The organism is Aeribacillus sp. SP014 (genome assembly GCF_054055575.1).
On sequence record NZ_JBSRXI010000001.1, the window covers coordinates 2,257,812 to 2,315,482 of the forward strand.

Annotated in this window: 40 protein-coding genes and 6 pseudogenes (1 of these 46 only partly in view); 6 read left to right on the forward strand and 40 right to left on the reverse strand. The window is 37.7% G+C overall.

The genetic code is table 11. The annotated features are described in order from the left end of the window. Positions 1 to 8: 8 nt before the first annotated feature. The 3 genes from ACVIJU_RS10985 to ACVIJU_RS10995 all read right to left on the reverse strand — a co-directional run bounded on the left by ACVIJU_RS10985 (position 9) and on the right by ACVIJU_RS10995 (position 4,557). Positions 9 to 254: a ParA family protein gene (locus ACVIJU_RS10985; RefSeq protein WP_456687593.1), complete on the reverse strand. Its 246-nt coding sequence runs from the start codon at positions 252 to 254 to the stop codon at positions 9 to 11. A 306-nt stretch (positions 255 to 560) separates the two neighbouring features. After that, positions 561 to 3,224 (reverse strand): DEAD/DEAH box helicase family protein, encoded by a 2,664-nt coding sequence (locus ACVIJU_RS10990; protein WP_456687594.1) that lies wholly within the window; start codon positions 3,222 to 3,224, stop codon positions 561 to 563. A gap of 28 nt (positions 3,225 to 3,252) precedes the next feature. Continuing rightward, the gene (locus ACVIJU_RS10995) at positions 3,253 to 4,557 is read right to left on the reverse strand and encodes a site-specific DNA-methyltransferase (protein ID WP_456687595.1); all 1,305 of its coding nucleotides are present in this window, start codon (positions 4,555 to 4,557) and stop codon (positions 3,253 to 3,255) included. A gap of 25 nt (positions 4,558 to 4,582) precedes the next feature. On the opposite strand from ACVIJU_RS10995, the gene tnpA reads away from it, so the two are divergent. The 3 genes from tnpA (at position 4,583) to tnpC (ending at position 6,892) form a co-directional block, all read left to right on the forward strand. Further along, positions 4,583 to 4,903: an IS66 family insertion sequence element accessory protein TnpA gene (tnpA, locus tag ACVIJU_RS11000; RefSeq protein WP_327864002.1), complete on the forward strand. Its 321-nt coding sequence runs from the start codon at positions 4,583 to 4,585 to the stop codon at positions 4,901 to 4,903. Beyond that, the gene (tnpB, locus tag ACVIJU_RS11005) at positions 4,897 to 5,253 is read left to right on the forward strand and encodes an IS66 family insertion sequence element accessory protein TnpB (RefSeq protein ID WP_157727923.1); all 357 of its coding nucleotides are present in this window, start codon (positions 4,897 to 4,899) and stop codon (positions 5,251 to 5,253) included. Before tnpA ends, tnpB begins: the two co-directional genes overlap by 7 nt. 61 nt (positions 5,254 to 5,314) lie before the next feature. Further along, a complete protein-coding gene (gene tnpC, locus ACVIJU_RS11010; protein WP_327864003.1) occupies positions 5,315 to 6,892 on the forward strand; it encodes an IS66 family transposase in 1,578 nt (525 codons plus the stop codon). 19 nt (positions 6,893 to 6,911) lie between these two features. Here the strand turns inward: tnpC and ACVIJU_RS11015 are convergent, their stop codons facing one another. Beyond that, positions 6,912 to 7,394 (reverse strand): DNA methyltransferase, encoded by a 483-nt coding sequence (locus ACVIJU_RS11015; protein WP_456687596.1) that lies wholly within the window; start codon positions 7,392 to 7,394, stop codon positions 6,912 to 6,914. A gap of 17 nt (positions 7,395 to 7,411) precedes the next feature. Then, on the reverse strand, positions 7,412 to 10,285 hold the full coding sequence (locus tag ACVIJU_RS11020) for an SNF2-related protein (protein WP_456687597.1): 2,874 nt from the start codon (positions 10,283 to 10,285) through the stop codon (positions 7,412 to 7,414). A 329-nt stretch (positions 10,286 to 10,614) separates the two neighbouring features. Here ACVIJU_RS11020 and ACVIJU_RS11025 point away from each other — a divergent pair, with 329 nt between their 5' ends. Beyond that, positions 10,615 to 12,288 carry a DUF262 domain-containing protein gene (locus tag ACVIJU_RS11025; RefSeq protein ID WP_456687598.1) on the forward strand — a complete coding sequence of 558 codons (1,674 nt, stop codon included), beginning with the start codon at positions 10,615 to 10,617 and terminating at the stop codon, positions 12,286 to 12,288. A gap of 830 nt (positions 12,289 to 13,118) precedes the next feature. Here ACVIJU_RS11025 and ACVIJU_RS11030 read toward each other — a convergent pair. The 8 genes and pseudogenes from ACVIJU_RS11030 to ACVIJU_RS11065 all read right to left on the reverse strand — a co-directional run bounded on the left by ACVIJU_RS11030 (position 13,119) and on the right by ACVIJU_RS11065 (position 21,310). Further along, positions 13,119 to 13,869 (reverse strand): annotated as a pseudogene (locus tag ACVIJU_RS11030) (HIRAN domain-containing protein). Next, positions 13,870 to 14,166 carry a HipA domain-containing protein gene (locus tag ACVIJU_RS11035; protein WP_340856990.1) on the reverse strand — a complete coding sequence of 99 codons (297 nt, stop codon included), beginning with the start codon at positions 14,164 to 14,166 and terminating at the stop codon, positions 13,870 to 13,872. 49 nt (positions 14,167 to 14,215) lie between these two features. Beyond that, on the reverse strand, positions 14,216 to 14,710 hold the full coding sequence (locus ACVIJU_RS11040; RefSeq protein WP_232515552.1) for a HipA domain-containing protein: 495 nt from the start codon (positions 14,708 to 14,710) through the stop codon (positions 14,216 to 14,218). 274 nt (positions 14,711 to 14,984) lie between these two features. Then, positions 14,985 to 17,480: a DUF2357 domain-containing protein gene (locus ACVIJU_RS11045; protein ID WP_456687599.1), complete on the reverse strand. Its 2,496-nt coding sequence runs from the start codon at positions 17,478 to 17,480 to the stop codon at positions 14,985 to 14,987. Next, positions 17,449 to 19,140 (reverse strand): MrcB family domain-containing protein, encoded by a 1,692-nt coding sequence (locus tag ACVIJU_RS11050; protein ID WP_456687600.1) that lies wholly within the window; start codon positions 19,138 to 19,140, stop codon positions 17,449 to 17,451. The genes ACVIJU_RS11045 and ACVIJU_RS11050 overlap by 32 nt, the downstream gene beginning before the upstream one ends. Before the next feature lie 285 nt (positions 19,141 to 19,425). After that, positions 19,426 to 19,737, reverse strand: a pseudogene (locus tag ACVIJU_RS11055) (transposase); the annotation flags it as partial. A gap of 63 nt (positions 19,738 to 19,800) precedes the next feature. Next, positions 19,801 to 20,537, reverse strand: a pseudogene (istB, locus tag ACVIJU_RS11060) (IS21-like element helper ATPase IstB). Next, positions 20,537 to 21,310 carry a hypothetical protein gene (locus ACVIJU_RS11065; RefSeq protein WP_456687601.1) on the reverse strand — a complete coding sequence of 258 codons (774 nt, stop codon included), beginning with the start codon at positions 21,308 to 21,310 and terminating at the stop codon, positions 20,537 to 20,539. The pseudogene istB (ACVIJU_RS11060) and the gene ACVIJU_RS11065 overlap by 1 nt, the downstream one beginning before the upstream one ends. A 227-nt stretch (positions 21,311 to 21,537) precedes the next feature. Here ACVIJU_RS11065 and ACVIJU_RS11070 point away from each other — a divergent pair. Further along, positions 21,538 to 22,694, forward strand: a protein-coding gene (locus ACVIJU_RS11070) for an IS3 family transposase (protein ID WP_153028110.1) whose coding sequence is annotated in 2 segments (ribosomal slippage) — positions 21,538 to 21,799 and positions 21,799 to 22,694 — 1,158 coding nt in all. Because the reading frame shifts where the segments join, the coding sequence is not laid out codon by codon here. 155 nt (positions 22,695 to 22,849) lie between these two features. Here the strand turns inward: ACVIJU_RS11070 and ACVIJU_RS11075 are convergent. The 17 genes and pseudogenes from ACVIJU_RS11075 to istB (ACVIJU_RS11155) form a co-directional block, all read right to left on the reverse strand. Then, positions 22,850 to 23,433, reverse strand: a pseudogene (locus ACVIJU_RS11075) (IS256 family transposase); the annotation flags it as partial. Positions 23,434 to 23,735: 302 nt separating this feature from the next. Next, complete coding sequence (locus ACVIJU_RS11080) at positions 23,736 to 25,184, reverse strand: protein kinase domain-containing protein (RefSeq protein WP_456687602.1); 1,449 nt, start codon at positions 25,182 to 25,184, stop codon at positions 23,736 to 23,738. A 5-nt stretch (positions 25,185 to 25,189) separates the two neighbouring features. After that, the gene (locus tag ACVIJU_RS11085; RefSeq protein WP_456687603.1) at positions 25,190 to 25,795 is read right to left on the reverse strand and encodes a hypothetical protein; all 606 of its coding nucleotides are present in this window, start codon (positions 25,793 to 25,795) and stop codon (positions 25,190 to 25,192) included. After that, positions 25,788 to 27,476, reverse strand: a complete 1,689-nt coding sequence (locus ACVIJU_RS11090) for a helicase HerA domain-containing protein (RefSeq protein ID WP_456687604.1) — start codon at positions 27,474 to 27,476, stop codon at positions 25,788 to 25,790. Before ACVIJU_RS11090 ends, ACVIJU_RS11085 begins: the two co-directional genes overlap by 8 nt. Further along, the gene (locus ACVIJU_RS11095; protein ID WP_456687605.1) at positions 27,476 to 28,201 is read right to left on the reverse strand and encodes a hypothetical protein; all 726 of its coding nucleotides are present in this window, start codon (positions 28,199 to 28,201) and stop codon (positions 27,476 to 27,478) included. The genes ACVIJU_RS11090 and ACVIJU_RS11095 overlap by 1 nt, the downstream gene beginning before the upstream one ends. Continuing rightward, positions 28,188 to 28,634, reverse strand: coding sequence for a hypothetical protein (locus ACVIJU_RS11100; protein WP_456687606.1), 447 nt, complete (start codon positions 28,632 to 28,634; stop codon positions 28,188 to 28,190). The genes ACVIJU_RS11095 and ACVIJU_RS11100 overlap by 14 nt, the downstream gene beginning before the upstream one ends. Then, positions 28,621 to 29,430, reverse strand: a complete 810-nt coding sequence (locus ACVIJU_RS11105; protein WP_456687607.1) for a hypothetical protein — start codon at positions 29,428 to 29,430, stop codon at positions 28,621 to 28,623. The genes ACVIJU_RS11100 and ACVIJU_RS11105 overlap by 14 nt, the downstream gene beginning before the upstream one ends. Before the next feature lie 2 nt (positions 29,431 to 29,432). Continuing rightward, positions 29,433 to 33,485, reverse strand: coding sequence for a hypothetical protein (locus tag ACVIJU_RS11110; protein WP_456687608.1), 4,053 nt, complete (start codon positions 33,483 to 33,485; stop codon positions 29,433 to 29,435). 13 nt (positions 33,486 to 33,498) lie between these two features. Further along, on the reverse strand, positions 33,499 to 34,578 hold the full coding sequence (locus ACVIJU_RS11115; RefSeq protein WP_456687609.1) for a hypothetical protein: 1,080 nt from the start codon (positions 34,576 to 34,578) through the stop codon (positions 33,499 to 33,501). Continuing rightward, positions 34,575 to 35,660 (reverse strand): hypothetical protein, encoded by a 1,086-nt coding sequence (locus ACVIJU_RS11120; protein WP_456687610.1) that lies wholly within the window; start codon positions 35,658 to 35,660, stop codon positions 34,575 to 34,577. Before ACVIJU_RS11120 ends, ACVIJU_RS11115 begins: the two co-directional genes overlap by 4 nt. Before the next feature lie 32 nt (positions 35,661 to 35,692). Then, positions 35,693 to 37,150, reverse strand: a complete 1,458-nt coding sequence (locus tag ACVIJU_RS11125) for a restriction endonuclease subunit S (RefSeq protein WP_456687611.1) — start codon at positions 37,148 to 37,150, stop codon at positions 35,693 to 35,695. A gap of 48 nt (positions 37,151 to 37,198) precedes the next feature. Beyond that, positions 37,199 to 39,076 (reverse strand): HsdM family class I SAM-dependent methyltransferase, encoded by a 1,878-nt coding sequence (locus ACVIJU_RS11130; protein WP_456687612.1) that lies wholly within the window; start codon positions 39,074 to 39,076, stop codon positions 37,199 to 37,201. A 13-nt stretch (positions 39,077 to 39,089) separates the two neighbouring features. After that, a complete protein-coding gene (locus ACVIJU_RS11135) occupies positions 39,090 to 39,449 on the reverse strand; it encodes a hypothetical protein (protein WP_456687613.1) in 360 nt (119 codons plus the stop codon). Between the two features lie 212 nt (positions 39,450 to 39,661). After that, positions 39,662 to 40,039 carry a hypothetical protein gene (locus tag ACVIJU_RS11140; protein WP_456687614.1) on the reverse strand — a complete coding sequence of 126 codons (378 nt, stop codon included), beginning with the start codon at positions 40,037 to 40,039 and terminating at the stop codon, positions 39,662 to 39,664. A gap of 16 nt (positions 40,040 to 40,055) precedes the next feature. Beyond that, positions 40,056 to 41,330, reverse strand: coding sequence for a hypothetical protein (locus tag ACVIJU_RS11145; protein WP_456687615.1), 1,275 nt, complete (start codon positions 41,328 to 41,330; stop codon positions 40,056 to 40,058). 493 nt (positions 41,331 to 41,823) lie between these two features. Continuing rightward, on the reverse strand, positions 41,824 to 42,177 hold the full coding sequence (locus ACVIJU_RS11150; protein WP_456687616.1) for a competence protein ComK: 354 nt from the start codon (positions 42,175 to 42,177) through the stop codon (positions 41,824 to 41,826). A gap of 56 nt (positions 42,178 to 42,233) precedes the next feature. Continuing rightward, positions 42,234 to 43,048: pseudogene (istB, locus tag ACVIJU_RS11155) on the reverse strand (IS21-like element helper ATPase IstB). 168 nt (positions 43,049 to 43,216) lie between these two features. Here istB (ACVIJU_RS11155) and ACVIJU_RS11160 point away from each other — a divergent pair. Then, positions 43,217 to 44,027, forward strand: a pseudogene (locus ACVIJU_RS11160) (IS256 family transposase); the annotation flags it as partial. Between the two features lie 1,024 nt (positions 44,028 to 45,051). Here the strand turns inward: ACVIJU_RS11160 and ACVIJU_RS11165 are convergent. From ACVIJU_RS11165 to ACVIJU_RS11210, 10 genes are all read right to left on the reverse strand, one after another. Further along, complete coding sequence (locus tag ACVIJU_RS11165; protein WP_456687617.1) at positions 45,052 to 46,428, reverse strand: sigma-54-dependent transcriptional regulator; 1,377 nt, start codon at positions 46,426 to 46,428, stop codon at positions 45,052 to 45,054. Then, entirely contained in the window at positions 46,406 to 48,538 is a 2,133-nt protein-coding gene (locus ACVIJU_RS11170) for an ATP-binding protein (protein ID WP_456687618.1), read from the reverse strand. The genes ACVIJU_RS11165 and ACVIJU_RS11170 overlap by 23 nt, the downstream gene beginning before the upstream one ends. Positions 48,539 to 49,429: 891 nt before the next feature. Continuing rightward, positions 49,430 to 51,160 carry a nitrilase-related carbon-nitrogen hydrolase gene (locus tag ACVIJU_RS11175; protein WP_456687619.1) on the reverse strand — a complete coding sequence of 577 codons (1,731 nt, stop codon included), beginning with the start codon at positions 51,158 to 51,160 and terminating at the stop codon, positions 49,430 to 49,432. A gap of 106 nt (positions 51,161 to 51,266) precedes the next feature. Then, positions 51,267 to 52,145 (reverse strand): DUF6282 family protein, encoded by an 879-nt coding sequence (locus ACVIJU_RS11180; RefSeq protein WP_456687620.1) that lies wholly within the window; start codon positions 52,143 to 52,145, stop codon positions 51,267 to 51,269. Positions 52,146 to 52,215: 70 nt separating this feature from the next. Then, entirely contained in the window at positions 52,216 to 53,136 is a 921-nt protein-coding gene (locus tag ACVIJU_RS11185; RefSeq protein WP_456687621.1) for an alpha/beta hydrolase, read from the reverse strand. A 169-nt stretch (positions 53,137 to 53,305) separates the two neighbouring features. Next, positions 53,306 to 54,283, reverse strand: a complete 978-nt coding sequence (locus ACVIJU_RS11190; RefSeq protein WP_456687622.1) for an alpha/beta fold hydrolase — start codon at positions 54,281 to 54,283, stop codon at positions 53,306 to 53,308. Between the two features lie 256 nt (positions 54,284 to 54,539). Continuing rightward, positions 54,540 to 55,673 (reverse strand): mandelate racemase/muconate lactonizing enzyme family protein, encoded by a 1,134-nt coding sequence (locus tag ACVIJU_RS11195; protein WP_456687623.1) that lies wholly within the window; start codon positions 55,671 to 55,673, stop codon positions 54,540 to 54,542. Positions 55,674 to 55,914: 241 nt separating this feature from the next. Then, positions 55,915 to 56,865 carry a glycine betaine ABC transporter substrate-binding protein gene (locus ACVIJU_RS11200; RefSeq protein ID WP_242513820.1) on the reverse strand — a complete coding sequence of 317 codons (951 nt, stop codon included), beginning with the start codon at positions 56,863 to 56,865 and terminating at the stop codon, positions 55,915 to 55,917. A gap of 19 nt (positions 56,866 to 56,884) precedes the next feature. Continuing rightward, positions 56,885 to 57,622 (reverse strand): ABC transporter permease, encoded by a 738-nt coding sequence (locus ACVIJU_RS11205; protein ID WP_339230605.1) that lies wholly within the window; start codon positions 57,620 to 57,622, stop codon positions 56,885 to 56,887. A gap of 5 nt (positions 57,623 to 57,627) precedes the next feature. Further along, positions 57,628 to 57,671, reverse strand: the 3' end of a protein-coding gene (locus tag ACVIJU_RS11210) for an ABC transporter ATP-binding protein (RefSeq protein ID WP_429652866.1). Its footprint extends 964 nt past the window's final position; 44 of the gene's 1,008 nt are visible here — the last part of the coding sequence; its start codon lies beyond the right edge, outside the window; its stop codon occupies positions 57,628 to 57,630.

A 57,671-nucleotide genomic window follows, 5' to 3' on the forward strand; every position in this document is an offset into this window, starting at 1 on the left:
TTTTCCATCTACAAGTTGTGGTCATAAAGTTTTTGAATTGAAGGTATGCCTCTCCTGATATTACCGTTTTGATCCAGAACATCTACTCCAAATTTTTTAAAGAATGACTGAGTACAATTAGATTGTGGATCGATATCTATTACAAGAATTTTTTTGCCTCGTTTTTGTAGATAGTACGCTATCTCTTTACATAGGGTTGTTTTACATACACCACCCTTTATATTTAGAAAAGAAATCACTTTGCCCTCCGACATTTAAGATTCCTCTCTATAGAAGTGTTGATATCTTATGCTCTCAGCCTTTCTTTGATAACTATTTGTCAAGTAGATTTGTTAACTACATAAACTAAAAGTTTTAACTTATAACCGAATGAAACGGCATGTCCCTTATTTTTTGGACAAAGTAGGCCTACCTCTATATATACACCCCAAACAATATCAAAAGTCATCAAAAAAACTTGTCGAATTCTGTCGTAAAAAACAAAAAAAGACAGAAGCTATGGCAACTTCTGTCGGAAATGAATAATTAAACCATTTATCTTCTCTGGAATCCTTGCAAGCTTAATTCTGTCTATAAACCGCTCCTAACCCTTTAATCGTCTTGTTCGAATCTACATCATCATGTGGAATTAATAAATATACCCATTCTTTTCCGCCGTTTTCGCGGGCATGATTGGAAGCGTGTTGGCACCAGGTGATGGCAGCTTGGGCTTTCAGTGCTACTTCCTGGTCTTCTTCGATTCTGTTTGTTGCCTTGATTTCGCATAAATACATTTTTTCATCTGTTTCAACAATGAAATCTGGGATGTATTCTTGTGTTTGATTATAGTAAATTTTGATATGATTTTGCGTTGGTTTCAGCCATTTTAAAACGGACGGATCGCTTTCACAAATTACGGCAAATTTTCGTTCAGCGTCAGATTCAAATTTTTGTGTTCGGTACAGGCATTTCTTAAAGCCACCAAAACACATACTGCGAATCGCCGCTTTATTTGCTACTGGTTGGCGAAAATCGCGCACTTCTTCATTGACATCTACAGTGACACTGGTATCTTTTAACGTATCAAACCCTATTCGAACAGTCACTTCATAATTCGTTTGCTCTTCATAATAATGTTCTTTCATCTGCGCATAAATCAACTGTGCTAAACGTTTTTGATTGTAAATAACGACATTTTTTACATCGTCTTCTGTTTTTAAATAACTGCGAAGATAAGAAATCAACTGTCCTGACAGCTTATACAACAACTCAGCATGATCTTCATAAGAAACAGCCTGATAATCCATTAGGTGAAAGACAAGATAATCTTCTAAACGCTCTTCTGTTGTATTTACATCTTTTTTAATTTGTAACACTTCTCTTTGATGAGTACGCAAATGCTCAATCAAAATATTTTCAGCAACTGGTTGCAGTTTCGGAATTAAGCTGCAATCTAAATCAAAATCGTGATAGCCCCATGAGATTTCTCCGGTCGGCTGCAAGATAATTCTCGGGATTTCGATGGACAGATCAGGAAGTAAATCAACTGCTTTTGCAACCATTTCCTCAATCACTTTTTCGGGTTCTTCCTCAAATAAAGACAACTGGGATACCGTATAAGTTTCCTTAACATCACTAATAATTTGTTGTTGGACAGCAGGATCTTTTAGTTGTTTAGAACTATATAACGTTTGTTGCTTGGCAATGGCTCTTACAACGGTTTCCGCAATATTTTTCTTGATTTCTAGTTTCTTTTCCTCTTCAGGAGTGGCGGATTCCTTCCTTCCAACTAACTCATCGATTAATGATACTTCTACGTTCGACTCGATTGTGATTAATTTCTTTTCTGTCTGTGCCACATCACGGCCAATGACAACCCCGCGACGAATAATGGAATTCGGATTATTCGCCTCATCAATAATTTCTTGGAATTTGTCATGAGCAATAATCGTTAAACGATCGACTGCTGGAACTCCCGTCCGTTTTCCATATGGAAGACGAAGACCGCGACCAATGGACTGTTCCACTAACGTCTTTGAGTTTGCTGCACGGAGTGGAATAATCGTATACAAATTCGTTACGTCCCAGCCCTCTTTTAACATGTTCACATGAATGACAATCTCCACTTTTGAATTCGGATCCTCAAGAGCAAGCAATTCTTTAATCGTTTCATCTTTTTCTTCGCCACGCTGATTGGAATGAACGGTAATGACTTTTCCTTTATAACGTCCCTCAAAAAAGTCATCGCTTTCAATGATATTCATAAGTTCTTCGGCGTGATCCGTATCTTGGGCAACGACAAGAATAAATGGTTTCACTAATTTTACATTATTTTCCCGCGCGTATAACTCTAATTCCAATTTTGTTTCTTCATGGACGCGAATACCATCTTCCAGTTTTAAGCGTTCTAATTCACGTTCACGTTCATTAAACTTCGCAGGATTAAAGTTTTCTCTTGTAGCGACAGCCGGCTCTTTCACATAGCCGTCTTCCATTGCTTTATATAAAGGATAGCTATAAATCACATTCTTAAATGGAATCGTTTTATTCCCGCTTTCCACCTGTGGTGTAGCCGTTAATTCTAAGCCGAGAATCGGGTTTAATTCATTAATTGCTTTAACCCCAGCAGACGCGCGGTAACGATGCGATTCATCCATTAATAGAACAAGATCAGGAAGGGATTTCAAATAATCGAAGTAACTCTCCCCTAAATACTCACTTAACCGCTTAATTTTTGGCGATTTTCCGCCTCTCACTTCACTATTAATCTTAGAAATATTAAATATATTAATATTCACAATCTCTGGATCATCTAAAAAAAGTGCCTGTTGAAAATAGTTATCCCCGGTAATAATGTTTGGCTGTTTATTAGCAAACTCGGAAAGCCCCTTAAATACATATTTCGGTGTATTTGGCGTAAAATCCTGAATTAATTTTTCATAAATTGTTAAGTTAGGGGCTAAAACAAAAAAATTACGAATTCCTTTTGCAATATGTAAGTAAGCAATAAATGCTCCCATTAAACGTGTTTTTCCGACACCGGTTGCCAACGCAAAACAGAGCGAAGGAAACTCTCGTTCAAAATCAGTCACTGACGGGAATAACCCATTAACAGCCTCTAGCTTTTCTTTCAAAGATTCGGGATCATTATGTTTATTTAAGCCGAAGTGTTCAATCACTTCAGCAAGAATTTCAAGTGATTCTTTTTGTGGTTTTCGAAGACTAAGCCGGGGATGAAATAGCACTCACAATACGATTCATAACCTCTTCCCCCTAAAATAGCTCTAATTGTTCCGGTTCTTTTTCTTTCATTGGTAATTCATTAATTTTTAAACTGTAATCGTCGCGACCAAATTCACATTTGTTTAAAATTGCCTGTGGGATTTTTTTAATCGTTACTTGCGGGAAGTCATCGATATTGACGTTAAATGCTTTGCAGCAAATTAACAATGTTTCATTTTCTTTCATTTGTTCAACGATTCCCTCAACCATTTGCTGGGTAACAAGCTGTGTTGTTGTATAAATAAAATCGTTCTCCGTCGATTGACCTTGCTTCCAAAACACTTCCGGGTCTGGATTGTACGTAAATCCTTCATGTTTGCACATCGCTTCCGCCAGCATTTCCGCATTGTATTCCGGATTGATAATCCAATTACCAAATTTATCTTTCTTCAACAGGCTTGGCGCCAGTTTGTAATAGCGGAAGCCGCCCCCGCCTTTCCAGTTCACCGCTTTACTTATCCCGCCTTGATCGGTCCCATCAATGACTTGTTTCATGCGCGGAATAATATGCGTATGGCAATGCTCACCAAGTTCTATCATAATCCAGCGGCGCCCCATTTTATGCGCCACCGCCCCGGTCGTTCCAGAACCGGCAAACGAATCAAGAACCCAGTCGCCTTCATTTGTTGCTATTTGTAGTATTCTTTGTATTAACCGTTCAGGTTTCGGAGTAGTAAAAACATCATGCTCGTTAAATTTTTTAACTTCTCTTTTTGCTTCTTGATTGTCCCCTACTTCATCTCTTAACCATAAAGTCTTAGGAACTACCCCCTCCTGAACTTCACTTAAAAATCTTTTTAAACGTGGAACATTATTCCCTTTTTCTCCAAACCAAATTCTATTATCTTTGACTAGCTCTTCAAATTTTTCTTTTGAAACCGCCCAACTCCTACTCTCAGGCGGATAAATAACTCTTCCAGTAGGAGTTGTTATTGGATAAATATCTCTTGGATTTGGTGTTTTTACTGATAAGTCACTCGATGTCCATGGTCCTCTTGGATCATTATCAGGATTTTTATATCTACTATCAGTTTCTGCTGTTCTAGGTAATAAATTTCTTTTCCATAGTTCTTTATTTTTGGCATAAACAAGTATATAGTCATGGCTATCTGAAATAAATTTCGCATCATTACTAGGCGAAAATTTTTTTTGCCATACAATACTAGAGATAAAATTTCTTCTCCCAAATATTTCGTCACAAAGAACCTTTAAATAATGAGCTTCATCGTCATCTATGTAAGCGTCAAATCTTGCACACCTTCTTGATGTGCTAATTTCATGAGATAATCTCCTCAAGATGAAATTGAAGGGGGTTTTTTTTATGCCTAAGAATACTGAATTACAAAAGGTTTGGGAACAACGAATCGCTGACTATCGTAAAAGCGGTCAAACTCAAGTAAACTGGTGCAAGGAAAATCAATGGAGTATTCACCAGTTTAAATACTGGTTAAGAAAAATTGAAAATCCAATAAAAAATCAAGGAAAGTCTACAAAATGGGCATCCGTTACCCTAGAAGATCATTCACAAACAGTTGAAAATTCATTACGGATTGAAATTAGTGGGATTTCAATTGAAGTAAAACCTGGTTTCGATCCGGCCTTTCTTTCAGAAGTGGTTAGGACGTTGAAATCAACATGTTAGCTGGTACAAGAGCTGAACGAGTTTACTTGGCAAAAGGAAGTACTGATTTGAGAAAATCCATTGATGGATTAGCTGCTTTGGTGAAAGAGGGATTTGATTTAGATCCCTTTTCATCAAGCTATTTTGTGTTCTGTAATCGAAAGCGAGATAAATTAAAAATTCTTCACTGGGACTATAATGGTTTTTGGCTTTATTATCGTCGATTGGAAAAAGGAAAATTTCAATGGCCAAATGAAAATGACACTGGAACGATACAAATTAGTTATCGGCAATTACGCTGGTTATTGGATGGTCTTGCAATGGAGCAAAAGAAAGCACACCCAGAAGTAAAGGCTAGAACAGTTATATGAATTTTTTACTTTTAACAAAAACCTTGGAGGAAAATAGCTAAAACCGTCGAATTATTACTACATGATGAAAAATTTAAAGAATCCTACCCAAAACCCATTTGAATTAATTGAAAAACTTCAACAGCAAATCGTTGAATTGACGGCGAAATTACGATGGTATGAAGAACAGTATCGTCTTAGTCAAAAACGAAAATTTGGCTCTTCAAGCGAAAAAACAAATCCTAATCAATTAGAACTACCTTTATTCAATGAAGCAGAGGTAGAGTCTAATGTAAAAGCCGAAGAGCCAACTGTTGAAACAATTACATATCGTCGTAAAAAGAAACGTGGTCAACGTCAAGCTACGTTTGAAAACCTGCCTATGGAAACGATTGAATATCGTTTACCCGAAGAAGAGCAGGTCTGTTCGTGTTGCGGTGAAAAAACACACGAAATGAGCACAGAAGTACGACAAGAATTAGTGATTATTCCGGCTCAAGTCAAAGTTTTAAAACACGTTCGATATGTCTATGGATGCCGTCATTGTGAGCGTAATGAAATAGAGACACCAATCGTTACAGCACCTGCCCCAAAATCTGTGTATCCAAAAAGTTTAGCTTCACCGTCAAGCATGGCATATATTATGAATCAAAAATATGTAGAGGGGCTACCTCTATATCGCCAAGAACAACAGTTCAAACGATTAGGTGTGATCTTATCCAGGCAAACCATGGCCAATTGGATGCTTTATGGTGCCGAAAAATGGCTTGCGCCAATTTATCAACGAATGAAAGAGCATCTCCTCTCTAAAGACATTCTACATGCGGATGAAACAACTGTTCAGGTTTTACATGAACCTGGAAGGTCAAGTACATCGAAATCTTACATGTGGCTTTATCGGACTGGAAGAGAGGATCCACCACTTGTCCTTTATGACTATCAGGAAACTAGAGCAGGAGAACATGCCAAAGAATTCCTAAAAGGGTTTAAAGGATACCTGCATGTCGATGGATATGCAGGATACCATAAGGTATCCGGCGTAACATTAGTTGGATGTTGGGCTCATGCCCGCAGAAAGTTCGATGAGGCTTTAAACGTACTTCCTGAATCCAAACGTCATTCAGCAGTCACAGCTCGGGAAGGACTCAATTTCTGTAATCAGCTATTTGCCATCGAGCGTGATTTGAAAGAATGTACACCAGAAGAACGATATAAAAAACGACTTAAACACAGCCAACCATTGTTGGAGGCTTTTTCAGCATGGCTAAAAACAGAGAAAAGCAATGTTTTACCAAAGAGTCTATTAGGTCAAGCCATTACATACTGCCTCAACCAATGGGAAAAACTCGTGGCATTTTTAGAGGATGGACGTTTAGAAATCGATAATAATCGAAGTGAACGATCCATTAAACCATTTGTGATCGGAAGGAAGAACTGGATTTTTAGCAATACTCCGAAAGGAGCTAAGGTCAGCTCAATCATTTACAGTATTGTGGAGACAGCAAAAGAGAATAAATTAAATCCATTTTATTATCTTCGCTACTTATTTGAAAGGCTTCCCAATATGGATATAAGCAATATGGATGAGCTTGATCAACTACTTCCTTGGTCCAAAACAATTCCTTTGAATTGTCGGGTTTTTAATAATTTATCACAATAATAGTATTTAATCCCTATCATTAAAAGGTGGGGATTATTTTACGCTTACATTTTTTTTGCCATACAATACTAGAGATAAAATTTCTTCTCCCAAATATTTCGTCACAAAGAACCTTTAAATAATGAGCTTCATCGTCATCTATTGAAATCCATAACGAACCGTCTTCACTTATAAGGTTTCTTATAATTTCTAATCTAGCTTTCATTAATGATAACCAAATACTATGTTCTACCCCATCATCATAATGTTCAAAAGCGTTACCCGTATTATAGGGAGGATCAATATAAACACATTTTATTTTTCCTGCAAACTCCTGTTCCAACGCCTTCAATGCTAACAGGTTATCGCCGAAAATAAGCCGGTTATCAAAAATATCATTTTCCGTCACTCGTTCCTTCGCATGATAAGAAAGCTCCGGATCTTCGAGAAGAATGCGCGGTTCGAGCTTTGGTTGTTCGTCTTTGCCAATCCACGTAAGTTCTAGTTTTTGTTTTTGAGCCAATGTACTCCCTCCTACTGTTACACAATTTTCCATTTTATTGTAAAAAGATGTTCTGTTGAGGTGCGTTGTTCCAATTTTTTCTCTACTTCTTCAAATAGCCGATCTTTTTGTGCATCAATTTCATCTTGCTGGTCATAGAGATTTCGCCGCATCTCGTTTCTCTTCTTCTCGAGTTCCTTAATTTGCTTATTCATTTCAAGCTTTTCTGCTAAGTTACGCGTAAGTTTTGCCTCTCTTTTTAAACGTTCAATTTCAACTGTCATTTCATCTATATCTTTTTCGAGCTTATTTTTCAAGTCTTGTGACCATTTTTCCAGCTTTTCTAACTCTGAATCAAGATAAGCAGATGCCCTTTCCATAATTTCATTTAAGATTGCTTCTTGTTGTCCTTCACTAATTCGACGAAGCGTATTGCAAATCGACTCGGAAAGCTCAATCGCTTCCCCTTCAATGGCAGGTAGTTCAAACATTTTTTCGCACATTTCTTGATCGAGTTGCTCTCCTTCTAAATCAATCGCTGAAAAAACAAGGTGCTGTTCATTTTCCAGCGATTCGACATGAAGCAAGTCTAATGACAGCCATCCCTCTTTCCCGATCAATCGCTCTAAAATACTGACTTTCCCTTTATAATCCGAATAACGGAACGTAATTTCCTTTGGCAACAGTTCCCGGTTTTTCGCTTGCTCGATCCACTTTTGTGCAAGCGGATGGGAAAAACGATAGTGATGGACGTTCTCTCTTTCTTGCTTTTTCGCTTGCGAGATCATTTGATATGTTTCATGATCTTTGACAAAACTCAATGTTTCATCATCAAACGTTGCTTCCTTCGCTCCTTCGTATTTTGATAAATTCCAAAGGTAGCGTTCCATGCGATTGAGATGTAAGCTCGTTTGATGGTAATGGTCACGTAGTTTTTCTCTTACCTCATCATCAAAATTTTCCAATAAATGCATGCGTGTTTCTTTCATTTTTAATTGAATTTGCTCATCCAGCTCCGCTTGTAATTTTTTAAATGCTTGTTCAATTTCTTCTGCGGTGCGGCAAGTTTGATAGATTTGTTGAATTCGTTTTTCAAAATCGACACCAGATTCTAACGACCCTAGTACCTCATCTGAAGAACCAAAAACGCCTTCAAACAAGCGGAATTTTTCTGAGAGAATTTCATACACTTTTTTATCGGCTTCATTTTTATGGTTTAAGAAGTTAATAACAACGACATCATGCTTTTGACCGTAACGATGACAACGGCCGATCCGCTGTTCAATCCGCTGTGGATTCCAAGGTAAATCATAGTTAACGACTAAACTACAAAATTGTAAGTTAATCCCTTCTGATGCCGACTCTGTCGCAATCATAATCGATGCTTGTTCTTTGAAATATTCAACAAGGGCTGCACGCATATCGGCTGTTTTTGAGCCGGTAATTTTATCATCGTGCTGATGTTTTTCCATCCATTGTTCATAAATTTGCTTCGCCTGTTCATCCTGGTTTTCTCCATTAAATAATACAATCTTGCCAGCGTAACCGTTACGCTCGAGAAATTCACGCAAATAAGCTTGCGTTCGCCGTGATTCGGTAAAGATGACCGCCTTTTCGTTTGCACCTAACATTCTTAATTTTTCAAATCCTTTTTCAAGTGCAATTAACAATGCTTCCGCTTTTGAATTTTCTTTAATCGACTTCGCTAGTGAATAATATTCTTCTAATTCTTGTTTTTCTTTTTGGACAAGATGTTTCATTTCAGCTAACGACAATTCACGTATGTATGATGGCTGTTCATCTTCTCCCCACTCTTCCATTGTATCGTCAAATTCATCAACATCTGCATAAACGTCCGAATGCTCTGCGGCTATTTCTGTTTTTCCTCGCTCTAGTTCCACTAACAACTGCTCAAGTCGTTTAATTAGAGAAAGCAATGTGTCAGAAATAGCAAAGGAAGAAGATGCCAGCAATTTCCGGACAACTAATGTCATTAATGCCCTTTGGCTTGTCGGTAACGCAAAAAGTTGTTCTCTCTGTAAGTACGCAGATACTTTTTCGTACAATTCCCATTCTGCTTTCGTTGGCATAAACTCCTGAGTAATCGGAATACGCTGTGTATAATTCACATACTCGGTAACTTGCCGTCTTAACGTACGATGGCAAACAGGTTTAATACGTTGTTTTAAATCAATAAAATCTATTTCCGACATTTCTTTCGTACCGCGGGCAAACTGACGTCTAAACGTTGTTTCATCTCCAAAAATATGAGGATCGATAAAACTAATAAGCCCGTACAATTCCATTAAAGAGTTTTGTAATGGTGTTGCCGTCAATAAGATTTTCGGATAGCCAGCTGTTGCTGCTCGTAATGTACGTCCGATTTTATTTGATTTTTTATACACATTCCGCATACGATGCGCTTCGTCAAAGACAATTAAATCCCAAGGCACCTTTTGTAACATGTCTGCTTTATTGCGAGCGTATTGATACGAAGTAATCACAATTTGGTCTTGTTGTAAAAAAGGATTTTTGTGCCCCGAACGTACCATTTCATTAAAATTTTTACTTTCTAAAATAATGGACGGAATATAAAATTTTTCCCATAACTCTTGATTCCATTGTTTCCGAAGCGGTGGAGGAACAATAACAAGTATGTGACGCTTTCTTTCCGCCCACAATTGACTAATAATAAGTCCCGCTTCAATGGTTTTTCCTAATCCTACTTCATCAGCTAAGATCGCTCCTCTCTCCAATGGAGCACGAAAGGCAAATAAAGCGGCTTCCACTTGATGCGGGTTTAAATCAACCGTCGCATTAATGAGCGATTGACTTAACCGCCCTATCGAATGTGAGGAATTTTGTTTCGTTAATTCATAAGCAAAGTATTTGCTTTGATATGGTGTTGTCACTCATTAGACCTCCCAAATGTAAAACTATTCCTTACGCTGCCGAACATAGTATCTGTCTTTATTATACTCGACGTTATTTTACAATAACAGACATCCGACAAACTATGGCAATGTTTTTTAGTCTCAAATTCTTCTCGCTATTATTCTCGATTGTTGACAAGAAGAAAGTTACATGTTCATTTCAATCCATTCCATATTATTTATAATATGGGAGCAATGAGTGATTTTTTCTCGCATCAACAGCTAAGAAAATATTACAATATATTAGGAGACGAAAAACTAATTAACTCTCATTAAAGTTTATGAAAGAAAAGAAAGGATGAAAATAGATGCACACCCCTCTGAACGCTCAGGAAATGCCGCTACATAAAGTATTTAGTGATGATTTTTTATTTACCATTCCTTCTGTTCAAAGACCTTACTCTTGGACTACCGAGCAAGCAGGAGAGTTATTAGATGATTTACTTGAGTTCATTGAACATCACGGAATCACTGAAAAAAATATTGAGCAAATCCCGGAACCTTATTTTCTTGGAAGCATTGTCCTTGTAAAAGGGGAGAAACCAGAGGCAGAAGTATTGGATGGGCAGCAGCGTTTAACGACTTTAACTATCTTATTATCTGCTCTTCGCAGTTATTTACCAGAAGAATATGCGAATGAAATTGACGAACTTATTGTTCAGCGCGGTAGCCGAATTCGTAAAATTGAAGATACATATCGTCTTCGTTTACGTAAGAAAGACAATGACTTTTTTAAAAAATACATTCAAGAGCGCGATGGAATTACAAAACTAACAGAACAAACCCCTGTAAAAACAGACAGTCAAGCATTAATTAGGGATAATGCGCTATATTATTTAGAGCGCTTTAATGACCTTGATGAATCTACTTTAACAACGTTGCCAAGTGTCATTGCTACGCTATGCTATATGGTTATTGTGTCCACACCGAATTTTGACTCTGCTTTTCGTATCTTTACTGTTTTAAACGACCGTGGACTAGATTTAATGGTTACTGATATTTTAAAAGCTAAAATTATCGGTAAAATTCCTGAAAGCGAGCAAGAAATCTACACAGAAAAATGGGAAGATATTGAAAGTGCGCTTGGTCGTGAACAGTTTAATGAATTATTTTCACATATCCGTATGATTTTACAAAAGCGAAAAGGCGCGGGAAACCTTAAGGATGAATACGATAGTATTTTAGAAAACATGTCTGGAAAAACATTTATCGATGAAATATTGATACCATACAGCGACATTTATATACAAATAAGAAATTATAAAACATCGTTTGTTAATGATGAAGAAACCGTCAAGATTTTAGAATTTCTAAATCGAATTGATAATATGGACTGGATACCTGTAGCTATGTATTATATGCATCATTATAATAACAACATTCCGGCTTTCTTAAAACGTCTTGAAAGATTTGCAGCCGTTCATATGGTTTTACGGAAAAATTTTAACTGGAGACAATCAAAATATTCGACTATTTTACGAGAATTAGAACAAGGCAAAGACCCTTTTTCGAAAACGAGTACGTTAAATCTTACTGACGATGAAAAGAAAGAAGTAATTGAAGCGTTGAATGGGGATGTATATAAAAAATTAAAAGATGCCGCTAAACGATATGTACTTTTACGTTTAGATGCATTGCTATCTAAAGGACAGCCATCTTATGATTACAATACAATTACAATTGAACATATACTGCCACAAACTCCTCCTAAGGAAAGCGAGTGGACAAAGAATTTTCCAAACATTGAACAGTATGTACACAAATTAGGTAATTTAGTTTTACTCACCACAAAGAAAAACTCACGTGCAAAAAACTTTGATTTTGAGCGTAAAAAATCTACCTATTTTCAATCTAAAGATGGAGTCAGTACATTTGCTTTGACAACCCAAGTGATCCAAGAAAAAGAATGGACACCAAAAGTACTTGAAAGACGACAAAAGCTTCTCTTAGATTTGTTGGTAAAAGAATGGGAACTTCGTTAAATTACTTCCATTTTTATCGTTTATTCTCTGCTAGCAATTTAGAAATGAAAGTTTTTTCATCTATTTCAAATAAAATATTATTTTAGAGCATCCTAAAAAGCGACAAAGCAAAATACAAGCTTCCTCATGAAGTTTAAAGAATTTCCTCTTGTTTCACCTAATATAAACAATAAGGGGAAGGAACGATACGAATTACTTGCTGGTCTATTTTCAAAAAATGAGAGCGTTAGAGCATCCACAGAACCAAAAAGTTCGAGACCTAATTTCCAATAAAAAGAAGTAAAACTTGTCAATTTCATTGATCTTCCCATGTATTAATGGTATATTGTTACTAAACAAAGATTAAAACCTTCTTTGCGGGGAGCGTGCTTAAAGTAAGTGTTGAAAGCTCCCTTTGTGGAGTATTGCATTTCTGCAAGATTTAACGACAAAGAAAAGGGGCTGTCCAAAAAGTCATGGTTAACTGACTTTTTGAAGCCCCTTTGTGTGTTTGATATTAACATTAATCGACTTTATTGTAGTTTTACATTTTGAGTTTAGGAAAATAGTTTACTGAAATATCTTAACACGATGTTATAATTCGAAAATTCAACTTTCTGAACATTGTCCATTCAAACCCAGGCGCACCCAGCACTAGCAACAAGAGAGTTGGTAAAAAAACTCAAGGTTCCGTTCGCCAATGCTCCAGTATAACATCTCGTCTATTACCCGCCGCATCCCGCTCCTTATTTGTTTTTCAAAAAACTCTTTTCCAGCAAACCGAGGGACAATAAAAAGCAATGTGCTTATTGTCAACGACATCGCAACCTAAAACTGAATTTACAAAATGGTTATATCATTTCTAACTGCAAATCATGCACCATATTTAAATTCCGTTCCTTTAAAGACGGAACCAGTTTCCCACAAACGCTTATATTTACTTTCAATTGTGGGAGAGCTTCTAAATGAATGGAGTGAATTTTTGCTTCATAATCTTCATCGTTCTCAATAAAGTTAAACATAAATTCACTATAAAAGGCTGGAAATATATCCTAACTTACGCCCTTGGCTTGTTAATACAATCACTGCTTTCGGATCTTGTTCATTCTCTGGCTCTAGTTGAAACTGTACCTTTTCTCCGATTTTTAGCTGTTTAAGGATTTGTTCCCCTTCATAATATCTCCAGCCAGCAATATAAAAATCAAAGTCAAAGTGATTTCCGTACACATAAATAGGTGCTACAAACTCATATGAATCAGTCGCAAGCCTGCCGCCGGTAGCTCGCAATAAATCCATTTCCGTATAATCACTTGACAAGCCGTGCGTCCGCAAAATTTCTGGGAAATCAGGGCGGCGACGATCAGGCAAACGTCGTTCGAAAGGCCCGAATAGCCTGTCAGAAACGTATATTTTATCGATATCGCGAAACGCTAAATGTGGCTGATATCCGTTTTCTAATGCGTCTAATAATCCCCTTCTTTTTCTGCTTTTTTCATAATAAAATACATATTTGCCTTCGTGATGTACTAAATTCCCAATATGATATCGCTGGCACATACGTTCGTTTTGCCAAATAAACCAAAGTACAAAAGGACGGGTCATTTATTTCACCTTCGTATGCCAATTTATTAGCCACTCTCTTCGATATTGTAATAATTTTAATACCCATTCTTTATAAACTTTACTCATTGCTTCTTCTGAAATTTCACTTAAAATGACAAGTATTTGCTTTTCATTTATTTGACTTATTCTTTCAACCATTTCTTTTGTTTCTTGTGGATATAATTGATAAATAAAATTTAATAACTCTCTATATTTTGGTTTCTTTTTGTCAGGCAACCCGATTAAAGAGTAGCTTCGGTTTGTAAAAGCTGTAAACATTCTTTGATCTTGAAACATTCTTAGGATACGCTCTTCCTGTAATTGATACCCTAATGATGCTCCGTTATCATATATAGGGCAAGCTGATAACCTGCTTGATAAACAATGATTCACCAATTGTCGCAGGTCGATCTTGATTTGCAATTAGCGCATCGAATATGGGTATTTGAATAAAGTCTCTTTCAAGACTAAATTCGGATAATACTTTTATTATATTTGGAAAATCGTAATACTTTAAGCTGTATCTATCAAAATCTTCGGCAATGGTAAAAAATAAATCTCCGCCTTCATAAAATTCCTTATCATCATGGACAAAGTTTTCTGATAAAATGCCTAATATACCATTATAGACTGCTAAATCAGCTTTCATTGTTTTTAATCCCATTAGTTGTCCGATTTTCGAGGCAATAACTTCTGCCCAAGCTTCACCCGTATTCTCCTTAGGAATCTTAAATAAATACCGTTGTTTATCCAATGGGTTAATCAACCAAAACTTTTGTCTAGTTCCAGAAGCTTGCCTTTCTTCATCTTTTTCCCAATGACTAACATCGAACAAACTCATGAACATAATCCTCTTTCTTCAATTGAGCATTGATTAGAGAATCACTACATCAATCAAGACCACTGAAAGATTCGTCATATTTTTATTTTACTGTGCAAATATAATCATATCCTTTGTTATCCCTAAGCAACGAAAAATTCCGCTTTTTTTTTTAACTTTTTTCGCTTTCCGCTTCAATATCCTGTTCATCTGTAATCGAAAGTGACATATCCGGGTAGTCCTAACCATTTTGGCTCAATAATCCATCTAAAAACACATTTTTCCCTCTATCATCTCATCCCATCACCTTCAATATCTCCTTAAACACAAACGCCGGCTGTTTTCTTAACTCATCGATTGGCAACGTTTTTCTTAAGTTCCCTTTCGTAATCACAAGCTGCCGGCCATCGAGTTGAATGGTGATATCTTTGATGCGATACGCTTCGATTTTCAATGCTTTGTCGAGATAACGGGCGTCAAGGTCGAAGCGGATGCGATTGGATAGTCTGCGCAACATGCGCCATAATGTGACTTCTTCTTTTGATTTCATGAAAAGCTCTGGCAATTCTTTCGCATCTTTTAAGGTATTTAAGGTTGTCATTGTGTAGACAGAAATTCCATAGCCAACGGGTTTAATAATTTCTTTGAGAAAATGCCAGCTTTCGATTTCGAATTTGACATATTCTTCTGCACTGTTTTTCGGTAATTCGGTGATTTCATATCTTTTCACAAATTGGACGTCGGTTATTTTTCCGTAGCACGTCACACCGTTTGTCGGTGTAGCTCCTTTTTTCGGATAAAGGGCAACATATTTAGCTTCTTGCCAGCCTTTATTAAGACGTTTGACAGGGATGTGGTAAAATCGATGCTGAAGATTCGCCCGATAGTTTTCTTCTCTTGGGACCATACCGACAAGGACCTTTTCCTCAAGAGAAGATTGCCATTCCTCGATCGTTCCTCTTGGGAGGATTCCTTCCTTTTGTAATTCTTCAGGATTTTTTTCAATTAGTCGTTCGATCAGTTGTTCTACTAAGCGTGTGGCATTTGGTAAAAACGGCAAGCCGCCGATATTGACTTCATTGATGCTTTTATAAAGCTTGTGCTCTTGATAGCTGTCTTCATCCCACCAAGGAAATAAAACGTAAGCACCAAAAGCGGTTCGTTCGTATGGTCCTTGGTGGCGGACAACTAGTGAATCTCGATAACGGTGCATCGTATTTATATCTTCTTCTGTTGGTCCTGGAAGCTGATAGTTTCGATGATAGCTGCTCCCTTCCATCGCAAAATCGATACGGTATTTTGCATCAAATATATAATTGTATGTGTAATCCTTTCCCTTCTTTTCGATCAATAGCATTGTATCCGGGATTTGCGGGATGGTTGGTAATTTCCCTTCGTATTTTTGATACGTTAAAATAATTTTTTCACCTGTGTACGGATGCTTATATATTCGTGTAGCTGAAGCATTTTTCTCCAGGTTGACAAATAAACCGTTTCGATTGACACGAATAATATCCTGACTTACTAACTTGTATTTTTTATCTAAGATTTGTCCTAATTTCAAAAACGTCCAATATTCGTAAAGGGTCGCGACATCTTTGACGGACATTTGATACAGTTTTCCATGCAGTGCAAGACCTCTTGTCACTAATAAATAAATTTGAAAGGCATCGCGATAGCCAGAAGCCATTTGCAATACAAGGCTCATGACAGAGCGATCGAGTATCCCGATCGTTTTCCAAAAGAAACTATTTACTTTCTTTTCTAATTCTCTTTTCATGTTTGAAAGCTTTTCGATTAGATCCTGATCAGGCTCAACCTCATAGCGCTTGTTTTTTGAATGTATTTTTTCTAGTAAATCCGCTAATTTATCGATTAATCGGTTCATCATCCATTTGACAAAACGATTTTCCAATGTATCAAATGTGAGATCTTTTTTGATTTTTAATCCGGAAACAGGCATGACGAGACGGTCATGGATCGCAATACCATTGGGCACATCTCGAAAAAGCTGCGGACGTTTGCGCAAATAATGTCGTCCTTTTTGATCGAGACGTCCTAATTGATCCCCTCTTGCCTTGACATGAGTTTTTACAAGTTGATGATGAGGCTGCTGTTCGATTCGTTTGATCGCTTGAAAAAAAGAGTGAAAATGAACGTCCATTAAGCGAAAAAATTCACTTCTAGATGGGGTTCCCTCCAGCTTTACTTTGGCCCGCTGATACGTTTTTTTGATAAAGTGAAAGGCGAGATTATAAATTTCATCGTTTACTTCTTGTAATAGTTTGAGATAATCTTCTTTGTAATTTAATTTCGTTGGAAAAATTTCAATTGTGACCTCTAACACAGTTTTGTTTTCATCTCTAATCTCAAAGGTTGATAGCCCCACTTCATTTTGAAACTGGAGATTCCCCATTAACACATAAGATTGTCCGATCTTTACTTTGTCTACCGCTCTTCTTAAAGAAGGGTGTTCATGATAAAAAGACAATTCTGTATCGACTTTCGGAGAGACGATGACTTGGTAAATTCCGTTTTCAAAAAAGATTGGACGATGATACGACCAGTCGGCTAATGTTTGTTGATCCACATCAAATACTTTTATCTCTTGAATGCCTTCCCCATCGACCGAAAATTCCATTTGTTCGTGAACATCCATGTTTCGATATTGCTTCAAACCTTGATACCGCTCATGATAAGGCTTCCCTTTCATGACGAGTGTTAATAGTTCAGTTTCAATGTAGACTAGCTCTACATCCTCATGAGCTAATCCAGAAGGACGTAAAGCCATTGTCCGTTAACCTCCTTAACATTTCTAAAATTTTGTCTGCACTTTTCGGATATTTGGCATAGGAAAAATTGGCTGGATCTTCGTAATTCTCATGTAATTCAACACCTGTACAAAACGTATACAGCTGTTCCAATGCCCGTTGTACCCTCGTATCACTTCCAGAAATTCTTGGTAAGACTTTTTGAAGAAGACAGTGATCAAACGCATTTTTATATGTCATCAAATTTCCTTCTTCAGCATAGGCAAGGTAAAAACAAATTTCGTCCCGCACACGGTAACCAACATGAGCCCCAAGTGGCTGCAAGTACTGATTCACTTGTACGAGCTCATTCGTTGCTTGCTCAACGATATGTGGATACTCCTGATAAACATCTTTTAAATGCAAATATTTCGCAGAAAAAGCTTGATCCTTTAATGTAATTGGATGAACTTCCTCGAGCCCTTTTAAAAATTCAAGATGTGACAAGTCCACACGATTAAACTCAATCGTATTTGCCCGATCTAACACCTTTTTACTAAATGGATGAGTAGTTTCGTCCATATTAACCGTCCCGATGATATAAACGTTTGATGGAAAGGTGACCTCTCTTCTCGCTACCTCTTTGGAAAGAAGGTTCGAGGACACAATTTTTCCATTCTCCCACCTTCTACTTTCCATTACACTTAAAACATCGCTAAAGTAATACTCGACACGCGCTAAATTCATTTCATCTAACAAAACAAAATATGGATATTCTGGATTTTGTTCCGCCTCGAGCACTACTTTCGTAAGCGGACCTGGTCGAAACTCTCCTTTAATGTCTTCATACCCTAACAAATCTGACCCATCGTTCCAATCGGGTCGAACAGGGATTAACGTAAATCTTCCATTTTTTTCGGTGGCTCCCACACTTTCTGCTAACCATTGAACAATTTTCGTTTTCCCAGTGCCTGAAATCCCCGAAAGAATGACAAACGGCTTTGTTTTTAATGATAAAAATAGATTGATCACTTCTTCTTTAGTGTAGTAAAAGCCTTTACTAGAAATATAGGAATGGATGTGGTGAGTGATTTGTTCGGATGTTAATATAATTCCATTCTCATCAGGCCTAACGTTGTTCTGCTTGTACTCAATATAATTTTCATAGTATTGGATCATGTCCTTTAAATCATTTTTCAATTCTTCATCAGTTGGCATGCTTTCGATAGAGTATGGAATATATGCAGCAGTAGAAAATTCATACTCCTTCGCCTTACCACTTTCCCCTAGATAGATATTGTCATCTTTTTTCACTTTTTCATTCATTTGAATATTGTTTCGGATCTCTTCTTTAATTTTGATCATCTCTTCTTTAGATGTTTCGGTCACTCCTTGGGCCAAGGTTAAATAAACTTTTTTCATATCTTCACTGAATAAATACACAAGATAATAGCCTCTTTGAGTAGACGTAGTAACTTTATTATTCAATACAGCGATCCAAGGAACAGAAGCCCAATTCCCTTGACCAACTGAACCTCTAACCACATATGTATCTTTATTGATAAAAGAAAAGCTGCTAATATTTTTCGGTATTTCGTTTCTTACAAAATTGCCAATCGGATGTCCAGCAAATGTTTCGTGCTTCGCTTTTAGATATTCTTTCATTAGGTATAAAAAATGTTCTCGCAATTGATTATTCATGATTACATTGTACTCCTTATTAATTATTAGAATTTTTTAAAACTTTTTTATGATAAAATGTTTAAAACAGATAGAAAATGCTTTTATATTAAAATATATATAATTATCTTCATAAACCAAACTATGTAATCTTCGATTTGGTACCGTCAAGAATTTTGTGTAAGGTTCTATAGAGTATCCTCAGATTATGCAAATTCATTTATCTGTTCCCACTAGGAGACTGAATATTCAGTCTCCTAGTGGGAAGCGCACGCCCCTTCAAATATCCTTACACACTTACAAATTTTAGAATCTTTCTTCGAACATTTCTTGTAGGGCTTGATAGGCGTTTGAAAAACCTCGTAATTTTCTATTCGACCATTTTTCATGAAAGTCTTATATGGTCAAATACGTGATTTTCTCCGCAGCTTCTATACTTGTAAGACTATTCATCGTCTTTCATCGTTTACGTATGTCTTTAATGGTTCTTTCGATCGCGTTTGTCGTGTATATGACGCTTCGTATGCTTTGTGGATATTTCATAAACGTAAGTAGAACATCTAAATCTTTTTCCCATGATTGTACCTCTCTTGCGTATTTTTTGGACCACTTTTGTTTTTTGCAAGCAAAAAGTGCAGAAAAATGCAGCGAAATTTACATAGGCTTGCAGCGATTTTTACATTAATTACCATTTTGTGTTTTTATAGAAGAAAGGGCATTTTTCAATCGGTAACTTTCCCCTGTGAATGCTATGACATGTGCATGATGCACTAGTCTGTCCACAAGTGCAGAGGTTAGTCGGTTATCCCCAAAAACACGTTCCATTGACCAAATTCAAGGTTAGATGTCACTATAACGCTTTTATGTTCATAACAGTCTGCGATAATATGAAACAATAATTCAGAACCTTGCTTTTGAAAAGGGACGTAGCCCAATTCATCCAATATAAACAAGTCGCACTTCTCAATTTGGCGTTTTAACCGGTTTAGTGTGCCCTCTTTCAAGGCTTCCTCTAATTGGGCTACTAAATCAGCCACCCGGAAGAAACGCACTTCATATCCCATTTCACAAGCCTTTACTCCCAATGCTGTTCCTAAGTGCGTTTTCCCTGTGCCCGGTGTCCCTAAAAGTAGTAGGTTTTGCTTTTCCTTGATGAAACGAAGATCGCAAATTTCCTCTTTCGAGGTTGTAGCTGGCAAGTGCAGCTGCTCGGTCCACTCATAGTCCTTAAGCCATTTAAGCTCTCTAAATCTAGCCTTTTTAATCAGTCTAGCAATCTTCGTTGTCTGCCTGGAATTTACTTCAATCAATAATACATCACGCAAAAACTGTTCTTTACTTTCGAACGGAACCTGCTCAAACTCTTCAATAATATGGGCAAGGTGAAGAGTTTTACAAATAGCCTTTAAATTCGCCATTAGGAAACACCTCCTTCCAAAGAAGGACAAAGCCTTTTATCATAGGCATTCAAATCTGTTTCATAGTTAAGCAGTATCTCGGGTGTATGGGCTTCACTTAGTTTCTCTGGATAAGCTGCTTCTTTCGCTTCCAGGATAAAACCAAGTTCATGTGGAGCCCTTTCAAAACGTTCTTCTGTTTTTAAAACCGCATGAATATCATTTAACGAATATTTTTCTAATAATTTCTTTATCCCCTTGACTCGAGATTTGGTTTCTTCCGATCGTATCGTCAGATACGTTTGAACTCTCTCCGGCAAATACTTAAAAAAACGCGAATACCTTACAGACCGTGGCTTCTTCTCCCAATCCATAAAAATATCATTCCAGGGAATCCTCCTTGTAGTATTCATATAGGGACGGGCTTCTTGGTAAACCACTTTTCCATCGTTCGTATAACAGGTAAATTTATCCCATTCCATCTTGATGACTAAAGTCTGTTTCATTTTCACTTTGTGGATAACAAACTTTTCACCGTCGACTTCAATTTCCCCGTATTTATTAACCTTTGCGGATTTCACTGAAAAAATCGGAAGATCCGTTAAAGGCAAAGGTTTCAAATGCTTTTTATCCTCAATCCACAGCTCCTCAATCAATACATCTTTTTCATAATGTGGACGTTTTCGGTCTTTTTCCATTTCTTCTTTCATCCAAGTCGCTAATTGCGGAAAACTTTCCATTATTGGTTCAGTTGTAAACAAATTATTCCTTGTATAACCAACTTTCTTTTCCACATTGCCTTTCTCATGTCCACTAGACGGGTTACACGGTTGAACTTCAAAGCCATAGTGACATTTAAATCTAATAAAAGAGTCAGTGTATGTTCGCTTGTCCCCTTTACCAATTGAAACAACTGCTGCAGCTAAGTTATCAATTCGTAAATAGGTTGGAACTTGATGTTAGACTAAAAAGTAGACACAGATTATTATAGTAATAATAGACTGAAAAATGAGGTGTCTACATGACAAAAAAACAAAGGCGGTACGAGGAAGACTTTAAGCGTCAAACTGTTCGTTATATTTTGGAGGAAGCGAAATCCGTTGCACAAGTGGCTCGTGAGCTCAAAATTAACGAAAATACTCTTCACGGCTGGATGAAAAAATATAAGCAAGAACCTGAAATAACAGAAACCCAAACGTTTCGATCCGAAGACCACGAAGTTCGTGAACTGAAGAAACGTATTCGGGATCTGGAGGAGGAAAACTCCATCTTAAAAAAGGCGATGCACTTCTTCGCGAAAGACCATCGGTAAAATATTCATTTATCCATGAGCATCGCTTCGATTACCGATTGGAGAAGATGTGCGAAGTATTGAAAGTTTCTCGAAGCGGTTATTATAAATGGCGTGATCGTCCCAAAAGTGCTAGACAAGAGCGTCGAGAAGAATTGACGCAGGAAGTGCGTCGTGTGTATATCGAATCTCGCCAACTGTATGGGAGTCCAAAGGTTGCCAAAAAGCTTAATCATGAAGGCATTAAGGTTTCACAGAAGACGGTTTCCCGCATAATGAACAAAGAGGGAATGAAGTCTCGTACCGTGAAAAAGCATAAGGCTACCACTAACTCAAAACATAACCATCCGGTCCACGAAAATGTCTTAAACCAACATTTTACTGTTACGAAACCAAATGAAGTATGGGTAGCTGATATCACATACATTCCAACGGATGAAGGTTGGCTTTATCTAGCTAGTATGATGGATTTGTATTCAAGGAAAATAGTCGGCTGGCATATAGACTGTTCAATGAAAAAGGAGCTAGTGTTAAGTGCTTTAAAGCAAGCCTATCAGCGTCAACAACCACAGGGTTCTATCCTCCATCATTCTGATCGAGGGAGTCAATATGCTTCAAATGACTATCAAGCTAAGCTAATGGAATACGGAATGAAATGTAGCATGAGCCGCAAAGGAAATTGTTATGACAACGCTTGTATTGAATCATTTCATGGGGTTATAAAAAAAGAACTAATCTATCAGACTCGTTATAAAACAAGGGAGGAAGCAAAAAAGAGCATATTTGAGTATATAGAAATATTTTACAATAATAAACGTATTCACTCCGCAACAGAGTATTTTTCGCCATCTGAATACGAACGTATGTACTATAAAAAGGGAGCTTAATGAACATATTAATAGAATAGTTAGACCCGAAAATTTACCTTTTAAAAATAATTAGGACAACGTCGTAATTATTTTTAAAAGGCCACCAAGCGATAGCGCGGTAGCTGCGAAAAAAAATCTATAAATTTTTGTGTCTACTTTATTGACCTAATATCACTTTCTTGACCTCCAACATAGAAACCTAATATTTCTCGGTAGCCATCTTCATTGACTCCAAGGACGATATAAATGACTTCCTTCGCATACGTATCACGACGGATTTTTATATATAAGCCATCTAGGTAAAGGACAGAATAACGCTTATTGAGTCGACGTTGTTGCCATTTTCGAATGTCTTCTATCGTCGCATCTATAATATTGCTTATCGTGGTTGGGGAGTAACTGAAACCAAGAATTCGTTCGATAAATTTACCGATTTCTCGAGTGCTCATCTCACTTTGGTACATTTTAATAATCGCTTCTTCGAGCCAACCATCGCGATGTTGATAAGGTTCAAATAGTTGGGTTTGAAAATCCCCATTTCGATCTCGTGGAACATGAAGCTGATCAATTTTCCCATACTTAGTATCCAAAGAACGGGGGTAATACCCATTCTGGAGTTATAAATCTCTTTCTGTTCTACTTCTAGAAAGTTTTTGATTTCTTCTTTCATGATGAGCTCTAATTTTTCTTTTACAAACTCACGAATCATATTTTCCAGTTGATTTGCGAAGTCAGAGTTAGGTATACTACTAGACATAGGTAGGGTCATCCTTTCTCAATTTGTTTGGTCGCAAATCTGAGAATACCCTACCTATTTTTCTTTATCTAGAAATATGCTTACACAAAATTTTATACATCATCAGAACAATCTAGTTATATTAATGTAAGACGGGTGATTTCAGCTGGTAACTAAAACATGTGTCTGTTTTATGTTTCATTTTGTCTGCAAACTGACCTTGTCCACTTTTTAATAACATTATTAAAATCTATAAAATTATCCCGTATCACACATTGTGCTACGGGATTATTGATTAACTTCATTCTCTATTTATCATTTCATTACAGATAATACTCATAAAGAGCCAACTTCTGTTTTACATACTCATCATTTGGTCTTAGTTTTAAGGCATATTTAAAATAGGCTCTTGCCCGTTCGTAATCCCTTTTTTGGTCGTACGCTTGACCAAGTTTTTTCACAACAGACCAAATTCCTGGGGTCTCTCGATTGATTTGTTCTAGAATTTGAATACTTTTTTCTTCCTGTCCGCACACCCCATAACATAGTGCTAATTTATAACGATAATCTAGATTTCCTGGTTCTTTTTGATACAATTCTTCATATAAGCGTAGCCCTTCCTCGTATTTTTTTATGGCTATGAAAATTCTTGCTTTTAGATTTTTTACAGCCGTATCAAAACTTTCTTGACGTGTTTCTTCAATTACCGTACTTTCAATATTTTCGATTTTCCGCAACGCTTCAAATAACCGACCTGTTTTATAATATACGTATGCCAGCTGCAATGAGATCTCCGGCAGTGTATTTCCATTTGTTATTTCTGTTTTTAAAATTTTTTCTGCCAGTGTAAACTTTCCAAGTTTGCAATTCATCATCGCTAATTCTAGCGGATCTCGTTTGTTTGCTAATGTTGCACGAGGAATAAACTTTTCAACTTGTTGCTGTTTGAAATGTTCCTCTACCGCTTTTTTAAATTCGGTGCGGAAATCGGTAACCGACTGATATCGTATTTCCGGCTTTCTCTCTAACGCCTTCATGATGACCTTTTCCATTGAAGGTGTAATACTATCGTTCAATTCTCTTGGTTTTGGAAAAGGGACATTATGAATCACGTTAAAATATGTGTCATGTGGAGTTTTTCCTGTTAACAATTGATATAACAAAACCCCTAAAGAATAAATGTCAGAATTTAAATATCGTGTTTGCGAATGGAGAACTTCAGGAGCGATATAAGCAAATGTTCCTGCACCATCAATTGTTTTTACGAAAATATCTTCAATCAATCGACTCGTTCCAAAGTCCGTTAATTTTACAGTAGTTTCATTTATTAAAATATTGTCAGGTTTGATATCTCCATGCGCTATGCGTAGGGAGTGCATAAATTCAACACCATTTAGTACTTGATCAAAAATATCAAACATTTTTTGAAATGTCCGTGGATGACTAATTCCCTCTTCACTTAACTCTTGTGAGAGCGGCTTCCCATCAAACAGTTCCATCTCAATGACAAAATAACCGTCTACTCTGCCCATCCAATAAATATTGATAATATTTTCATGAGAAACGCCAATAAAACGTTCTCCTTCCACTAATGCTGAATCACCACGTTCTTGGCTTTTCGGGATTTTTAAAGCGACGATTTCTTCATCTTCACTGCGAAGGGCTTTCCATACATATCCGTATGACCCTTCGCCTATCATTTCTTGCAAAATATATTTATCCCCGATATTCATATCCTTTTTTGGTTGAATAGAATAACGCTTACGGACCATGATTGTTACCTCACTTGAATCCATTCATTTATGGTGAGATTTTCCTTCGTTCCGCTTGCTACTGCTTGAAAAACGAGATAATCGGTAACAAACGAATTAATCCCTGGAATAAAGCGACCGTTCGGTAACGTGAACCCTTCATCAAAAATGCTAATGTATTTATCGATATTTTTCGGAATAGCCCCGCTGTAAGACCAGTAGACAAAAAGAATCAATGGTAAATCGCTACCAAGTTGATGATATGCTAATAATAAATTTTCAATCTTCTCTCTTAGTTTATCATGCTTGCCCTTTGAATTTTCAAATCGTTCAAACTCTGAAACAAGAATTGGCTTTACGTCCTGTTGACGATACCATACAGAATCCGGCCGAACTTCTCGAGTAATGCTATGACTATATTGTTGGTTAATTGGATAAACAGGGCATTCAGATAAAGCTGTTACTCCTTGAATATGTCTACCGATTTCCGTAATATAATTCAGTCCTGCTGAATGAACGGTTTCCGAATAATCACGAATCCCATGAACAGAAAACATGGGAAAAAGTGAATCGCGAATTTTTCCATTCTTAAACTCTTCAATAATCATTGCCTTTAATTGCTCTTTATCCACCGAATACGCCCCATTCTTTGACAACTTCCGGTGATTGACCACCATGAACTAACGCTTTTGTTCCAACTTTCACTAATAGTGGAGCTGGAATCGAGCGTCCCGTTATTAATGCTTCCCCTGTAGATAAAGATGAAAGTTCGTCAATATCTGCTTTCGTTAACATATCGGATGTTTTCGTAATGAAACGCTGATCATCCGGATTTTTTAGACGCATGGTAATAATCGTGTTGCATTGCGATGTGACATCTGCATCCAATTTAGAAGGACGTTGTGAAACGATGGCAAAACCTACCCCGAATTTACGACCTTCTGCGGCAATTTTTTTAATAATTTTTTTCGAAATCGTTGGTGTGCCAGCTGGAGCGTAGTTATGACCTTCTTCATATACAAGGAAGCAAGGACGAATCGGGCGTTGTTTATCTGACGCTGCACGCATAATTTCACTGGATACAAGCGCCGTGACAATTTGCTTTGCATCGTCTGACAACCCTTGCAAATCAATAATGATTAATCGACCATATTTTTCGTTCATTTCACCAATTAATTTATAAATATCCGTCGGTTCACCAATCGCTTTTGTGTAAAAACTTCGCGCTTCGTTAATGACGCGATTCAGCTTCATCGAAGCGACCGCTGCACTTCTGCCGCTTAAAGCTCTTGCTTCTGCTTCCGTTATTTCATCCCACCCCCGCAATTCTTCTAAATCGCCTGAAAGTAACTCACGCAAATCTTTAATATCGCGAGGCGGGTGTGGATACTTATATTTCCAATAACGAATCGCTACATCGAGTACCCGTTGCTGCGGTTCTGTTAAGCCAGGCAAAATTTCTTCAAAATCGTCCATTTCAAAGTGGTCAAATTGCAACGCGAGGTGTTTATTTTTGCCAGCGTATTTGTAATCAAACTCTTCCATTTGCGGCGTATATACATGAATACCGCCTCCTGCCGCTTGTAAAGCACGGAAACGTTCTTGAATAAATAAAATGCTTTCCCGATCTTTTTCGTCTTCAATATGATCAAGGTTCGTATTGAAATGGATATCCCCTTTTTCAAATGCCTTTCCATACTCACCGTGCGTATCAAACACAACAACGGTTCCATTCATTTGCGCCACTAGTCGTTCGATGATACGACCGACCGTATACGACTTTCCTGAACCCGTCATCGCTAAAACTGCTAAATGTTCTGTCACTAACTTATTGACATCCAAGTAAACAGGAACAATATTTTCTCCACGTTCATAACCTATTAAGTTGCCAATCGCAATGCTTTTATTTTCATCAAATTGATAAAACTTAGAAAGAAATTCATAATCAACACCATATACTTTACTTCCCGGATCTAACGGGCGACGCGGAATGCGAATTTGTCCTGTGGTTGGTTCCTTGTAACCGACAAGGTCAATGGAAGCAAATAATGTCTCTCCAGTCATTTGTGTTCCGGGTAATAATTCGATCGAATTCAATCCTTCTCCAAGATCACTGTTGTATAAAATATTACTGCGGGAAATAGAGGTAATCCGCCCAAGAACATATGTCGGCTGTTCATCTGGACGTTCTTGATGTAAAATTTTCACAAACTCGCCACGGCGTGCGGAAAAGCTATCTTGAAGCACCATTTTTAAATCATTCGGATTTCCGGTATTCCCAATAAGTTTACCAATATATTTTTCTTGACTCATCATTCACCCTCCCCGAAAAAGTCTACTTCTTCGGTCCAAACATTTTCTACTTCTTCCTTTTTAATCATTTCGAGTGCCTGCGTTTTAAAATAATGAATAATGGCACCACTTCGAATTGGTTTTAGAGCATACTCGGCATACCAAAGCGGCAGAGGAAGTGCTTTTGGCTGATCCACTGAAAAAAGTGAAACAATATAGGATGCTAATTCATCAATAGCCTTCGAATCCCAATCTTTGTTGCTCCCTATCATTTCCACAAGCAAAGGCATTGTTCTCATCCCAGCACGCAAATGAAAGTTGATCAGCCCAAGCTCTCTTACTTTTATCGGCTCAAGACGATTATCTGAAGTTAAAATATCGTATTGATAAGCTGCCGTTCTCGTTCGACGCGTTAAAATACCGTGGAGTAATTTTTTTACACCTACTTTTTTAATCTTATAAAAAGACTCCTCAATATCTTGTAATTTAGAAAAATGAACCCCGTCAATGATATATTTTTCTCGTTCTACAGCTGTTAATCCATAAAAGATTGAACCAAACCGTTTTGTACTAAGAGAGACTAATTGAATTCCATGAGGATTAAACGGGTACATTTTATCTTGATACATAGACCAAAATTGTTCTATTCGTTCTTTACATTGCTCATAATCTTTCAATAATTGTTCATGTGATTCTAACGGTGCATCAGAACGCTCTAACAATAATGGTGTATCAACGATTACCATTTGCGGGGGGATTAGATTCCTGCACCATTTCTTCTAACAAATCATACATTTGCGTAATATGAACAAATTTTAGTTTTTTAGTAACATCGATATCATCCGCTTCGTCAATGTCAACGAGGCTGTCTTGAAATGTTTCGTACACAGAGCCTTCCTCTATGTATAAATCTTGACGAACAGCACCAGCGCTATATAAAATACCGCCAAATGCCGATATTGTTTTGCTTTCGGTTGCAATCCCCGATACCCGAATCGTTAGTGGTGATTTTTTTTCAATGGGACGAATGACACCACTGTTGCGAAGGATTGGTGCAATATGATCAATAAAACGCATTTTCGCGCTTAATTTCGTAACCGTACTTGGCAAGCCTAACTGGATTTTCGCTACTAAACTATTGGCAATCGCGGTATACGGTTTCGTTTTACCATTCTCCATCAACGTTCCTCCACTTTATTATTTCTCTTACAAATGCACGATAACCATTTTCCAAAATATACTGCTGTCCTTTCTCGGTGATGGTTCCGTCTGAATGAATATAATGTAAATTTTCGAGCTCAGAAAAAGCACTTTTCACATCATTTTCACGTACTTCTAAATAGAAAGACTTTTGAATTAACGGAACGAGCTGTTGTCGTTCTATGACGTCGGCTGCTGAGAGAAGAAGTAAATAGTGATGAACGGGCTTAAACATCACTTGTTTTTCTTCGCTCATTTCATCTTTTGTATCTCTTTCATTGATGTGCATTAACGATTGAAATAGACGTTGACATATTTCACGCTGCTCAAGCAACCGGTAATCAAGAAGCGGCAATGTTGTGATAGTAATGCATCCGCTACTTGTATCGTAGTAAAAGTCAACGGCAACCGTTTGTTTAGTCGGTAATTGAATTTTGGGAGTTAAATTAGTCGCTATTTCTTCGCGCACCGGAACTCCTTCATACATGCATTCATTCATTTCTTTAATGGAAAACGAGTGATTCAGTTGCAATAATGATGAAATATCCAAATTAAGATATGGTGGGAAAACCATTAGTTGGTTTCCCCACTCTTTTATCCATTGAATAAGGCACGAACGATCGCTTTCTGACATTTTTAAAAGAATGATAGCTGGAATCACACAAATACCTGACCGTAACTCTCCGACATCTTTCTCTTTCACATCAAACCATTCGCGCAACATTTTATACTCTGTCCGTCTTGCGAATGGTTTTAAAATTTGCAAACTCGACATTATTAGAGAACCTCCACTTTTGTCCGAATCAATCCGATTTGCTCAAGCTCTTCTTTTTCTTTTTGGTAATTAGTCCAGTCTAACTCTCCTTTGCGGTCAACCACTTCTTTATAAAACTCAAATTGCACAAATTTGGCATGTTCCGCAAAAAACTGATGGGCATATGTTTCTAATTGTTTCATTTCCATCTGTACTTTATCTATTGTTTCTTTATAAGTTGCTTCTTGAATCGGTGCACTTAAGTCTGCTTGATATAGCGGTTGATGCTGCAGACGGAACAGGCGGTTCACCGCATCAATTAATAACTCATCGAAATATTGATTTCGCTTTTTCTTTGTCGTATTTTCCACTTTTGTTACTTGGGCAATTAAATCCGTCATATCGTTTTTTCGTTCTTGCAACAACTTTTCCGTTTCATCAATAAGTGTCATCGCATTTTCTTTCTTTGCGATACAAATATCGTCAACCTCTTCTTCGAAACCAGATTCTAAAAATACGGTTAACTTGTCAAATAGTGTGGAAAGCTCAACAATCCCTACCTCACGTTTCACATCGGCATCACTATTTTCATAATAAGCAATCCATTTCTCGACTTTCGGTTTTGATTCTACAAAAAGGTCTACCATTTGTACAAATTTATCTTTTAAATCATAATAACGGCCGATAATACCGCTTCTCTCTTTCCAATCTACCTTTGTATGCTCCACTTTCTTTAAGCCGATTTGTGAGATAATGATATTTAACCGATCAATTGCTTCTTTATAATTTCCTAGAGACAGATGATGTGCCAACGTTTCTTCATTTGATACCATTGTTCGCAGTTGCGAAGATTTTACATGATTCATCGCATTTTCAATTTCGTTTTTATATAATTCAAGTACATACGTAAACGGTGAAATTGGTATATAATAACCTTTATACTCGTTTGTGTTTTTCATTTCCTCTACTTTTTCTTGAATTTTTGCAAGAATGTCCTTTTGAATCGTTGACACATAATCATGAAATTGTTGTACAATTTTTATCTTTTTCCAAATCGGCATATCTTTTCCATCTAATGTGAGATTCTCAAAGTTTCGCTCGTTTGGTTGAAGTGTATTCCATTTTTCTTCATCAAAAATGAAGTTGCACTCATCATGGAATTGCTGTAAATAACTTAATTGCTCTTTCCAAATAATAAGGTGGTTGTTTGTATGAACTTGCAATAGCTTTAAATCGATATTATGCAAAGCTTCGTTAATTTTTCTTAAGCTTCCGTGTCTTTTATATCCCTTCAGCAAATCGAGTCGAGGTCCTTTAAACGTTTCCTTGAACTGATCAACGAGTTGATCGTATTCTTTTTCATACCACTGTTCAATTTTATCTCTTTTCGCTTCCAACGTATATGAAGTAACATTTTCCACATGAGTATTGTTGATGGTTCTCACGACTTTTAGCGCTTGCATAAACGTTATCCATTGCTCAACGATTTTTGCCGGCTTAATGGCATCAACAGAACTAAAGAAAAACGCATCTTCAATCTCTTTATATGTTACACGACGATGGCCAATAAACGACATTAAAGAGGCAAACGTACTTGGAATTTGCACTTCATATTGATCATTTTCGTGATTTTGAATAAATAACCCCGTACCTCGATAACCGTCCTTATCTAATTTAGCCGGAACTTTCGTCGCTTTTAAAGCATGTTGAAAGTGAGTAAAATCTTCGCTGTCTATAAATTTTACGCCTTGCTTTGCCCCTAGTTCGGCAATTGTTGCATCGTGAATAATCATTTTCGCATATCCTTCCGCTAATACCGGAAGATAGTCTTCTTCTGATTTTGTAAAAACAATTGGGCGTAACACATAGCCTGTTTTATCGACCCATTCAAACCAAGTTCGTGCGATTCTTGTAATTTCATCTGTAATCGCACGAATTTTTGCGCGGAATGGCTGCGCTAATTGATGGGCTGACTTGCGGATATCCATCATCTCACGCTCAACCGATAACGCTTCTAATACTTTCTTCTGCAAATTCGTCACTTGGAAAAAGAGCAAGCAACGGCCGAGCCGCTCATACTTTCGTTTTATATCATCGATTTCTGTTTCCGCATCAGCGGTCGGTGCCAAAATGATAATCGGGTGATTTCCGCTATCTAGTAATTTGCTGTCAACAAGATCGTGCAAAGAAGCTAGTTTGCTAGCCCAAATAATGTCGACAATTTTTTTCGGATGAACTCCTAAATATAGATGATTCGTTACTTTTATACGGAGCCCACATTTATTTCCTTTTACTTGAATTGTTTGCACGTCTGGATAGTCTTGCTCAATGGCTCTTGCAAAACCAAGAAGAAGACGTTGAATTTCTCCATCTTTATCATATTGTTTCGCCAATTCGTTTAAATGTTGTTGAAGCTGTTGATCTTTTTCTTCATTTAATAAATAGTTCGCAATACCTGTTTTGATGGCATAGCGACGATTTAACCGCTCAAGGAACGCAAAATTTGGACCAATATATGTTTCGAATTGCTCTGTTTTCATTCGTTGCTCAAGATACGTATATAAAAGCTCAGCTGCTTCAACGACTTCGTCTTTTGGATAAAGCATGCGCACTTGCGCTAAAAACGTTTCCCGTTCTTTTCCGACAATAAAAGAACCTTTAGGTGCATTAATTGAGAACGTTTCAAGACTGCGCAAGAGGACATCTAAACTAAATGATTCACCCGTCGTTTCATTCACGAATAAATGATCAGATTCAGCTTTATATTTGTTTTGCACAAGATAAAAACCTAAATCATTTTTCGCAAGCGGCAAAGCGACAAACTCTTTAAATAATGGTATGCCTTCAATATGTTTCGCTGATAATAAAATTTGTTGTTCTTCCTCACTATAATAATCTTTCGGATATGGCAGCTGCCGTAATAATGCTTTTTTCACAAACGGAATATGCACTGGCTTTGTATCAATGTAATCTAGCTGGGAATGGTCGATTAAACTTTCTTTAAAACGCGGCACTGAATAAGCTAAGTCTTGTAAAATTTCACCTGTTTCCTTGTCTGGATGCTGCTCAAGATATTGATCACAATGAGCCATAATTACATTTAGCCAACCAAAGTTTCCCGCAGCAATCGTGTAAGCTGCTTCAACAAGCCCAGCAGGATATTCACGTAATTTTCCACTTTGTTGTAACGATGCGATATAATCGCTAATATCTGCATAGGAGTTTTGATTGATTTCTAATTTATCTAAACGACGAGCAAGCGCCTCGAGCGCTTTAATTTGATCGCCGATGGCCGGAGAACAAAGCAGCAAGAAAGAGACATTAGGATGGCGAGTGCGGCTATCTTCATGTTTAATCGCTGATGTGATCACTTTAATCGCATCACCGTCTAGTTTCTTTTTCCGCTCTTCACTTTGTTCTTGAATCCCATCCATAAATAATTCGTATTCGGATTCCACTTCATCGACAATCACCATTAAATGTTCGATGCCAAACGATTTTAAGTAAGCTAAACCATTTTGCACAAGTTGATCAAGCTGATCAAGATGCTGCAGCAAATCATCGGTTTCATGTTGTCCTAACTCAATTGCCTCTGCCAATTTTGCCGGTGAAAAACCAAGCGGGAGAAAATGGTCTTGAATATGTTTCACAATCAAACCTTGAATCGTGCGGGCAGGTTGTTGTTCCGCTAATTTTGCTAACGCTACATACGCTCCATAACCGACCCAGTTCTCCCCATAAAGAAGGTCCTCATGCATTTGTTCATAGCGGATATAAATAGGTAAAATGCCATCAGCGAAATCTGGCTTTAATAACCGGACTTTTTGCAGTTGACCTGATTGGTCACGAATCGTCCATCCTTTATCAATTCCAAGCGATTCGCTCACTAATTCATAAGCAATACGCGATTTACCAATTCCCCATTTAGCAATCAATGTAAAAACTCGCGCCATTGGTGCTGACTTTAAATCTTGTAAATACTCTTTAAACGCATCATAAAATTCACGCTGACCGACCATTGGCTGTTGAACCGGAAATGTGGAAACTCCATCTTTTAACCAGACAGATTTGCTCATCTTTTCAACCCCTTTATCGTTGAAATTCAAGTTTTAATAATTGGTATTCTCGTTTACCTAAATAACCCCTTCCATGTCTCGGCTGGCCTGATTCATAATCAGCAATATAAAACAAACCTTCACGAATACCTTTTGTCATATAATAATCGACAAAGCGCGCAAGCCCTTGTTCCCATGTTGGATAAAAACGCTCCATCAGCTTACGAAGTAACGGTTCAATCGCAACAAAACCGCGATCATCCTGCTCTTCGTCCACTTTTTTCTTTAACCATTCGATTTCTGATATACTCTGAACGTTCGTAAATGAAAATAAAAAATGTGAATCGATATGCTCCAACATCTTTTCTTTATTTAAAATGATGATTCCGACATCAGCTTCGATAAACCAATCTAAATAAGCAAATAATTGCATCGGTGCGCGCATAAACGAAGAAATATTTGTTTTTGCCGGCTCTTTACCGCTTGAGCCAACAAACATCCAATCTTCATCTAATTCAATTTCTTCTTGAGCAAGAATGTCATGCCAATCTTTCCCTAATGCTTCATTTTTAAAAGCATGAAGAAGAAAGTTCATATCATTAAGATCTGGATTGCTTGAAAACGGATGATACAGAGCATCGGCAAATCGCAATGTCCACTTGCTTAGCTGTTCGAGCGAGTGACCGTTTGTTTCAAATAAACCATCATTCAACAATAAATGCATGATGACTCGTGTTCTTGGCGAATATCGCAATAGTTGTTTTGCAAGCAACAATTCCCATCCGTGTTTTTGTTCGTACGCAGCTACAAGTCCATTTGCTTCCTCTGTACGAATCAAATATCCATCGTCTGTTCTTGTTAGGAAATGGACACCTTTAATTTCAAAATTCCGCGAAAGTTTTGCGTACTCATAACCATGTAGTCCAAATAATTCTTTGGAACGGTCTAGCTTTTTATCTTTTTCTTCCACATCTTTTCCTAAATATAATTTTGCGATTTCCTTGATTGAGCACGCTTCGGTTTTTTCGGGAATGCGCGATAACAACTCACACCATCTCTCAAAATTTCCTGGCTCAATCCAAAATCGCTCAATCGATAGTTTGATTTGCTTCATCCTCTGTCCCTCAATTCATCAATCCACTGTTCGATCCGCTTGCGGAGCTGTTTGCTTCCTGCCATCAGCGAAATAAACAATCTTGTATTGTATAACTCATCTTCAATATGGCTCGGAATGCGATATTCTTCATCGACAATCGTTAAAAAACCGCGATCATGCAAATGATGGAATATTGTTTCTAAACGAGCGATTTCGTTTGGGAATAGTTGATAGTTGCTCACTTTACAAAACTCTAAAACGAAATCATTGATCGTTCCGTAACGATATTCTTGTTTTTTTGACGACATTAAAATAACGTCAACTTCGTCGTTCACCGCATGAAACCGAACGGTCGTCATCCCTTGCGCCTCCGTCTGCTCGCGAACAATGCAACAAAGGAAAATAAATAAGTTCCAAGGATGGGTAAAAATATGTTTAAATAACGGATTTTTTAAAACAATGTCTGGTTCTTGCGGAGCTAATACCGCAAGCGGTTTATCTTTTAACGGTGGTAACTGCAAGTTAGCAGCTATCTTTCGCCCTTTTATCCATTGTTCATCAATTTTTGTACCGAGCGGTTCGTCTTGTTCAACCGCTTCTTGTTGATACTGCTGGATATGGGTTAGATAGTAAATAATACGCTGATAATACGGTGCCCCGTTAAAAATCAAATGATTGCGCTCGCGAAAAAGGGGCTCAACTTCCTTTACATGTTGCTCTAAAGATTCCGTTTCGTACCGTTCACCACTTTTCAACTCATCTAATATTTTTACGATTTCCCCCGCAAACTTTGGCATTTTATGAACGAAATCAACAATTCCGTCCAAATCCTCTGTTTCACGCATTTTTAATACCGTTAACAAAGATGTTTTCAACAAGTATTGTTGATACGACTCATCAAAGCAAATCAATGTATGAAAAAAATCATTTTGATTCGGAAACCGCTTCACAAACGCAATCCAATTGTTCGTGATCACTGCCTTTTTCTCACGCACATATAAAAGACCTTTTCTAACAAACAGCTCAAGCTCATCGACATAAGCCGTTTCACCATGGTGATACAGCTTCTCTAAATGACTATGTAACCTTTTCAACTCCAACGCATTCACCTCCTAGAAAAGAATGAGTGCCTTCACACTCCTTCGGAAATTTTCGACTCATCGAACTTGCCTTCGATTAAATCTTCGACGTCTTGTTTAGCTTCAAAAATAAGTTTTTTTGATAAGTCAAGTTTTTTGATATATTTTACAAAAACTTCTCTATATTTCTTTTGTAATTCAATAGATGGAATAGGAATTAAAATTGACTTACACTCAGTAAGGTTCATATTTTGCTGTACAGCACCGTTGGCTATTCGTGATGTTTGTAGTCTACCAATTTCAGAATTAAGGAAACCAGATAAATAGTATGGGTCAATACTATTTTCCTTAAGCTTAATTCTTACAACAGCTGCATTCAGATTTGCTATTGGAATATAATCAGGTAGGACTGTTGATTTTCCAATCGTACCCCTAACTGAGAGAAGTACTTGTCCAGGGGTAACTTGAGTTTTCCTCAAATCATTATTTTTTTCTTTTGATATATATACAAAACCTTCGTTTATGAACTCTCCGTCTTCACTTATATTAACTCCGCGAATAACTGGAATTCCTTCATTAGTATAATCATTTGTACTAATAGCCCAACCACCTGGACCATCTTGTATTTCCTCTGCTAATTCTCCTAAAGTCGTGTGTTTATGTCTTTTAATAATTTCCTCAGCTTTAAGAAACTTATCCTTATAATACTCAGCGTCTAAACGTAATGGATCTATAAATCCATTTTTAACCCATTTGAATAGTCGTTCCTCAATCACTAATTCATCCTTGCTAATTTGTAAAATTTCGTTATACATTATTTCTTTTGCTCTACTCTTCAACCGCTTCGCTTCTTCCCGCAACTCTTCCGCTTTTCGGACTTTGTTGCCGATGTACTTTTGAATCTCAATACTCGGAATAGGTACTAATATTTGCCCTAGCTCTGTATTATTAACGTAACGACGTGTTGATGATGATGACATTTGTAGAATTAAATTATGCCCATATTTAGAATTCAAAAATGTAGATACAAAGAATTCATCATACGTCTCTCTTACTCTAAACTTAGCTAAACTCTGGGTAATGTTAGCATTTTTAAACCGACCGTCATACACGATTGTTCTCCCAATAACTTCATCTGTTGCACCTATAACAGTAATTACCAAATCCCCTTTATTCAACTGACTCCTTTTTAATTTTTGATGATTTTCTTTATTTATATAAAACAGTTTAGATGTATTCAGTTCATTCCTCTCAACATTTACAGTCTTTAGTAATACAGCCCCCTCTTTTATTTCTTCCTCTTTGTAATCCGGAGTACTACCAGTGATAAAACCATCGTTGTTAACTAACGTCGAGAGAGTTTTTATTTCGAGTCCGGAATTAAGAAGAATCTCTCTTGTTTCCAGATACTTTGGTAAATAGTAATTGTTATCCAAATTTATTTCTAAAGCTGTAGGTTCAACCCACTGAACAATTGGTCTATTTAAAACAACCTTAAAAAGTTTATTCATAGTATCAGCCTTCCTAAGCAAACAGTTACTTACATTTTTAACTCATTTTTACAAACCTTTTTTATACGTCTCAACAGTTTTCAACAAATCATTTCTGTCATTTCCAAGTTGCACTTCGACTTTATTTTTTACATCAAATCCAATTTCTTCCGCAACCGCCATAAACACAGGTCCTTGTTTTTCGTTTTCGTGTTCTTTCTTTTTAATATAGAGGAATGATGTTTTCGCACCTGTACCAGATAATTGGAATGTAACTGTCGGTAATGAAACAACGGCTTTCACAATCGCCCGGCCGCCTTCAAACTCGCCTGTCACTTCATTTTTCTTACCCATTAAATACTCACGCACATGTTTATAGCTTGCGTTACTTAAAATGCCGTCTGGAAGAACGATAATCAAATAACCGCCCGGTTTTAATAGCTCTAAATTCCGGTCAATGAATAACACAGCTTGGTCTATGGTATTGACTTGCTTCCATACCCCTCTGTTATTTGGCTTTGCTCCAAGACATAAACCTTTTTTCATCGGTTTTCTGTCTTCGGCAATTCCGGATGTGTAACGTTCTAGAATTGCTTTACCTTCTTCTGTTTTATTCGATACAGACCCGGAGCCGAACGGCGGGTTTGTGATGATCACATCAAATGTTTCAGGTTGCAATGAATCGGTCATTAGCGAGTCGCTTACCCAGAAAATCGGAGCTTTTGGTAATCCATGCATCGCCAAATTCAAACGTGCTTTAAGAACCATGCTTCGTGCTTTGTCTGCACCAACAAAGCTATGCTCTTTCATTTTTTCTAAATGCTCTATTATCTTTTCTTTTTGAATCCCAGCAAATTCTCTCGTAAAGTACCTTTTTATTGCCTCAAAGGCATTAATTAAAAATCCTCCAGATCCGCAAGTCGGGTCAAGGACACGGAAGGTCGGATTCCCATTTTCATCCGTTTCTAGCAATTTGGCTGCTTCTTTTGGATTCGATGTTATATCGTGCATTACCATATCTACCATTGCTTCCGTTACTTGACGCGGTGTCAAATACGTTGCTTGCCCCACTTTGCTGTCATATTTTCCGCGTAGCAACACATCGTATAGACGTCCCAAAATATCAGCGGTTACATCTAATAATGTCGCCTTTTTAACTACTCCGTTATCATCTTCAAACTCACCGAGTTCTTGGAACGTTTCGAATGCGGCAACATAGTTTGCTGGATTTTCCAACTTAATATATTCTTCTTCGTTAAAGATATAACACTTCTCACCTTTGTCGTTGATTGCTACATAGTCGTCGTGATTTTTTATTTCTTTAAAAGCCGCTTTAATTTGTTTTACTGCTTCTTTTCCATGCAGCCTTATGTACTCATGCTTTAAAATGTCAAATAACTTTAAACCTGCATTTTCTCCTTCTTCTAACACATAGTCTGGGTGATGGAGACGGAAAATTTCCATAAACAGCAACTTACTTAGTTCATCGATCGCCTCGTTCGTAGAACTAATATTATCGGCACCAGCAGGTCCGTAAAGGCGCTCATGTAAATTATCAAACCGTTTTTGCAGTGTAGAATAAATTTCAAGTGACCAAAGCTCTTGTTTTGTTAATTTTTTCTTTTCTTTTTTTGTTACATCTACAATAGATGGAATTTCTGCAATTGGCTCAGATTCAATACAATCGGCGTAATAGTTCACCTCTCCATTCATGGCCCAAATAAAGTCAGGAGCCGATTCATGATATTGTGCTTCAATTAGTGCAGATTGTTGCACCGCATATGATAAATCAGCGTCTTTTTCAAAGATTTTCACGTAAACGACTTTGTCATCCCCTGTCGCTGTGAAAATCATTGTTCCATCTTCTTCATTTGTAGTAAGCTCAGAGAATTGACCATATCCTTTCATTTTTAATTGTTCTTGTACTTGTTGAATTGTCGTTTCCATTCGTTATTTCCCCCTATTTTCGTTTTACACGGAGCAAATTTTCCCGCGGTGATTCATAATTACCGCTGCTAATGGCAACATCAATAATTTCACTTTGCGGTACAATGACATCAGCAGGGAGCTGGTCGAAAACATCGGGATCAATTTTTGTCATAGGGCGACCTTGTAATGCTCGTTCAATCGCTGCTAAAATGATTTGCCGACGTTCATCTTGCTTCACTGACCAAAGTCCCGCTTCATTTTGAATGATATTTGGATCCAAACACACAAACAACTCCATTTGTTCCCGATTCCAATATAACTCATTTTCATGCGCAATCGTCACAAGCTGTTCAATCGTTTTTGGGGTTTTTAAATATTCATATAAAATCATTTAACCCCTCCTTCTTTCATTCACAATTTTTCTAGCAATTTTAAGAACTTGCTCAATAGGTGCAGCAATTCCATTATTATAACTTTCTTCATAAGTGAGTCCTTTTGATAAATCCCAAAATGCAATAGTTTCAATATTTGTTGGAAGCATAGAAGTTAATTCAAATGAGGTTACCAACGTTTTGAAAACTGGAATCCAATGAGAAACATCATTTAATTTACCATATTCAAGTAGAATGATTTTTTCCGCATTACGGTCGTAAAAAAGTACCCAAAATCAATATCTAGCTGTATGCGGCTATTAAGTAACTCTTTTGGAATGTGAATACTATTTCTGTGATAATCTAAATCAAAAATAGGTTGATCGTAATGGTCATTCATTAATTGATATAGTTTTTTTAAAAAAGAAATTGTAAGTTGTCTAGGATATAATTGATGTTCATAATCTGTAATGCACGATTCATCTCTTAGGTCAAAAGCATCACAAATTTGCCTTTCCGCCTCTCTTATTGCCAGCGCATAATTCTTTTTCCCTTTCAAAGGATAATTAAAATAGTATTTATAAAATCCGTATAATGATGGTAACCTCATTTTTATATCCCTCCGATTAATGAATGAATTTTTTCACCACATTTTCAATCAAATTGATCTTTTCAGGTGATTCAACCGGGAGGTAAATTCTTTTAAGATCATCTATACTTATCATCATTTGCCATTGTCCTCTTCGCTTAGCCCTTAACTGGAATCGTACTAAAGGATGGGACAAACACCACAACAAATATGCATTCGAATATTTAAAATTACGTAAAACCACAAACGTACTAGATGCTAGCGCTCCTTCGTACTCTCTAGTTACAAAAGCCAAGGGCTGATTCTCTTCTCCGATATACGGTCCGACGATTCCAAGCAGGATGTCATTTCCTTCCAATACATATCGGGCGCGACTTTTCACTTTTTCGAATAATATGGTCTCTGCCGAAATAATCCGGTACGAATTTGTATCAATATTTTTAAATCCGATATAACGAATTTCTTTATTATGAAAATGTGCAGGACTAACAGTATGACTAACTATTTCACAAACGTCTTTTAACTGCACCCATCGTTCGGTTTTGATCTTACTTTTCAATTGTTCGAACATTTTTGAAGTATGATAACGATAATAATCGACATCCAACCGCTCTGTTGACAGTTGTTGTTTTTGGACCCAAAACTCTGTCGGTAGAGACATGTTCAGCTCATTTAACTCAAATTCATACAAACTATGCAGTTGTTGTTTTAAAATAGCTTGTTGGTTACGACCGTCTTGTTCAAGATGTACATCTATTACAACTACTAAATCCTCTAACTGTTTAAGCGAAATTTTTGGTAATATAGATGGAACAGCCATTTTTTTTAATGAAAGCATCCCGATATTTGAAGAAAAAAACTTCATTAATACAGCTTGAGCTTGTTGATCGACAGGACGAATTTTTATAATATCAGGACTGATAACAGCCCCATCATATGTCTCATCAACAAGAGCCATTTTAGGAATAGAGACAATTTTTGAAATTAAAATATCCCCTTTCCTAACAACCGCTTTCTTCTCAATTCCATCTAAATCAAATAAGTATTTCATCCCTTGCTGCACTAATCTTTTATCCACAATATTTGATAAACGGATATAAGGGACATTCGTTTTATAACCAACAAATTCTGTAGCGTTTCTTGTTCCATCTGTAATTTCTTCACATAACATCCGCAAAGGAATGGTTTGTTTATTTTCTAAGCACTTTTTCAATTCCAATTCAATTTGATAAAAATACGGATCTAAACGTTCGGTTCGCAAGTCTTTTTCGCAAATAAATTTATGTATACAACCACACCCTTTATTGTTCATTTTTTTCTCTTTTTAACAAAAAACTTATATTTTTGATTAAAATTTACTACTAAATACATTAATTGTCAATTATATTTTTGACATTTTATTTTATAGTTCATTTTATTCTCTTTTTTGTAAAATCTAATAAAGAAAAGGTAACCTACTTAAAGGCTACCCTCATATAAGAATTCATCCCCTATTAATTCTACTTTACAATATGTTACACTCCAAAACATAGTTGCAAGCTTTTGGGAAATAATTCATTCGGACACATTCTGGTATGGAATTCTTTACCCTCGTTGCATTCTACATCCTGTGTGCATGTTTCTTTCTTTTTCTTTGTTTTTCTTTCATGTATGATCTATCAATAGCGAAAGTTGATTTTAGACACGTTGATATAATTTTCATCTCCGACCCATTTCAAGAGGAAGATGTCTTTTCATATATAAGTTGACAAACTTCTTTATCAAAGGTTGTAAAGTTTTAATATCGCTAGAACGTAGGTGTATTTTTAATTAAATAAATTCAATCTTTCCCTTTTAATCTTTTTCTGTTTTGGATTAAGCCAAAATGAAAATTGTGATGGGTAACAATACCGAGTAATGAAAATAGCTGACTTCTTACACTGTTCATGAAGTGTATGAAAGGAAATATTTAACTTCAACTGTTTATAATTTTTAAAAGTAATGAGAGACTGAGTTTTGTTAATAGGTGAGATTTCCAAAATTTGATGGAAAAATATCCATATGCACCGAGTTTGTTCTGGGGAGTGTGTGGGAAAGGCAATAATTTTCTCAAATTGATTAATCAGAATGGGGATTCTTTGGGTGTAATTAGTAAAATGGATAACAGCTGTTTTTTGCAAGCAAAAAGTGCAGAAAAATGCAGCGAAATTTACATAGGCTTGCAGCTATTTTTACATTAATTACCATCTTGTGTTTTTATAGAAGAAAGGGCATTTTTCAATCGGTAACTTTCCCCTGTGAATGCTATGACATGTGTATGATGCACTAGTCTGTCCACAAGTGCAGAGGTTAGTCGGTTATCCCCAAAAACACGATTCCATTGACCAAATTCAAGGTTAGATGTCACTATAACGCTTTTATGTTCATAACAGTCTGCGATAATATGAAACAATAATTCAGAACCTTGCTTTTGAAAAGGGACGTAGCCCAATTCTCCAATATAAGCAAGTCGCACTTCTCAATTTGGCGTTTTAACCGGTTTAGTGTGCCCTCTTTCAAGGCTTCCTCTAATTGGGCTACTAAATCAGCCACCCGGAAGAAACGCACTTCATATCCCATTTCACAGGCCTTTACTCCCAATGCTGTTCCTAAGTGCGTTTTCCCTGTGCCCGGTGTCCCTAAAAGTAGTAGGTTTTGCTTTTCCTTGATGAAACGAAGATCGCAAATTTCCTCTTTCGAGGTTGTAGCTGGCAAGTGCAGCTGCTCGGTCCACTCATAGTCCTTAAGCCATTTAAGCTCTCTAAATCTAGCCTTTTTAATCAGTCTAGCAATCTTCGTTGTCTGCCTGGAATTTACTTCAATCAATAATACATCACGCAAAAACTGTTCTTTACTTTCGAACGGAACCTGCTCAATCTCTTCAATAATATGGGCAAGGTGAAGAGTTGGTATTGTCGGGTCATGGTTGATAGAGGATACCGTGAAAGACTTTGGAGAAAAAGTGGGACGCGAAATTGAAGAAGGTATTGAAACCGTTACAGAAATGGTCAATGATTCTTTAACAAGCGCAGAAAAGTTTATTGCGAATTTTTTTAATTAGTGCAATAGAAAGATGATGTATAAAAGTTTGTGTAAAGCATTTTGCTAGACCAAAAGAAAAAGGTAGGGTATTCTCTGATTTGGACAAAAACACATTCCAGAGAAAGGAGAACCTTACCTATGTCTAAAAGTATACCGAATGTGGACTGGGTCAATCAACTGGAAAGTGCGATTCGCCAGTTTGTAAAGGAAAAATTAGAACTCATCATGCGTGAAGAAATAAAACATTTCCTCGAAATGGAACAGACTGGAACATCAAATATGAGAAACGGCTACTATCAGCGAAACCTAGATACGCAATATGGCCGAATTGAAGGGCTTTTAGTCCCAAGAGACCGAAACGGGGAATTTCAAACGCAGTTGTTTCCCCCTTACCAACGCCATACCGGCTGGCTCGAAGAAGCTGTCATCAAGATGTATCAAAGTGGCATGAGTACACGTGAGATTGGCAAGTTTATTGAACGAATTTTAGGGAATGCTTATTCTCCTGCAACGATCAGTCGTATGACCGATGTCGTGAAGGAGGACATCGAGAAATGGCATACGCGTCTCTACAAAAGCGATATTCGGTCTTATATTTGGATGGGTTGTACGTGAAACTTCGTCGAGATACGGTAGAAAAAGAAGTTATTTATGCCGTGTTAGGTGTAAACGAAGAAGGATATCGGGAAATTCTTGATTTTTTCGTAGGAGGAAAGGATAGTGCCTATGGATGGCAGGAGATTCTTCAACAACTATACAACAGAGGCGTAAAGGAAGTGATTCTGGGCGTATTCGATGAACTAACGGGGCTGGAAGAAGCCTTTAAAGCTGTTTATCCGAAAGCCGATGTGCAGCGTTGTGTCGTTCACAAAGTCCGTAATACTCTTGGTCGTGTCAGGAAAAAGATCAATTGGAAGTGGCAGAAGATCTCAAGCTGATTTATGAATCAGTAATAATCATCATACCAGAGTAGTCATTCGTAATGAACGAGTTGTGATTTGATCGATATCACACAGAAATGCCATAGTCGTCAACTTTCGCATTATCATGGCAAGGAAAGGAAAACTGTTTAAGGGATTAATGATATCCGCCACTTCTTTAGAATCTCGCTTTTATGTGATGTTAGGGAATAAAATGCTCATCAATTTTTTGTCGCTAATATGGACTTCTTTTGAACGATGCGGAAACGTGATCGTGACGAGGAACGATCACGTTTCCGCTTTGGATAAATCCACCTTTAAGAGCTTTTAACACTTCAATCGGTTAACCGCCGCCCGCCAATCCGAACATAACCTCTGAATGATCAATGGATAAGAGCGAAAGAAAAGCGAAAAATAACACTTTCACAACTCCCCTGAAAAAAATCATCAGGTGTTGATTATCAGACCAACACCTAACGATTTATTTTTTTAATTGGACTTTTTCTACCCCGTACATTGCAATGAATCGGCTTTCTGGAACTGCTTTGTATGGTTGCAGGATCATCAGCATGCCCAACAGCTTTTTTCAAATGTACCGAGAGCCGGATTTTGGAGGCTGTTATTGACAATTAAAAGATGTATGAAATGGTAAATAAGTATTCAATAATTTGTTGTATAACATTTCATACATCTTGTCGCTTGACATGAGACCTCTGCGCGTATGCTTGAAAGCCTCAGGACTTTGCCAGACATACAAGCCGATCAATCTGCCACTCCATGTATAGTGGAAAATATGTAAAAATTGATGCATAAGCTTAATTGCAAAACACTACTTTCTTAATTGCTATTAACATGACGCTTTTAGCTGAATGGCTAGGGCAGAAGGCGATCAGCTAAGAACACTATGTGTTTTGGAAGTACGAAATGGAATCATAATCTGCTGAAATGTGATCGAGGAAATTTTATTATGATTAACATGAAACTGCAATTAAGAGGAAGTTAGAGCAAATACTGTTGCAAAAATATTAATCTTCCATTCCAATGTTGAATCAATTATTTGGGGTCAATTAAATATTTGTTCATCTTATATAAAAGACTTTGTCGAGATATGCCTAGTTTTCGGGCTGCAGAAGCTGCTTGTCCGTTTGATTCTTCTAAGGCCTGCACGATGAATTGCTTTTCTATTTCTTCTAATTTTTCTGGAAGGGGTTTATTCTTTTCACTTTCAATTGGAAAGCTTTCTTGAACAAGATTTTCATACCTGCTGTCTCTTATTTCTCTGGGGAAGTCTTCGATGGATAGCCATTGATCACGGCATAAGACCACAGCTCTTTCAATTGCGTTTTCCAATTCTCTTACATTGCCTGGCCAATGGTATTGGGTTAAAGTTTCTATTATTTTTTTGGATATTTGGAAATTTTTATTATACCTTTTCCGCTGTCTATTCAAAAATTCTTCTGCAAGTATCGGTATATCTTCTTTCCTTTCTCGTAAAGGCGGAATATAAATATCGACAACATGCAGCCGATAATACAAGTCTTCACGAAAGCGCCCTTGTTCCACCATTTTTTTCAGATCTCGATTCGTCGCAGATATAATCCTTATATCGACATTTCTGATGGTGCTGCTTCCTAAACGCATATAGGATTTTTCCTGTGTGACATGGAGAAGTTTAGCCTGCAATGATGGGGAAATTTCACTTATTTCATCCAAAAAAATTGTACCGCCATTTGCGGCTTCGAATTTCCCCGGACGGCTCGAATTGGCGCCGGTGAAAGCTCCTTTTTCATATCCAAACAATTCACTCTCTAGTAGTTGCTCCGGGATTGCTGCACAATTTATTGATACAAATGGCCCCTTGCTTCTCTCGCTAAGGTCGTGAATCATCTTTGCAATCAAACTTTTTCCCGTTCCGCTTTCCCCCTGAATCAGAACTGTCGCATCTGTATTTGCTACCCGCTCCACAAGATGAAAAATTCTTTTCATGGCAAGGCTTGTTCCGATCAATTCTGATTGTTTCTCAATATCAATTAATTTTTCCTTTAAAAGCTGATTTTCTTCCTTCATCTTTAACCATTGTGAAGCTTTTTCAATTACTACGACAATTTCATCCAATCTTACCGGCTTTACAAGGTAATCAAAAGCTCCTTCCTTCATCGCGATGACAGCGCTTGGAATATCCCCGTAAGCAGTCATGATAATATAAACTTTTTGCGGATATAAACGATTAAACTCCTGCAGCAGCTCCAGCCCGTTTATATCAGGAAGCATTAAATCAAGAAATACAATTTCCGCATTCTTTTCATTAAACGTCCTTCTGGCTTCATAACCATTAGGTGCAGTGTAGACACGATATCCTTTTTTTTCTAAAGCGGAACTAATAATTTTTAAAAGCTTCACTTCGTCATCAACCAATAAGATTTTTCTCATTGCCATCACCTATTTGTTCTAATCTGGGAAGTTGGACGTACAAACTAGTACCGCTCCCTTCCACACTTTCCGCCCATATTTTTCCGTTATGCTGGACAATAATTTCGTGAGCTATAGAAAGTCCTAATCCAGTTCCTTCTCTCTTTGTAGAAAAGAAAGGATTAAAAATCCACGGAAGCTTTGACGCTGGAATTCCGACTCCGCTATCTTCTATTTGAACCATGCAATTTTTTTCGAATTTTTCGACTTTAATCAGCAAAGTTCCTCCTTGTTCCATAGCTTGCATACTGTTTATCAAAATATTTAGGAACACTTGTGTTAATCCGTTTTGGTTGGCAAGGACATATACTTTTTTCTCTGCATATTGTTTGATGACCTGAATCCCTTGATCTTTCATTTTTTTTCTTAAGTGAGATAATAACTCATCTATGACAGCAATAACATTTATAGTTTCTTTGTTGTTATCTTCCTCACCTTTCGATAGTTTTAAAAAGTTAACGAGTAATTGATTCATTCTTTGAGATGTCTCTAAAATGTCATTGGTAAGCTCGGCAATGATGCTATTTTCAAATTGCAGCTCTTTGATTTCCATAGATATTGCTTCTGCAGCTGCTTGCACGATACTTAGCGGATTCTTTATTTCATGAGCTATTCCGGCTGTCAGTTGTCCCAAGGAAGCTAATCGTTCACTTTGCCTTAAATATTCTTCTAATTTTTTTATATGACTTACATCTCTAATGACTATGATCGTCCCTACTACTTTATTACCTTCTCCATGATATAAAGAAGAATGGATTTTTACATCGTGTTTCTTTTTATTTTTATCAAAAATGTAGCTTTCTACGTCATCAAACTCTTTTCCTTCCTGTAACGTTTTCCATGAAAGAAAAACATCCTTATTTTCCTTAATAGGGAGATCAATAATATTCCTTCCAATCGCTTCTTCCCTGCTAAATAATGTGAGTTCCTCAGCTCCTCTGTTAAATGTAGTAATTTTTCCATTTTTATCAGTTGTAATGATTGCGTAAGGAATTGATTCAAGAATATAAAACATCCTTCGCTCGTTTTCTTTTAACTCTCCAGCCATTTGCCCCATTGTTCTTGATAATTCTTCTATTTCATCATTGGTTTTAATAGGTTCAAAATTCTTCTGTTTATTTTGGTTGTATTCTTTTACTTGTTTCATTAATTGAATAATCGGACGAACCACCCGATTTGTCCAAAAGACCGTTAGTCCAGCGGCAATAAATAATACCGCTGTGAAGCCCTTTAGCAGCAATATTCTGACATCTATTGACGATTGCATTGCCTGCTTAATTGGTTCGCCTACGATAAGTCCGAATCCGATCATCGATAAAGGCCGATACGCTGCAATCATGTGTTGATGAAACAGTGAACCTTCCCATATGCCGAATTTTTCTTTATTCAGATAATCGCGTATGGGGTGTTCTTTTAAAGAAAAACCGATCGTCTCCAGCTCACTATGCCCGATTATTGTGCCGTCTCTGTCAATGATCGCATTGACCCCGAGTTCACCAATCTTCAATTCTTTTAGATATTCAGAAAGCATTTCCAAATTGACGAAAGCTACGACCCCGCCTTTATACATTCCATTTTCATCGATTGAAGGATATGCGATGGCAATAGACTTTCTTCCATCCTCAAGTGTAATCATATCGGAAATGTAGTAGGTTTTGCTCCAGGAAAGGTAATTGTGCAGATCTTCAAAGCTTTTAGCATCTAAAGAAACGGCATCTGGAACCTTAACCACAATCTTGCCTTCTGAATTAAAGGCTTGAATGCTCAAATAAAGAGGTTGCTGAACGACCATTCTTTCCATCTCGGACAAATAAAAATCTCTATTTTTCTCTGTAACTTTCAAAACGTATGCGGAGGCGACCCGTAAGTCACTCGTCATACTTTGAATAATATCACTAATACGTTTGCTCAGTGTCCTGGCAATCAATTCATCCCGATACGCAATCTGATCACTAAATGAACCTTCCATGACACGTATCGTGAGCCAATAAAGGAACGACAAAGTAAAGAAAATAACAATTAATGTTATAGATAAATACCGTTTGGTCAATTTTGAACCAAAAACATTCATCTTTCATTCCACCTAATATATAAAAATTTCGACAGCCCGAAGTTAGAAAAATCCTGACTATAGGATTGCTCCCCTAATTTTGGCCGCTTATTTTAGGTGATTCTTGAAAATTCCCTTTCTTGGCTAGAAAACGAAATCCTCTTGCCTTATATTCGAACTTCCACGAATGAATGACTTTGTTTTCGCTCTTTTGTCGGAGGATTAAATATATAAAATAAATCGGTCGTAAAAAACATATACTTCAGCACAGATCGATAAGCCTGTTGCAGTCAAACACATTCCTTCTCCAGTAAACGATGAAACGCTGGGACGTCCTAGACGGAATTCCACGCTCTTACAGAAAGCCTCAAAAGAAAGAGAGTATATTCTTGAATCGTATCTCCCGGTTTTGTCAGAGAGCAGCCGGGTGCCGGACGTCTCCAGCATACTGTTTTTTCTCGACTTTTCCATTTTGGCGGTAATAGCAGATCGTGCGATTGATTCCTAAAATCTTTTGTAATTGAATTTCCATTCTTGCTCCACTTCTCGGCTTCTTCACGCTATTCAATAAGCGAAGGTTCTTCTTCTTTTAAATTACTCCATAATACATTTCTAAACATAAATTCTTGAATTGGTCGTCCTTATCCTTCAATTTTTTACTTCTGCTGAAAGGATTTCTATATCGCTTTTACCCATAAGTGCACGTGATTCGGGCTGAATACATCCCATCAACCCGCTAATGTTTTAATGCTTGTTTCGCTGTTTGCAGCATAAATTTCTTTCCTATATATCAAAAGCCCCCATCATTTGGTCACTTCAATTATGAAAAACAACTTTTTCAAGTGTCCAAATTCATTAGGGGGGGTCGGATTTATCAAGAGTAAAGCATAATGAAAGTTATATTCTTATATTTCAGTAGACAAGCCGTTTATAACAAAACGTTCTTCTCGATTGAATTAATTTTTCTTGGTTAAACCACCAATCATTTTGTATAGTTTCGAAGTTTGCCACTAAAACCTCTTCTTGATTTGAAGAAGCTCCCACAGGTGAATCTAATCCGTAGATGGGATCTAACGTATACAACCCGCTTCTTCCTAAAAATTTCTTGTCAGTCCCTACAAAGTTTGAAACAATCGTGTATGCTTGGGCGCCAGCAGCGATGGCATCCCAAGTTGAAACGGAGCCTTGCGGATATTTCTTTCTCGATATGCTGCTTTTTAAATCTCTTCCAAATTCTCCTTGCCAGCTTGACGGTATAACTATCATATCAGCTCTCTTAACCGCCAATACCCCTGCAACTTCTGGAAAAACCGCATCGTACCCGATCATGATTCCGATATCACCGATAGCTTCTGAATGAAAGACCTCAATTTTATCCCCGGGGGTCGCCCAAGCTTTTTCGGCATTGTGTAAATGTGTCTTTCTGTATATTCCCATGATTTCGCCTTTCGGACCAGCAAGAATCGCCGAATTGTAGAGATGATCGCCTTGTCTTTCCACAAACCCAAAAACCATATGAATGCCGAATTCCTTTGCGAGTTCCAATAACTTTTGCACCCAAATGCTGTCCAAAGTATCAGACAATGCAAAAATATCGTCTGCTTTTAAGTGATCCACGGTCCCAGTAAGAGAAAGCTCCGGAAGCACAACTAAATCCAATTTTCTTTTTTCTTTACTCTCAAGCGCAACATTTGAAATCATGCGTTTAATCTTGACTAAATTCGCTTCCTTATTTCCCAAAGCTGGTTCGTATTGTACAATCGCAGCCCAAATGTTTCTGGAAGCCGCCGTTTTCTTAAAATCCCATGGTGCTTTATATAACATCAAGTCTTTATAAAGTTCGGGTCTTCTTTCTGCAAATCTTTTTTTGACCGGATTATCATACTTTGCAGGGTCAATTTGACAGTAAAGAATCGTTGGGGCATCAACCGTATTTTCTTTTGTTTCAACCAAATCAGCCTCTGCGAGCTTTTCCCCTTCCGGCGACCAGACCGCACTGGCCCCGATCATATGATAATCGTTCTCCGCATTTGAGCGGTTGGCGCTGATGATATATAAACCATTTGCTTCCGCTCTGGCCTGGAGAACCGCAACGGATTGTCCAGTAGAATTCGTCAAGAATGCGAGGATATCAGCACCTTTTAGTGCGGCTAGACGAGCTGATTCAAAATAAATCATATCCATACAGATGTTTATAGAAATATTGCCTATTTCCGTATCAAATACAGGAATTTCTTCATCTCCACCAGCAGCCCAATGTACCTCAGTTTCCCACAAATGAATTTTTCTATATTTTCCAATATATCCGTCTGGTCCAATCAATGCAGCTGAGTTATAAAAAATGTCCGTTTCAGGATCGACTTCAGGCATGCCTATAACAATATACGAAAAGTATTTTTTTGCGATTTTCTCGAAACATCGGGTGGTAAAGCCAGGGATCGTATCAACGAACGGCCGTATCGCTTCCCGGTCTCGGTAAAAATAGCCAGTTGTCGCCATCTCGGGAGTTACAATGAGTTTTGCTCCGTTCTTAGCTGCCTCTGCTACGACGTCATATAAAGCCTTAATATTTTCGTCTCTTTCGTTCAGCTTTGGATTAAATTGTACGCATGCCACTTTAAACGGTTTTTTAGGTTTTGCCATCTCCTTCCCTCCACTCTTTCTAATCCGCATGCTTCCGCAAGAACATCATGATGCCTGCACATGCTTGGTTCATCCGAGCTGTTCTCCCCTTACAGCTATCAAAAAGTTAGATACCCAACAATTGTTTTGGATTGTGTACAATCATCTTTTCTATTTCAGCTTCAGTAATTCCCGATGATAACATGTCTTCTACAAAGCTGCTTAGTGCTTTGACCGGGGGAATGTTATGCTCCTGCCCATAATCTGTAACCAGTACACACGCTTTTGCTCCCAAGCGTTTTATGTTTTCTGCCATCTCTTCTATTGAGAGATCATGAAAATCACTGCTGCAGGCCAGATAACATTTTTCTAAAATCGCTCCTTTTTTGCTCAGTTCTCTCTGAAAATCAAACGGAATGGGGGCGATTCCTAAATCAACATGCTGGATTAAAATTTTCTCCACTTTGTGCTGCTTTGCGGCTTCAACGAGAGCCATCACTTCTTCCGGATTTAAATGACCAGTTGCCAAAATGATGTTTGCTTCAGCGATTAAAGAAAGGATTTCATGAACTTCAGGAAAAATTTTGCGATTTTCATCCCAGATCTCAAGACCATTTTCAGGTTGAATCAATGGACGATCTGTATTAAAAAGACGAGTCTTCTTTCGGCCAAAGTGACAGCAATGCTCTTTCGCTGAAACGGTTGGCATCCATATAATTTTCGCACCTAAACGAATAGCGACATCGACCGCAGCTGGAGACAAACCGCCAGTAAAATGGTTGCATACCAAACCGCCGTAAACATGCAGGTGCGGTTCTTTTTCCCGTATCAAAGCAGCCCGATCAACTGTCTGAGTTTCATGGGCTTTCAAAACAACTCCGGCCATTTTAGCTCTTTTGACATCTTCAATTAATTCCCAATCCGTTTGTTTTCTTGGAAAAATGCTGGGGTAGCTATGGCAATGCAATTCTATCGCATCTTTTAATAGCGGATGATATGATGTCATGATCCCATCTCCCTTTCTTAGTAGTGCGAATACACCCAGCTGGTATTCACTGGGCGTATATTTGGCTTCTTTACTTTAAATTGTTTTCAGATAATGCGGAAAAAGTTCCTATATATTTCCCGAAGAATTCCGCCACCTTTTGTAACAATTTTCTGAAAACCGGATGATCGTGATACATGAAATCATTATGTTTTCCATCGATCAAATAAAATAGTTTCGGTTCTCTTGCATTTTCATATAAGGAGATAGACTCTTCCACCGGATGGAGCAAATTGTCTTTTCCATGGGCCACAAACAGAGCAGCTGGAGAAATATCCGCCACGACTTTTTCCGCGTTCATTTGAATGATCGACTCGGTAAATTGCAATGCAGTCAGTTTGCCAAAATGAGTGAGCGGCGCCAATTCTTTATCAACGTAATCTTTTGTTGCAGGGTCTAAAGGATAATGGATAAATGCGTCTGCCAGTAATGATTGTCCCGTAGTAACCCGACGGATCCTATCTTCTTCAACCGTTTGCAAAATTCTCGCCCAGTCAACATAGGAATGGACCGTCTTAAGCCATCGTTCTCCGTTAAAAAAACCGTTCAAAGCAGCTACCGCTTTTACCCGTTTATCACTGGCCGCAACCCTTACCACGTTTGAAGCACCCATTCCCCAGCCTATTAGACCGATACGTTCAGGATCCACTTCTTCCTGAATCTGCAGGAATGAAATCGCATTTTTTATATCTTCAACTTGTTCGTCCAAGATCACTCTCCCCTTGACCCCTTCGCTGTTGGCGAATCCCCTGTAATCAAATCCTAAACAGACGTAACCAGACTCCGTAAGATTTTTCGCAAAAAGCCGGGGATAAAAAACATTAAGCCCGTTGTAACCTGAATTCGGAATAATTGCAGGTCTTTTTTCTCCCGGTTGGTAATCATCCGGAAGGTATAAAGTACCATCTAATTTATACCCTTCGCTGTAAAAGCTGATTTTCCGTTCTTTCATCGAATTCTCCTCCTAAATCAATTTAAGGGTTATGCAGCTTTATATCAGGTTAAGAAATACGTGATTTGGAAACGGTGACACTGCTTTTTGCCAATGTCTCGCACTGTAACACACTTCTTACTCTGTCCATCTCATCCATCAATGATTGATTCATTGTAGAAACCGCTTTTTATTCATTTTCCTTGCGTAAAAGATCGGAAAAAAACGTATAAGTACGGTCTGCCATAATCGGTAAATATTCATGACCATATTCATAGTAAAAAACCATTTCTTTTTTTGACTTAATTTTGTTATAAACGGCAAACTGCGTAGACGGAGGACATTTTTGGTCTTCTAGAGCAATCGCCCATAAAACATCAGCACAAATCCGATCAGCTAAATGCTGAATATCAATATAACCCAATTTGTAAAATATTTCTTCTTCCCGTTCATGTGTGGGATCTAAATATCGAAAATAATAATGAATTTCCTCATACCCGGTATTTTTCATATCCAATTCTTGTGCCCGTCTATAGTCTGATAAAAAGGGATAGAGCACAACAGCTTTTTTTATCACCGATGGTTCCAGTGCCGCACACGCTAAAGCTAGCGCTCCTCCTTGTGATTCGCCGTATACGCCAATTCGTTCACGATCGACATGCTCCATAGAGCATAAAATTCTTACCGCTTGAGCCGTATCTAAAAAAACATTTCGATAATAAAGTTGATGAGGATTTGGATCGTCAATTCCGCGAATAATATGACCCTTTAATGTCGAACCTTTCACTCGCAGATTATCCTCTGACTTTCCTCCTTGGCCGCGGCAATCCATTGCCAGCACTGTAAAACCGGATGCGGCATACGCCAGTTTATTTACCCAGTCCCCGCTGTTCGAATGGTATCCGTGAAAACATACTAACCCTGGTGTTTTCTCCTTCTGCACTTTCGGTTTGACTAACTGACAGTGAATCTTCGCCCCGCCAACTCCCGTGAAATATAAATGATAGCAGTTCGCCACAGTCGTTTGAAATGCTGCCGGAATCAGCTCATAATGCAACGATTGAACCGATAATTCCTCCAACGCTTGACTCCAATAGTCAGCAAAATCAACCGGTTTCGGATTTATTCCTGTATATTTCTGTAATTGCGCTAACGGCATATCAAACATTATGAACGTCTCTCCTTCCCAAGTACCGCATCCAAATTACATAGATTTGACAGGCTGAGCCAGCAGCAACACTGGCCGCCCCAATAATTTCCTCCCCTTGTGTCTAATTCGTTTCATCAAACGTCGATTAATGAATGCAGAAATTCGTACCAACACTAATTTCCATAATCTGCTGACGGTTATTTATAAATAAACGAATGAATAAAGGCTTTATTCAGTAAGACAGCCGTTATTGTTAAAATGGGCTGAAAAAATGTTAAACACCCTTTGGAACTGAGTCATAGGCCATCACCTTCTCATCAACTAAGTATTTTCTGATAGCCTGTTCGTTCCATTCGATGCCCAAGCCGGGCCCTTCAGGTGGTACAAGTGTACCGCGCGGAGTAACTTGCAGCGGGCTGTTAATGATTAAATCAAAATTCTTAACATCGGTGCCTATAAATTTTTCCAAAATTGCAACTTCTCTAGTGGCACATCCTAAATGTACATGAACATCCCAATGGTAATGCGGAGCAATGGTTACTCCTTGCGCACTTGCCAAAGCTGCGATCTTAAGCCATTCCGATACACCGCCGCACATGGTTGCATCAGGTTGGATATAATCTAAAGCGCCCTGCCGGATGAGCTCCTGGAATTCCCAACGTGTAGCTCCAACTTCTCCAGTAGCAAGCGGAATGGACGTTTGTTTTCGCAGGCGTACATAGGCTTCCACCATATCGATAGGGAGCGGTTCTTCAAAAAACGTAATATCGTATTCTTCTACTCTTTTACATAATTCGATGCATTCATTGACGTCCAGGTAAGCTTGGTTTGCGTCAATCATCAGTTTAACGTCTGGACCGATTAAATCCCTGACAAGTTTTACACGTTTGGCTTCTTGGACTGGATCCAACCTGCCAACCTTGATTTTCACGGCACGAAACCCTTGATCCATATACCCTTGTATTTCTTGTTCCAGTTTCGTAAAGACTTCTAAGCCTTCGTAATAGTATCCGCCAGAAGCGTAACACGGCACTTCTTCACGGTAAGCCCCAAGCAATTTATATAATGGCATCCCGGCCAATTTAGCCTGATGATCCCAAAGGGCTATATCGATTGCTGAAAGAGCATGTAAGAGGTTTCCTCTTCGCCCTGCCCGTACCGTTTGCCAGTACATTTTTTCCCATATTTTGTTGATATTGCGCGGATCTTCTCCGAGCAGCATGGGCACCAGCAAATCGTCCATTGCGGCTTTCGCTGCCCGACCGCTTATATCCTGCAGGCAAAATCCAACGCCCTCGATACCTTGATCAGATTGGATCCTCACCAGGATATGTTCACGGTGCGTCAAAGTCTTAATTGAAAATCCGACAGGTCTTTCTAAAGGTATACGAATCCACTGTGTTATCACTTTAGTAATCTTCATTGAGCAATCATCCTTTCTTTTTAAAAAAATTGCAGCCATAGTGTATTGTCCATATGCAAATTTCTTTACGATGTAACCGCATTCGAGTAGAAGCCGCCGATCGTGCAATCGATAATATTAATCAATGCTTCTTTTTTTCGAAAACGGATATTAGCTTTTTGATATCTCCCATTACACTTCCTTGAAAAAATTTTCAAAAGCTCTCTATTGAACTAATCTCGAATCATCATTTAATCAAGTTTTGGGATGTGAGCCATTCTCTGGCAACTTCCGCAACATCTTTATGTTCAACGTCCACCATGTAATTCAATTGAATCAACGTTTCAGAATTTAGACGACTCGACAATTCATTCAACTGATCAGCCAGCTCCTCATTTTTTTCCAAAGATTCTTCTCTAACGACAGGTGCTGCATTGTAAGCTGGGAAATAATGTTTATCATCTTCCAATATGATCAGGTTGAATTCTTTGATACGTCCGTCAGTAGAAGTGCCGATAGACGCATCTACTTGTCCTTCTTTTAATGCGTTAGGCAGCAGCCCGGTCTCCATTTTGATAACATTTTTTGGCTGGAATTTAAATTCATATTTTTTCTCCAATCCTCTTAACCCGTCTTGTCGTGCATAAAATTCGGCATTGGAAGCAAATTTGATCTCCTTATGATTGTTCACATAATCGGCCAGATCAGAGATCGTCTTGATTCCCAGTTCATTCGCTTTCTTTTCGAGCATCATAATCGCATAGGTATTGTTCAATTCGGCCTTGTTCAGCCAAACCAATCCTTTTTTCTGATCGATTTCTTTTACTTTCTCGTAGGCTGCATCGGGATCTGTTTCCACAGGCTGATGGTTATAGATTACTAACGCAGTACCCGTGTATTCCCAATAAAGGTCGATCTGTCCATTTTCTAAAGCTTGTCGAACAACAGTACTCCCCATGTTCGTTGCTTCTTTGACATCATAGCCTTTTTCTTTCAAGTAAATGGAGGTAATTTTCGTAAGAATGTGCTGTTCGGTAAAGTCTTTGCCTCCAACTGTAATCTTACCTTTCGATTGATTGTCGGATGTACGATTCTCATCCGTTGAAGTTTTTGAATTCGAAGTTCCACAAGCAGTCAGCATCAATATGGCAATAAGCAGGAATACGAAGCTCCTCATTCTCTTCACATTGGATTTCATGTTCATCCTCCTCGCTTTCTTATACTGTTTCCTCGTTCCGTTGAAGTCCTTTTGGGATGATAATCTTCTCTAGTTTTCCTAGCAGAAAATCTAATGTAATAGCCAAAAGGGTAACCGGTACAGCTCCCGACAGCATAATTCCAGTGTCATATAACGATATGCCGGTAAAAATTAAATCTCCTAGACCACCTCCTCCAATCAAGAATGCCAGAGCTGCCGAGCCTACGTTGATCACAATGGAAGTTCGTATGCCCGCTAAGATGGCGTATAATGCATTCGGCAGTTCGAGCTTCCATAGGATCTGCCATGAGGTCATTCCCATTCCTTTTCCCGCATCGATGATAGATGGGTTGACGCTTTTAATACCTACAACCGTATTTCGCAAAATCGGCAATAAAGAATAAAGCCAGAGGGAAAACACAGCCGTTGTATACCCGATGCCCAAATAACTCATAATAAGAGCTAGAACGGCTAGGGTGGGGATCGTTTGACCAATGTTCGCAAAATTGATTACGATCCAATCATATTTCTTGAAGCGAGGCCGCGTAATAAAGATTCCTACCGGAACGGCAAACGCCACCGCCAACATTGCAGACAAGCCTACTATTTTTACATGCTGTTGAAGCAAGATGATCAAATCGCCGGGGTTATCTTTGATAAATTGAAATGCTCCCTCAAAATAAGCCCATATAAACAGACAAATGATTAATAGCGTTATAGCTATACGAAAGGACAGCTCTAGTTTTTTTCCTCGCACTAAAATCACCCCTGATTTACGATCGGCTTTAATTTCTTCGTATGGATAT

Coding starts and splice junctions, on each gene's coding strand:
- ACVIJU_RS10985 (WP_456687593.1), bottom strand. CDS start 254: ATGTCGGAGGGCAAAGTGATTTCTTTTCTAAATATAAAGGGTGGTGTA.
- tnpA (WP_327864002.1), top strand. CDS start 4,583: ATGCCTAAGAATACTGAATTACAAAAGGTTTGGGAACAACGAATCGCT.
- tnpB (WP_157727923.1), top strand. CDS start 4,897: ATGTTAGCTGGTACAAGAGCTGAACGAGTTTACTTGGCAAAAGGAAGT.
- tnpC (WP_327864003.1), top strand. CDS start 5,315: ATGATGAAAAATTTAAAGAATCCTACCCAAAACCCATTTGAATTAATT.
- ACVIJU_RS11025 (WP_456687598.1), top strand. CDS start 10,615: ATGCACACCCCTCTGAACGCTCAGGAAATGCCGCTACATAAAGTATTT.
- ACVIJU_RS11035 (WP_340856990.1), bottom strand. CDS start 14,166: ATGTTTCAAGATCAAAGAATGTTTACAGCTTTTACAAACCGAAGCTAC.
- ACVIJU_RS11040 (WP_232515552.1), bottom strand. CDS start 14,710: ATGAGTTTGTTCGATGTTAGTCATTGGGAAAAAGATGAAGAAAGGCAA.
- ACVIJU_RS11045 (WP_456687599.1), bottom strand. CDS start 17,480: ATGGCTTTACGTCCTTCTGGATTAGCTCATGAGGATGTAGAGCTAGTC.
- ACVIJU_RS11050 (WP_456687600.1), bottom strand. CDS start 19,140: ATGAATAATCAATTGCGAGAACATTTTTTATACCTAATGAAAGAATAT.
- ACVIJU_RS11080 (WP_456687602.1), bottom strand. CDS start 25,184: ATGGTCCGTAAGCGTTATTCTATTCAACCAAAAAAGGATATGAATATC.
- ACVIJU_RS11090 (WP_456687604.1), bottom strand. CDS start 27,476: ATGAGTCAAGAAAAATATATTGGTAAACTTATTGGGAATACCGGAAAT.
- ACVIJU_RS11095 (WP_456687605.1), bottom strand. CDS start 28,201: ATGGTAATCGTTGATACACCATTATTGTTAGAGCGTTCTGATGCACCG.
- ACVIJU_RS11100 (WP_456687606.1), bottom strand. CDS start 28,634: ATGGAGAATGGTAAAACGAAACCGTATACCGCGATTGCCAATAGTTTA.
- ACVIJU_RS11105 (WP_456687607.1), bottom strand. CDS start 29,430: ATGTCGAGTTTGCAAATTTTAAAACCATTCGCAAGACGGACAGAGTAT.
- ACVIJU_RS11110 (WP_456687608.1), bottom strand. CDS start 33,485: ATGAGCAAATCTGTCTGGTTAAAAGATGGAGTTTCCACATTTCCGGTT.
- ACVIJU_RS11115 (WP_456687609.1), bottom strand. CDS start 34,578: ATGAAGCAAATCAAACTATCGATTGAGCGATTTTGGATTGAGCCAGGA.
- ACVIJU_RS11125 (WP_456687611.1), bottom strand. CDS start 37,150: ATGAATAAACTTTTTAAGGTTGTTTTAAATAGACCAATTGTTCAGTGG.
- ACVIJU_RS11130 (WP_456687612.1), bottom strand. CDS start 39,076: ATGGAAACGACAATTCAACAAGTACAAGAACAATTAAAAATGAAAGGA.
- ACVIJU_RS11135 (WP_456687613.1), bottom strand. CDS start 39,449: ATGATTTTATATGAATATTTAAAAACCCCAAAAACGATTGAACAGCTT.
- ACVIJU_RS11140 (WP_456687614.1), bottom strand. CDS start 40,039: ATGAGGTTACCATCATTATACGGATTTTATAAATACTATTTTAATTAT.
- ACVIJU_RS11145 (WP_456687615.1), bottom strand. CDS start 41,330: ATGAACAATAAAGGGTGTGGTTGTATACATAAATTTATTTGCGAAAAA.
- ACVIJU_RS11165 (WP_456687617.1), bottom strand. CDS start 46,428: ATGAGAAAAATCTTATTGGTTGATGACGAAGTGAAGCTTTTAAAAATT.
- ACVIJU_RS11170 (WP_456687618.1), bottom strand. CDS start 48,538: ATGAATGTTTTTGGTTCAAAATTGACCAAACGGTATTTATCTATAACA.
- ACVIJU_RS11175 (WP_456687619.1), bottom strand. CDS start 51,160: ATGGCAAAACCTAAAAAACCGTTTAAAGTGGCATGCGTACAATTTAAT.
- ACVIJU_RS11180 (WP_456687620.1), bottom strand. CDS start 52,145: ATGACATCATATCATCCGCTATTAAAAGATGCGATAGAATTGCATTGC.
- ACVIJU_RS11185 (WP_456687621.1), bottom strand. CDS start 53,136: ATGAAAGAACGGAAAATCAGCTTTTACAGCGAAGGGTATAAATTAGAT.
- ACVIJU_RS11190 (WP_456687622.1), bottom strand. CDS start 54,283: ATGTTTGATATGCCGTTAGCGCAATTACAGAAATATACAGGAATAAAT.
- ACVIJU_RS11200 (WP_242513820.1), bottom strand. CDS start 56,865: ATGAAATCCAATGTGAAGAGAATGAGGAGCTTCGTATTCCTGCTTATT.